Source organism: Bartonella vinsonii subsp. vinsonii, assembly GCF_902825235.1.
Taxonomy (GTDB): Bacteria; Pseudomonadota; Alphaproteobacteria; order Rhizobiales; family Rhizobiaceae; genus Bartonella; species Bartonella vinsonii.
In genome coordinates this window covers 180,438-238,108 of record NZ_CADEAJ010000001.1, presented here as the reverse complement: position 1 = coordinate 238,108, position 57,671 = coordinate 180,438, and the positions used below count along the sequence as shown (strand labels likewise).

Annotated in this window: 44 protein-coding genes, 1 tRNA gene and 3 pseudogenes (2 of these 48 cut by a window edge); 25 read left to right on the top strand and 23 right to left on the bottom strand. The window is 39.5% G+C overall.

All coding sequences use genetic code 11. The annotated features are described in order from the left end of the window. The 6 genes and pseudogenes from J7R12_RS00945 to J7R12_RS00920 all read left to right on the top strand — a co-directional run. Window positions 1-855, top strand: the 3' portion of a protein-coding gene (locus J7R12_RS00945) for a metal ABC transporter substrate-binding protein (RefSeq protein WP_126602275.1). 54 nt of this gene lie to the left of the window's left edge; 855 of the gene's 909 nt are visible here — the last part of the coding sequence; its start codon lies off the left edge, out of view; its stop codon occupies window positions 853-855. Further along, window positions 852-1,682, top strand: a complete 831-nt coding sequence (locus J7R12_RS00940) for a manganese/iron ABC transporter ATP-binding protein (RefSeq protein ID WP_126602277.1) — start codon at window positions 852-854, stop codon at window positions 1,680-1,682. Before J7R12_RS00945 ends, J7R12_RS00940 begins: the two co-directional genes overlap by 4 nt. Then, window positions 1,679-2,545: a metal ABC transporter permease gene (locus J7R12_RS00935; RefSeq protein WP_126602279.1), complete on the top strand. Its 867-nt coding sequence runs from the start codon at window positions 1,679-1,681 to the stop codon at window positions 2,543-2,545. Before J7R12_RS00940 ends, J7R12_RS00935 begins: the two co-directional genes overlap by 4 nt. Further along, on the top strand, window positions 2,542-3,447 hold the full coding sequence (locus J7R12_RS00930) for a metal ABC transporter permease (protein ID WP_126602280.1): 906 nt from the start codon (window positions 2,542-2,544) through the stop codon (window positions 3,445-3,447). Before J7R12_RS00935 ends, J7R12_RS00930 begins: the two co-directional genes overlap by 4 nt. Before the next feature lie 407 nt (window positions 3,448-3,854). After that, entirely contained in the window at window positions 3,855-4,241 is a 387-nt protein-coding gene (locus J7R12_RS00925) for a YbaN family protein (protein ID WP_126602282.1), read from the top strand. Between the two features lie 543 nt (window positions 4,242-4,784). Beyond that, a pseudogene (locus J7R12_RS00920) lies at window positions 4,785-5,818 on the top strand (tyrosine-type recombinase/integrase). A gap of 157 nt (window positions 5,819-5,975) precedes the next feature. Here the strand turns inward: J7R12_RS00920 and pncB are convergent. The 6 genes and pseudogenes from pncB to aroA all read right to left on the bottom strand — a co-directional run bounded on the left by pncB (window position 5,976) and on the right by aroA (window position 16,929). After that, window positions 5,976-7,280 carry a nicotinate phosphoribosyltransferase gene (pncB, locus tag J7R12_RS00915; RefSeq protein ID WP_126602284.1) on the bottom strand — a complete coding sequence of 435 codons (1,305 nt, stop codon included), beginning with the start codon at window positions 7,278-7,280 and terminating at the stop codon, window positions 5,976-5,978. A 127-nt stretch (window positions 7,281-7,407) separates the two neighbouring features. Beyond that, the gene (locus J7R12_RS00910) at window positions 7,408-7,740 is read right to left on the bottom strand and encodes a hypothetical protein (RefSeq protein ID WP_126602286.1); all 333 of its coding nucleotides are present in this window, start codon (window positions 7,738-7,740) and stop codon (window positions 7,408-7,410) included. Window positions 7,741-7,749: 9 nt separating this feature from the next. Beyond that, a pseudogene (locus J7R12_RS00905) lies at window positions 7,750-12,888 on the bottom strand (glucoamylase family protein); the annotation flags it as partial. A 237-nt stretch (window positions 12,889-13,125) separates the two neighbouring features. Then, window positions 13,126-14,826, bottom strand: coding sequence for a 30S ribosomal protein S1 (gene rpsA, locus J7R12_RS00900; protein ID WP_208439026.1), 1,701 nt, complete (start codon window positions 14,824-14,826; stop codon window positions 13,126-13,128). 130 nt (window positions 14,827-14,956) lie between these two features. Further along, window positions 14,957-15,604 carry a (d)CMP kinase gene (cmk, locus tag J7R12_RS00895; RefSeq protein ID WP_126602290.1) on the bottom strand — a complete coding sequence of 216 codons (648 nt, stop codon included), beginning with the start codon at window positions 15,602-15,604 and terminating at the stop codon, window positions 14,957-14,959. Next, entirely contained in the window at window positions 15,601-16,929 is a 1,329-nt protein-coding gene (aroA, locus tag J7R12_RS00890; protein ID WP_126602292.1) for a 3-phosphoshikimate 1-carboxyvinyltransferase, read from the bottom strand. Before aroA ends, cmk begins: the two co-directional genes overlap by 4 nt. Before the next feature lie 186 nt (window positions 16,930-17,115). On the opposite strand from aroA, the gene J7R12_RS00885 reads away from it, so the two are divergent. The 3 genes from J7R12_RS00885 to ilvD all read left to right on the top strand — a co-directional run bounded on the left by J7R12_RS00885 (window position 17,116) and on the right by ilvD (window position 19,989). After that, on the top strand, window positions 17,116-17,496 hold the full coding sequence (locus J7R12_RS00885) for a TIGR02300 family protein (protein WP_126602293.1): 381 nt from the start codon (window positions 17,116-17,118) through the stop codon (window positions 17,494-17,496). Window positions 17,497-17,616: 120 nt separating this feature from the next. Then, a tRNA-Ala gene (locus J7R12_RS00880) sits at window positions 17,617-17,692 on the top strand. 458 nt (window positions 17,693-18,150) lie between these two features. Beyond that, a complete protein-coding gene (gene ilvD / locus J7R12_RS00875) occupies window positions 18,151-19,989 on the top strand; it encodes a dihydroxy-acid dehydratase (protein WP_126602295.1) in 1,839 nt (612 codons plus the stop codon). 223 nt (window positions 19,990-20,212) lie between these two features. On the opposite strand, the gene mutS is transcribed toward ilvD, so the two are convergent. Further along, the gene (gene mutS / locus J7R12_RS00870; protein ID WP_126602297.1) at window positions 20,213-22,957 is read right to left on the bottom strand and encodes a DNA mismatch repair protein MutS; all 2,745 of its coding nucleotides are present in this window, start codon (window positions 22,955-22,957) and stop codon (window positions 20,213-20,215) included. A gap of 207 nt (window positions 22,958-23,164) precedes the next feature. On the opposite strand from mutS, the gene J7R12_RS00865 reads away from it, so the two are divergent. Continuing rightward, entirely contained in the window at window positions 23,165-25,462 is a 2,298-nt protein-coding gene (locus J7R12_RS00865; RefSeq protein WP_126602299.1) for an NADP-dependent malic enzyme, read from the top strand. 35 nt (window positions 25,463-25,497) lie between these two features. Here the strand turns inward: J7R12_RS00865 and secB are convergent, their stop codons facing one another. Together secB and J7R12_RS00855 are read right to left on the bottom strand one after the other, a co-directional pair. Then, window positions 25,498-25,980 (bottom strand): protein-export chaperone SecB, encoded by a 483-nt coding sequence (gene secB / locus J7R12_RS00860; protein WP_126602301.1) that lies wholly within the window; start codon window positions 25,978-25,980, stop codon window positions 25,498-25,500. A gap of 144 nt (window positions 25,981-26,124) precedes the next feature. Beyond that, a complete protein-coding gene (locus J7R12_RS00855; RefSeq protein WP_126602303.1) occupies window positions 26,125-26,631 on the bottom strand; it encodes an FxsA family protein in 507 nt (168 codons plus the stop codon). A gap of 182 nt (window positions 26,632-26,813) precedes the next feature. Here J7R12_RS00855 and J7R12_RS00850 point away from each other — a divergent pair, with 182 nt between their 5' ends. Next, window positions 26,814-27,506, top strand: a complete 693-nt coding sequence (locus J7R12_RS00850; protein ID WP_126602305.1) for a Tim44/TimA family putative adaptor protein — start codon at window positions 26,814-26,816, stop codon at window positions 27,504-27,506. 58 nt (window positions 27,507-27,564) lie between these two features. Beyond that, complete coding sequence (locus J7R12_RS00845) at window positions 27,565-28,158, top strand: Smr/MutS family protein (RefSeq protein ID WP_126602307.1); 594 nt, start codon at window positions 27,565-27,567, stop codon at window positions 28,156-28,158. A gap of 364 nt (window positions 28,159-28,522) precedes the next feature. Here J7R12_RS00845 and J7R12_RS00840 read toward each other — a convergent pair whose 3' ends face one another. The 4 genes and pseudogenes from J7R12_RS00840 to J7R12_RS00825 all read right to left on the bottom strand — a co-directional run bounded on the left by J7R12_RS00840 (window position 28,523) and on the right by J7R12_RS00825 (window position 32,655). Next, the gene (locus J7R12_RS00840; RefSeq protein ID WP_126602309.1) at window positions 28,523-29,698 is read right to left on the bottom strand and encodes an MBL fold metallo-hydrolase; all 1,176 of its coding nucleotides are present in this window, start codon (window positions 29,696-29,698) and stop codon (window positions 28,523-28,525) included. 199 nt (window positions 29,699-29,897) lie between these two features. Beyond that, window positions 29,898-30,875, bottom strand: a complete 978-nt coding sequence (locus J7R12_RS00835) for an Hsp33 family molecular chaperone (RefSeq protein WP_126602311.1) — start codon at window positions 30,873-30,875, stop codon at window positions 29,898-29,900. Between the two features lie 66 nt (window positions 30,876-30,941). Beyond that, window positions 30,942-31,109, bottom strand: a pseudogene (locus J7R12_RS00830) (ornithine carbamoyltransferase); the annotation flags it as partial. Between the two features lie 337 nt (window positions 31,110-31,446). Next, window positions 31,447-32,655, bottom strand: a complete 1,209-nt coding sequence (locus tag J7R12_RS00825; RefSeq protein ID WP_126602315.1) for an aspartate aminotransferase family protein — start codon at window positions 32,653-32,655, stop codon at window positions 31,447-31,449. A 437-nt stretch (window positions 32,656-33,092) separates the two neighbouring features. Here J7R12_RS00825 and J7R12_RS00820 point away from each other — a divergent pair, with 437 nt between their 5' ends. Next, window positions 33,093-33,620: a GcrA family cell cycle regulator gene (locus tag J7R12_RS00820; protein WP_126602317.1), complete on the top strand. Its 528-nt coding sequence runs from the start codon at window positions 33,093-33,095 to the stop codon at window positions 33,618-33,620. A 304-nt stretch (window positions 33,621-33,924) separates the two neighbouring features. Here the strand turns inward: J7R12_RS00820 and J7R12_RS00815 are convergent, their stop codons facing one another. Genes J7R12_RS00815 through ccmA form a run of 5 tightly spaced genes read right to left on the bottom strand, consistent with a single transcriptional unit; the run spans window position 33,925 to window position 36,899 of the window. Next, on the bottom strand, window positions 33,925-34,572 hold the full coding sequence (locus tag J7R12_RS00815) for a DsbE family thiol:disulfide interchange protein (protein WP_126602319.1): 648 nt from the start codon (window positions 34,570-34,572) through the stop codon (window positions 33,925-33,927). After that, on the bottom strand, window positions 34,547-34,798 hold the full coding sequence (locus J7R12_RS08885; RefSeq protein WP_126602321.1) for a heme exporter protein CcmD: 252 nt from the start codon (window positions 34,796-34,798) through the stop codon (window positions 34,547-34,549). The genes J7R12_RS00815 and J7R12_RS08885 overlap by 26 nt, the downstream gene beginning before the upstream one ends. Continuing rightward, window positions 34,786-35,565, bottom strand: coding sequence for a heme ABC transporter permease (locus J7R12_RS00810; RefSeq protein ID WP_126602323.1), 780 nt, complete (start codon window positions 35,563-35,565; stop codon window positions 34,786-34,788). Before J7R12_RS00810 ends, J7R12_RS08885 begins: the two co-directional genes overlap by 13 nt. 46 nt (window positions 35,566-35,611) lie before the next feature. Next, window positions 35,612-36,277 (bottom strand): heme exporter protein CcmB, encoded by a 666-nt coding sequence (gene ccmB, locus J7R12_RS00805; protein WP_126602325.1) that lies wholly within the window; start codon window positions 36,275-36,277, stop codon window positions 35,612-35,614. Further along, window positions 36,255-36,899, bottom strand: a complete 645-nt coding sequence (ccmA, locus tag J7R12_RS00800) for a heme ABC exporter ATP-binding protein CcmA (protein ID WP_126602327.1) — start codon at window positions 36,897-36,899, stop codon at window positions 36,255-36,257. The genes ccmB and ccmA overlap by 23 nt, the downstream gene beginning before the upstream one ends. A 302-nt stretch (window positions 36,900-37,201) precedes the next feature. On the opposite strand from ccmA, the gene acnA reads away from it, so the two are divergent. The 11 genes from acnA to gpsA all read left to right on the top strand — a co-directional run bounded on the left by acnA (window position 37,202) and on the right by gpsA (window position 51,829). Further along, window positions 37,202-39,889, top strand: coding sequence for an aconitate hydratase AcnA (gene acnA / locus J7R12_RS00795; RefSeq protein ID WP_126602329.1), 2,688 nt, complete (start codon window positions 37,202-37,204; stop codon window positions 39,887-39,889). Window positions 39,890-40,121: 232 nt separating this feature from the next. Beyond that, complete coding sequence (rpsT, locus tag J7R12_RS00790; RefSeq protein ID WP_126602331.1) at window positions 40,122-40,388, top strand: 30S ribosomal protein S20; 267 nt, start codon at window positions 40,122-40,124, stop codon at window positions 40,386-40,388. 714 nt (window positions 40,389-41,102) lie between these two features. Then, window positions 41,103-42,674: a chromosomal replication initiator protein DnaA gene (gene dnaA, locus J7R12_RS00785; RefSeq protein WP_126602332.1), complete on the top strand. Its 1,572-nt coding sequence runs from the start codon at window positions 41,103-41,105 to the stop codon at window positions 42,672-42,674. 184 nt (window positions 42,675-42,858) lie between these two features. Continuing rightward, window positions 42,859-43,980, top strand: coding sequence for a DNA polymerase III subunit beta (gene dnaN / locus J7R12_RS00780; protein ID WP_126602334.1), 1,122 nt, complete (start codon window positions 42,859-42,861; stop codon window positions 43,978-43,980). A 20-nt stretch (window positions 43,981-44,000) separates the two neighbouring features. Continuing rightward, the gene (gene recF, locus J7R12_RS00775; protein WP_126604001.1) at window positions 44,001-45,134 is read left to right on the top strand and encodes a DNA replication/repair protein RecF; all 1,134 of its coding nucleotides are present in this window, start codon (window positions 44,001-44,003) and stop codon (window positions 45,132-45,134) included. Window positions 45,135-45,185: 51 nt separating this feature from the next. Beyond that, the gene (gene aroQ / locus J7R12_RS00770) at window positions 45,186-45,650 is read left to right on the top strand and encodes a type II 3-dehydroquinate dehydratase (protein WP_126602336.1); all 465 of its coding nucleotides are present in this window, start codon (window positions 45,186-45,188) and stop codon (window positions 45,648-45,650) included. A gap of 124 nt (window positions 45,651-45,774) precedes the next feature. Continuing rightward, window positions 45,775-46,746, top strand: a complete 972-nt coding sequence (cyoA, locus tag J7R12_RS00765; protein ID WP_126604002.1) for a ubiquinol oxidase subunit II — start codon at window positions 45,775-45,777, stop codon at window positions 46,744-46,746. Between the two features lie 73 nt (window positions 46,747-46,819). Then, window positions 46,820-48,838, top strand: coding sequence for a cytochrome o ubiquinol oxidase subunit I (cyoB, locus tag J7R12_RS00760; RefSeq protein WP_126602338.1), 2,019 nt, complete (start codon window positions 46,820-46,822; stop codon window positions 48,836-48,838). Then, window positions 48,835-49,500: a cytochrome (ubi)quinol oxidase subunit III gene (locus tag J7R12_RS00755; protein WP_126602340.1), complete on the top strand. Its 666-nt coding sequence runs from the start codon at window positions 48,835-48,837 to the stop codon at window positions 49,498-49,500. Before cyoB ends, J7R12_RS00755 begins: the two co-directional genes overlap by 4 nt. Beyond that, window positions 49,500-50,378 carry a cytochrome o ubiquinol oxidase subunit IV gene (cyoD, locus tag J7R12_RS00750; RefSeq protein WP_126602342.1) on the top strand — a complete coding sequence of 293 codons (879 nt, stop codon included), beginning with the start codon at window positions 49,500-49,502 and terminating at the stop codon, window positions 50,376-50,378. Before J7R12_RS00755 ends, cyoD begins: the two co-directional genes overlap by 1 nt. 428 nt (window positions 50,379-50,806) lie before the next feature. Next, entirely contained in the window at window positions 50,807-51,829 is a 1,023-nt protein-coding gene (gene gpsA / locus J7R12_RS00745) for an NAD(P)H-dependent glycerol-3-phosphate dehydrogenase (RefSeq protein WP_126602343.1), read from the top strand. 277 nt (window positions 51,830-52,106) lie between these two features. Here the strand turns inward: gpsA and fabI are convergent, their stop codons facing one another. From fabI to fabA, 3 genes are read right to left on the bottom strand one after another with little or no spacing between them, the layout of a single operon-like run. Continuing rightward, window positions 52,107-52,925 carry an enoyl-ACP reductase FabI gene (fabI, locus tag J7R12_RS00740; RefSeq protein WP_126602345.1) on the bottom strand — a complete coding sequence of 273 codons (819 nt, stop codon included), beginning with the start codon at window positions 52,923-52,925 and terminating at the stop codon, window positions 52,107-52,109. A gap of 51 nt (window positions 52,926-52,976) precedes the next feature. Next, window positions 52,977-54,197 (bottom strand): beta-ketoacyl-ACP synthase I, encoded by a 1,221-nt coding sequence (gene fabB / locus J7R12_RS00735; RefSeq protein WP_126602347.1) that lies wholly within the window; start codon window positions 54,195-54,197, stop codon window positions 52,977-52,979. Between the two features lie 40 nt (window positions 54,198-54,237). Beyond that, entirely contained in the window at window positions 54,238-54,747 is a 510-nt protein-coding gene (fabA, locus tag J7R12_RS00730; protein WP_126602348.1) for a 3-hydroxyacyl-[acyl-carrier-protein] dehydratase FabA, read from the bottom strand. Window positions 54,748-54,966: 219 nt separating this feature from the next. On the opposite strand from fabA, the gene irrA reads away from it, so the two are divergent. Continuing rightward, window positions 54,967-55,461 (top strand): iron response transcriptional regulator IrrA, encoded by a 495-nt coding sequence (irrA, locus tag J7R12_RS00725; protein ID WP_126604003.1) that lies wholly within the window; start codon window positions 54,967-54,969, stop codon window positions 55,459-55,461. A 63-nt stretch (window positions 55,462-55,524) separates the two neighbouring features. Here the strand turns inward: irrA and J7R12_RS00720 are convergent, their stop codons facing one another. Next, window positions 55,525-56,097 (bottom strand): SH3 domain-containing protein, encoded by a 573-nt coding sequence (locus tag J7R12_RS00720; RefSeq protein ID WP_126602350.1) that lies wholly within the window; start codon window positions 56,095-56,097, stop codon window positions 55,525-55,527. Between the two features lie 1,461 nt (window positions 56,098-57,558). Beyond that, window positions 57,559-57,671 carry the 3' portion of a 30S ribosomal protein S21 gene (rpsU, locus tag J7R12_RS00715; RefSeq protein WP_126602352.1) on the bottom strand. Its footprint extends 121 nt past the window's final position, so 113 of the gene's 234 nt are visible here — the last part of the coding sequence; its start codon lies off the right edge, out of view; the stop codon is at window positions 57,559-57,561.

The window sequence follows — 57,671 nt, the reverse complement described above, 5'->3', positions numbered from 1 at the left end:
CCAAATTTAGCTTTGTGTGGTGGTAAATTTAAAGCTGTTACGACATTCACCATTATTGCTGATATGGCACGAAATGTGGCAGGGGATGCCGCTGATGTTGAATCAATCACGAAACCAGGTGCTGAAATTCATGAATATCAGCCCACACCTCGCGACCTTATGCGTGCGCAAGGAGCCAATCTGATATTGTGGAATGGCTTGGAGTTGGAGCTTTGGTTTGAAAAGTTTTTTCAAAATATTAAAGACGTTCCAAGTGTTGTTGTTTCAGAAGGTGTTGTGCCGATTAAAATTGGTGAGGGGCCTTTCAGTGGTAAACCCAATCCTCATGCATGGATGTCGCCAACCTCAGCTTTGATTTACGTTGATAATATTCGTGATGCTTTCGTGAAATACGATCCTGATCATGCTACTATTTATAAAGAAAATGCCGAAATTTATAAGCAGAAGATTCGCGCAACAATTGATCCAATTAGAGCTGAATTGGAAGCCGTCCCGCAAGATAAGCGTTGGCTTGTAACGAGTGAAGGCGCATTTAGCTATTTGGCGCGTGATTTTGATCTGAAAGAACTTTATTTGTGGCCAATTAATGCTGATCAGCAAGGAACACCGCAGCAGGTTAAGCATGTTATTGATATGGTTCGCAAATACAATATCCATGCAGTTTTTTCTGAAAGCACTATTTCCCCTGCTCCTGCTAAACAGGTTGCGAGAGAAACAGGGGCAAAATACGGAGGTGTCCTTTATGTGGATTCTTTGAGTGAGAAAAACGGTGAGGTACCAACCTATATTGATTTATTACGTGTCACAAGCGGGCGGATTAGCAATGCCTTATTAGATGGAGTAAAAGGCCAATGACAGGATCTGGAATATTTGCTCAAGGGGTAACAGTAACTTATCGTAATGGGCACACAGCATTGCGCGAAGTGAATTTTGAAAGCCCAACAGGTTCCATTACCGCATTGGTTGGCGTTAATGGATCAGGTAAGTCAACATTATTTAAAGCTATCATGGGTTTTGTGCGGCCATCAAAAGGAAAAATTCGCATGTTTGGTTTGCCTGTTGATATGGCTTTGAAAAAAAATCTTATTGCTTATGTTCCGCAGAGTGAGGATGTTGATTGGAATTTTCCTGTTCTCGTTGAAGATGTTGTTTTGATGGGACGATATGGTCACATGAATTTCTTTCGTTATGCACGGGCGCGAGATTATGAAGCTGTCCGTGTTGCATTAGAGCGCGTCGATATGTTGGCATTTGCTAAGCGTCAAATTGGCGAACTTTCTGGTGGTCAGAAAAAGCGTGTTTTTCTAGCACGTGCTCTTGCACAGCAGGCAAAAGCTATTTTATTAGATGAGCCATTTACAGGGGTTGATGTCACAACAGAAGATAAAATTATTGCTTTGTTACAAGATCTACGTAAAGAAGGGGCTGTGATATTAGTTTCTACCCACAATTTGGGCTCTGTTCGTGAATTTTGCGACCACACTATTTTAATAAAGGGAACGGTTTTGGCTTCTGGACTCACGGAAACCGTCTTTACAAAAGAAAATCTTGAGAAAACTTTTGGTGGTGCTTTACACCATCATATTTTTGATCTTCAAAGCACAAAAAAAAATGATGTCTTTGTAGGGAGCAAACAACCTCCCTTTCCTGAGAATACTAAAAATATGGGGCATGTTGCATGATTTCTTTATTGCTTGAACCACTGAGCTACCAATATATGGTTAATGCGATGTGGGTTTCGGGGTTAGTTGGGTGTGTTTGCGCCTTTCTTTCTGCTTTTTTGATGTTAAAAGGTTGGTCGTTGATTGGCGATGCACTTTCCCATTCCATTGTTCCTGGTGTAGCAGGAGCTTATCTTTTAGGGTTACCTTTTTCGCTTGGAGCTTTTTTTTCTGGGGGGCTTGCGGCTGCAGCGATGCTTTTTTTTAATCACCGGACAAAATTGAAAGAAGATACCATTATTGGTCTTATTTTTTCTTCCTTTTTTGCTTTTGGGTTATTTCTCAAATCATTAAAACCAATGGCGGTTAATATTGATACAATTGTTTTGGGAAATATTTTAGCAGTCAGTTCATCAGATATTGTACAATTGGCTTTTATTGGTTTTTTTTCTTTGTTTATATTACTTTTGAAATGGAAAGATCTCCTCGTTTCTTTATTCGATGAAACACATGCGCGTGCTATTGGATTAAACGTAAAGTTTTTAAAGATTCTTTTTTTCACACTCCTTGCCGCTTGTACCGTTGCTGCCATGCAAACAGTTGGTGCATTCTTGGTCATTTGTCTTGTTGTGACGCCTGGGGCAACAGCTTATCTTTTAAGTGATCGTTTTGTGAACGTTTTGATTATTGCAGTGCTGATTGGAACATTCACAAGTATATTAGGTGTTTATGTGAGTTATTTTTTGAATGCACAAACAGGTGGTGTTGTTGTTCTGTTCCAAGCATTTCTGTTTATGATGGCTTTTATTTTTGCTCCTAAACATGGGTATATTGCTGCGCGCTTACGTATAAAAGCGGCAAAAAAAGGTGTGATGTTATCATGATTGATCAATTACTACTTCCTTTTCAGTTTTCTTTTATGCTTAAGGGCATGATTATTGTTACGATCCTTTCTATTCCTATGGCGATGCTTTCGTGTTTTCTTATTTTAAAAGGGTGGGCCCTTTTGGGAGACGCAATTTCGCATGCCGTTTTTCCAGGTGTTGTGATTGGTTATATGACAACGCCGTGGGTGATAGCATTTTTGTCTTCTTTGCCGTTTGCTTGGTTTCAGCATGTACGTCCAGAGAATGTTACAATGACTTTAATTACGTGCGGTGCTTTTGTCGCGGGGATGGTTTGCTCTATTCTGACGGGTTTTTTAGGAAGCAATAGCCGTATCAAACAGGATACGGTGATGGGTGTTGTTTTTTCATCGATGTTTGGTTTGGGGCTTGTCTTAGCGACGGCTATTTATAGTAGCTTAGATTTGAATCATATTCTATTTGGTAATCTCTTGGGTGTTAACTGGCTTGATATTACACAGACAGCGATAATTTCTACTATTGTCACCTTTATTTTAGGAGCAAAATGGCGCGATTTTATGCTGTATATTTTTGATTCAGTTCAAGGTCGTGCAATGGGGTTACGGATATCAGTTCTCCATTATACTCTTTTAACGATGATTTCTCTCACTATTGTTGCGGCTTTGAAAGCTGTGGGTATTGTTCTCGTTATTTCTTTATTGATAGCACCAGGAGCAATTGCTTATCTTATCACGAAGCGATTTTCTTTTATGTTGGTAATTGCTATATTTGTCGCAGCCTTTTCTGGTTTTTTAGGAATTTATTTAAGCTTATTTATCGGTTCTGATTCTGCTTCCACAATTGTGTTGATTTTAACACTCATTTTTATTGCTATTTTTATGTCACTTTTCTTTCGTAGAAGTGCAGTTCAGGAAATTTAAGGGTGATAAAATGTGTGCATAGCAGTCATGCATTTTTGTATGTTGTTTCTCATGCTTGTTTTAACTAGAAACCTAGGTGCTAGGTCATTTTCCTCCTAATGTCTAGCAGATGAGTGCAGTATATATTCTCCCCCCCCAAGTGCTGCATTTGTAATTAAAAGGCTGCAGTGATTTATTCTGCAGCCTTTTTATTTTTAGCTTTTCTAAAAATTTCTTTTGATTTCTTGAAAAATTTGAAATGAACATCATATTGCGTAGGCTATTTTGTGTTTAAAAGAGGTTGTCACAGAAAATACGCTTACGAATAAAGGTGTATGACGAATAAAGGCTATAGTTGTTATGCACTAAAGCACGTGAAAAACAAGAAGAGATACAAGGGTCTTTCATAGAGGGAAATAGTGCAAAAGATGAAAAAAGATTTTAAGATATCGCACCCTTTGCGTATTTTCACTTCTATAGTGGGATGGGCTATGATTGTATTAGGTGTTATCGGTATAGTATTACCTATTATGCCAACCGTGCCTTTTTTATTAGTTGCTTCATGGTGTTTTGCTCGTTCATCTCCACGTTTTCATTGTTGGTTGCATAATCACCGTGTTTTCGGTCCACCTATTAAGCAATGGGAAGAAAAGGGAGCTATTTCCAAATTTGTTAAAATTATTGCAGTGGTAAGTATGGCGGGTGGTTTTTTATCTTTTTTAGTAATAGCACGCCCTGTTTTATGGCTTGCTTTGTTCGTTGCTGCTATATTACTGTTTATTGCTGTTTATATTGTGACACGTCCCTCTTCATAATGGGTAAAAAAGGCTTTAGGAGCCTATCGTTGACGAGTTCGTGAGAGCCCTTGATAGAGATTTTTCCTTAAAATTTATAGAGTAACCTCTCCATATCAAGAAGATATAAAATAATGAGCTCTTTCAGAGCAATTCATGAGAGAGAATAATATGTTCGTGAAGTCAATTTTAATGAGCAGAGAAATGGTGTACTGTCATCCCAATGTTCATAAAGCCACTTTAATGAGCTACAACATATTGATTTATAATGACAATTCATCGTTTTGCATGTTGAATTAGACCCCCGAATATTGTAAGATTTTCTCACCTCAAATCATCTTATGTTCAATCAAATAAAGTCACTTTCTTGCACATCACAAGCGGGGCTGATGTGTGGGTAAAAAACCGTTTAGGATGTGCAAGAAAGAAGTAAAAATGCCTCTTATGAATCGTCTTAATGCAAGGGCTGTCGCAATATTGGGGGCTGGCAAATATAATGATGGTGCTGGCTTGCACCTTCATAAGTGTAAAGATAAGGGTGCTCAATAGCTTTACCGATATGCCATTCACGGGCGGCGTCGTGAAACGGGCTTGGGGGCTTTGAGAGATGTTTCTTTAAAACAAGCTCGTGAATTAGCAACTGGGTGGCGTTCTGTTTTACGTGAAGGTCGTGACCCCATTAAAGAACGTGAGAAACAAAAACGTGAGGCAATGCGTAATCTGCATTACTTAAAAGACATTGCTTTGGAGACTTTTGAAAGTTGTAAAGCAGAATTAAAAGGAGATGGTAAAAATGGTGTGTGGTTTTTACATTTAAAACTTCATATTCTCCCCCAATTAGGCTGCCTCCCCGTTTCAGAGATTACACAAACCGATATACGCAAAGTTCTCGCTCCTATTTGGCATACAAAAGCTAAAACAGCTGAAAAAGCACTAATCCGCCTTAATCTTTGTCTCAAACATGCTGCTGCTTTGGGATTAGATGTTGATTTACAAGCAACAGTAAAAGCTCTCTTAGGAAAACAACGCCATAAAACGCAAAATAGACCAGCAATGGATTGGAGAAATGTTCCGGCTTTTTATCAAACACTTTGAAAACACCAACCATAACACAACTGGCTTTGCGTTTGCTTATTTTGACAGGGGTTCGTAGCAATCCCTTATGTCATATTCATAAAGATCAGATTGAAGGTGATATATGGACTATTCCTGCTGAGAATATGAAAGGAAGGCGTGATGCTACAACAGAGTTTCGTGTGCCCTTATCATCAGAAGCATTGGAAATTTTGAAACAAGCACGCCTGCTTTCTCGCAATGATTTCTTTTTCTCTGCAACCGGTCGAGGTTCCCTTGCTGATAGTTGCATGTCAAAATATATGAAAAAAATTGGACTTGATGCCTGCCCACATGGGTTTCTCTCTAGTTTACGCGATTAGCTAGCAGAAACAACCGATGCTCCTTTTGAGGTAGCAGAAACCATTCTAGGTCATGTGGTCGGGGGTAAAGTAGAGCGTGCCTACCGTCGTACAAACTATTTAGAACAGCGCCGTGTTTTTATGGATAATAAAATTCTTATACTATTGTTTCACACATTATAGCTAAAATTCGAAAAATATTGTTTTCATAAGCAAGGGTGGATGATCTTTCTAGAAAGATATACTTTTTTGTTAATTTGAGAGAAGCTGCATCCTTTTAATCCATCGGTAATTGATTTTTTAGTTGTTTATCTTTTATTTCATACAAATGGGTTTGTGATTAAATCTTTACGGGTCTAGCAACACGTTTTTCATTCCCAAAGAAATTGAGATAACGCTGTATTGCTTGCGGATCACCGATGGTTTTTTCAGGATTATCTGAAAGTTTTACGGCTGGCTGTCCATTTGCATGTGTAACTTTACAAACAAGGGAAAGAGCATCAAAATTGGCAATTTCTTGGGGTGCACAGCCTAAAAAATCATTCGTAAGGTCTGTTCCCCATCCGAAACTCATACGAACTTTCCCATGGAAATGATGGTAAGTTTTTTCGATTGTATTGACATCAAGTGCATCAGAAAAAATTAATAATTTTTCGTGTGGATCTTTTCCTTTTTCTTTCCACCATTGGATAATGCGTTCTCCGCCTTCAATGGGGGGGGCACTGTCAGGTCTGAAACCTGTCCAATCAGCTACCCAATCTGGTGCATTGCGTAAAAACGCTTCTGTACCAAAGGTATCAGGCAAAACAATGAGAAGATTTCCACCATAATAACGGTTCCAATCTTGCAAAACTTTATAAGGTGCTTGACGCAACTCGTTATCATTATTGGCAAGAGCAGCAATAACCATGGGCAATTCATGTGCATTGGTACCAAGAGCTTCTAAATCTGTATCCATGGCCAGAAGAACATTGGAAGTCCCTGTAAAAGAATTACCAATTCCTTCTTTTAGTGCTTCAACACACCAGCGTTGCCATAAAAAAGAATGGCGACGTCTTGTTCCAAAGTCAGATATTTTAATATCAGGCAATTTTTTAAGACGCTCAACTTTACTCCACATTTTTGCTTTAGCACGTGCATAAAGCACATCCAAAGCAAAACGATCCAAATTTTTCATAGCAGCGCGTGATCGTAATTCACTGATAATAGCAAGAGCAGGGATTTCCCACATGGAGCTATAAGACCACGGGCCATGAAAATGGAGGATATATTGACCATCTTTACGGGTTAACTCATATTCTGGGAGTTGAAAGTTCTCAAGCCAATGAAGAAAATCTGGTGTGAAAATTTGTTTACGTCCATAAAATGTATTACCAGCAAGCCAGATCATTTCTTTTTTCGTAAAGCGCAAACTAAGGGTATGATCAAGTTGGGCACGCAATTCGCCCTCATCAATATCATCGGCAAGACGAATTGTTTTGGTACGGTTTATGAGGGAGAACGTAACATTTACATTGGGATAAAGGCCCCAAATCATCTGTACCATAAGAAGTTTATAAAAATCCGTATCCAGAAGTGAACGAATAATGGGATCAAGTTTCCAAGTATGGTTATAAACACGTCTCGCAATATCTGGGTGATTCATAACCCTTTTTCTTTCAGTTTTGTGAATGCAAAATTACTGTGCACCAACGTAATCAATATAGGGACGGCAGAAACTATAACAACTCTAAGATTTTGGGCAAGAATAAAAAAACTTTTATTTTCTGTTATTAAGATTTAATGATACGTATAATTTCGTGTTTTCCCGTTTTTTGTAACTGTATTCCTGCATGAACTTTGGTATATTTTTTACCATCAACACTAAGTTTATTTTCAGATCCCCATTTCATTTTAATGTTATAAACAGCATCATAAAATTTCATTGTTACTTCATATTCAGGCCAAGAGGAGGGGAAATTTGGTTTTAAGAACAACAAATTGCCTTGATGATTAATGCCAAGAATGGCTTGTGTTGCGGTGTGATAAAACCAGCCTGCTGAGCCTGTATACCATGTCCAACCGCCTTGTCCTCGGCAGCGAAGTGAGATGATTGGATCAAGCACGCAGCCTTAGCTGTTGCTAAAACGAGCATTTTGATCAAATGCAGCAGGTCGATGAAGAGAACGTCCCCGACCAATAAAGAGAGAGCGATCCGTTTCAGCTTCTGTTTCTTGGATACTCTCTGTTATATCGGTAACAAAATGGGTAATATGAATCTCAGAGTCACTAGGCGAGCGTTTACGCCTTTTGGCAAATATTGTTCTTCCTTCTTCAGTAATCTCGGTTTCTATAAACATACTTAAAAAAACAGGATGAGAGCAATCTGTGTCCATTGTGGCAAGCGCCAATTCACCATAAGAAGTCACTTCAATGAAGCGATCCTTGTTTGTTGTATTCACAAGTTGGAGGCGTCGACCTTCGCCATCATTTTCGGATGTAACGAGACATTCAAGTGTTGATTTTATACCATCAACCATTTTCATGTAGTCAGCTTTTTCATCTGTAAAAATGCTAACAGCTTCCTCTTCAACAACACGTGTTGGCTCACTGGTAACAGACCACCAGCGTCCACTCTGTATGTTACGGAGAAAGAATAAAATACCCTGTTGATCTTCTGTCGCATCAGGAATAAAGCGCGTAATCGCATAATCATGCCAACGGCTGTAACCAGTACCATTAGCTGTTAACATGGTAGAATAAGAGTCATTGGATAAAAGCAAAGTTGCACGGGGTTTGAGAAGTGGATTCGTGATAATACGCTCAGATGCATGATCAAATCCTCGAGAATTATTGTGCATGGGGTTGGCAATTTTTGTATGAATGATGGGAATTTGATGTGGAGCTCTTTCCTGTAATAATAAGTGTGTTGCTTCAACAACTGGATCACGATGAAAACGATTACGCATACGCCCTTCAAAAATGACATTATTAACAGCAAGAATGGACATGCCATGATGGTGTATAATTACGTACGATAGCATATTTTTCTCCTGTCGGCACACGTGAAGGAGTAAAATCGATAGAGTCGTAATAACCGTATGGTCTTAAAGCTCCAAGATTACGGAGTCTTTTTAAATTTTTTACGGCATGAGAGGGCATATATTGTGCTGCTGAAAGGCTTGCGTAAGGAGCAATAACAGTGTTGCGTGAGAGACCACGTTTGAGTCCAAGGATTGGGTCACCAAAGCTGGTATATTGGTAATTCATTAAGTGATCGCGAGCATTAAATGCGGATTCTGAAATACCCCATGGTAATCTTTGTTCATGACCATATTGTATTTGCTGACGAATAATTAATCTATTCGTTTGATCCAGTATTAATCAATCCTAGAGGTTCGTGCATAATGAGCGATGGCATCAGATATTCGAACATGGATCCAGACCATGATAATAGGGCGCCTTTCCAACCAATTGAGATGAGTAATCGACCGAGATGAAATCAATGTTTGAATTTGATATCACCTTTTGCAATGGCAAAAAGGCTTGAGAGACGGGCTTCTGAAGCCAAAAGGTCATAACAGCCTTCATCAAGCTTTTTTTCTTGAACACGATAGCCAATGGACAAGGGGTGCCGTTCAGGCTGTTCTAAAAAGTCAAATTCCATATTAAAGGCTATTTGACGCGCATTTTCAGCTAAAGTATTTAATTTCTGGCGTATTTTTTTGATATCATGGTTACCGATAGCATCACAATGATGGGCTTTACAGGTTTCTATGAGGCATTGAGCCCAACAGTGCGCATGGGCAGATTCTACCGTTTGAATTTTTTAATCGATTTCACTTATTAAGCGTGCAATCTCACGGGCTTGAAGTAAAGGGTTGGTGATGTGGAAAGGGGGCGACTCTGATTTTTCTACGAAAGCACAAATAGAGCGGTGAAAGTGATCGATGTGTTCTTCGATTTGTTGACGTAAAGGACGTAAAATGGGATGATTACTTGGAATTTCTTTGACAGTTTCTTCAAGAATATCATTGACATCAAATAAGCCTGCTCGATCACTTTGCAAAAAAACAGGAGATGCTTTAGCCCATTCACTTAAGGCTGAAGAAGGTGTCACCAAATGGCCAGCAAGGTTTCCCGAATCAACGGTTGATATATAGGTTGGCAAAAGAGGAGTGAGTGTGTCAGTTGCATACCAATTGTAGAGGTGTCCACGGAATTTTTCCATTTTTGCAAGAGTGCTTAATGTACATTCAACGCGTGTAAGAGTTTCTTCAAAATTAATCCAACCAAAATCACGTGCAGCAATAGTGGAAAGAAGATAAATTCCAATATTGGTGGGGGAGGTGCGTTGGGCAATGAGAGGTTTTGGGTCTTCTTGGAAATTATCGGGCGGTAAATGGTTGTTTCTGCGTTAACAAAAGTTGCATAATAGAGCCATGTCCGTCGTGCGATATTTCAAAGTATTTTTTTATCTTCAGACGATATATCAAGGGTATCTTGAAATGTTGAGGGTTGACTGACAAACCATACAAACCCAAAGGGCAAAGCAATAAAATTGGCAAAATTATCGGAAAAGAGAGGCAGCGCTATTACAAGAATACCAATCAATGTTGCTGGCCACATTGTAAGAATATAGAAGCGCAAACTATTGGGAATCGATTTTGTTGCTTCGGAGATTCTCCATTCCAGAAGGTGCTGTTTTGAAATCGTCATGCGATAGAGTGAGCGGATAATCGCATCAGTCATAAAATAAGCTGAGTGAGCAAGAAATGTAATTTTAAGAAATATATTTGCACCCGTAAGGGTGGTTTTGTTCAAAATTAATTGAAGATACCCCTGTAGAGAGTGATCATGCAGAGAATGACCAATATTGAAGGGAATAAGAGTTTGTAATATGTCTAAAATAGGTGAGACGAAGAGACTAAGGAGCAAGAATGTTTGCCAGACGATTGCACTTTTTAACGGTAAAAGAGACCATCCTGTGATTGCTGCGATCAACTACATAAGTGGTGTGAGAGAACGACGCAAATTATCTTGCATTTTCCAACGCGTCGTGGAACTTATTTTATATGGTGGGAAGAGATAAGGCAAGAGTTGCCAGTCACTACGAACCCAACGGTGATGACGCATAACATCAATATTATAGGCTGTTGGATAATCTTCAATCACTTCTACGGTACTTACCAATGCAGTGCGTGCATATCCTCCTTCCAAAAGGTCGTGACTAAGAACGGTATTTTCCTTAATTTTATCATCAAGTGCTTGTTGAAATGCATCAATATTATAAAGACCTTTACCAACGAAAGTTTCTTCTCCCAAAAGATCTTGATAAGTGTCAGAAACAGCAAAGACATAAGGGTCAATTCCACGATTGGTAGAAAAAATACGTTGCAGAATTGATGTTGTTTTTCCTGTTGTAAGAGAAGGTGTAATACGAGGTTGTAAAATGCTATAGCCTTTTACAACTTTTTCATTATGTGGATCAAAAGTGGGAAGGTTGAGTGTATGGTTAAGTTTTCCAACGAGTTTTGTAACCCTTTCAGGGGTAAGACGTGTATCTGAATCCAGAGTCATCACGAAACGGCAATCCATGGGAAGATGTGGATTTGGGAGATAAAAGCTTGTGTTTTTATGGCCTCTTAATAACAGATTGAGTTCATGAAGTTTGCCACATTTTCTTTCCCAACCCATCCAGCATTTTTCGCTGCTATTATAAAGACGTCGACGGTGTAAAAGAAAAAAGAGGGGGGATGTCACGATGATAACGGCGATTAAGTTCATCAATATTTTTCTGCGCATAATGCAGCAGATCAAGATCAGCTTGTGTTTCTTCCAAGGGCGCATCCCCCCAATCCGTCACGAGGGCAAAATGAATGGCACCCTTGGGGTTGGAAAGATAATATCTTTCAAGATTGTGCACTTGTTCATCAATGAAAGCACGTGATGTGATGAGAGTCGGTACAACGACCATTGTGCGGGCATGTTGAGGAATACCCGCTTTATATTCATAACCAATAAGCTGTTTTAATGGGATAAACCATGAAACAATAGTGTTGAAGAAGGCAAAAGCCGCATCTATAGCAGGAAAAAGCGCTAATGTGGTAAAAAGAATCGACATCCATGGAGCTATGTGAGATGTCTGTGCCAACAGAGGAATGACTACGATAAGAAGATTCTTTAGAGGAAGCATGTGCCATTTCTACAGCTTTGTGTGCAACTTCCAGTTCACTAAGAGGTGAAAGACGTGCAATTTTTTCAATGAGCTGTCGATAAATATTACGGGAATGAGGATCAATTTCGGAAAAATCGCTCTTTTCACGCAAAATAGAATCGACTGAACTGACAGTTTCAAACCATACTGTAATCAACGTCATCAATGGTTTTAAGGGCACGAATAATATTGCCCATAGTTACACCATCTGATGCTTGGCGGGTATGTTCATCCGCTGTCACAATTTCTAAATTACTGCCTCAGCTTTGTAATTGCTTTTCAAGCCAAATTAATGCGGTTGTTGTATCGACAGATGCGCCATGTAAACGATAGAATAAATGCGTTGAAAAGGTTGGAGCAACAATGAACGGTTTATAGTGCGTAAAAAAGTGTGTAATTTTGTTTCATTGTCTGCAAGAGAAATTTTATCGGCTACTTTATGCGCAAGATGGCGCATAGACCGTGTTTGTTCAATACGCAGTGAAAAACGACAAACATTTTCAATTAAAAGCATTTGTATGACAGAAGGAAGCGCCCATAATTCACCAATTTTAAGGGCATGGATTTCTTGGAATCCATTGATCATAGCAGTGAGTGTTTTTTGTGAAAATCCGCTATCTGTATGAGCAATATAAAGCCAAGCTAAAGCAAAGATACGTGGGATGCTTTCCTTTTGTTTATAAACGGGAAGTTGCTTGATGAAAGACTTAGGTAAATTACGACGGAGTTGTTGTATAGTTTTGTCAATAGTATAATGATTATCAATGAGCCATTGAGCAGCTGGTGCAATGGTTTCATCATTCCAAGCAGAAACATCGCTGGTTTAAAAGGCACGGAGAATAAGTTTGGCATTTTTATTCAACCTTCTATGAAAATGATTTTCTCCTTTATATTCAGGAAGTAAGATTTCTTTTTGAGAGGCTATATCATAGCCTAATTTATAAAGTTCATCCTGTGATTTATAAGTTGAGCGAAGGGGAAGATTGGTTTGAGTAAGAGAATGGGTCTCAGTTTGTTGAGAATAAAACCACTTCATGAAAGATATTGTAAGTGCCATAATTTTCCTATTGCTATTCCATTACATGGTTTCTTTATATTTAAGAGGCTGTGAGCACTTTATCTTAATAATGAGCAGTTCATAGAAAAATAATGAAATTTCTATTTTTCTTGTAAGAGTCTTTGCAATTTTTGACGAGAGCATTGAAGAAATCAGCATACAACTTCTGTAAAAAATAAAAAGGTCGCTAGAAAGATAAGCGACCTTATTTTTAATCATTGCTTTAACAATTGAACATTAATCTTGTTCTTGTTTTTTCAAAGCTGCGCCGAGAATATCGCCAAGAGAAGCACCTGAGTCTGTAGAACCATACTGTGCAACAGCCTCTTTTTCTTCTGCAATTTCCAAAGCTTTGATAGATACTGAAAGTTTACGTGTTTTTTTATCAAATGCGGTGATGCGCGCATCAATTCTTTGACCAATTGCAAAACGTTCAGGGCGCTGTTCATCACGATCACGAGCCAAGTCAGCGCGCCGGATGGTTGTTTCAAGATTGTGGTCAATCAATTTCACACCAATGTCATTGTCATTAACCGCAGTCACTTCACATGTTACGACAGCACCTTTGCGAAGTTCACCAGCAGCGGCTGCTTCTCCAACTTTATCATTGGAAAGTTGCTTAATTCCAAGAGAGATACGTTCTTTTTCAACGTCAACATCAAGGACCACAGCTTTAACGATATCACCTTTATTGTAAGTATCAATGACTTGTTCACCAGGGCGATTCCAATCAAGATCAGAGAGATGAACCATGCCGTCGACATCACCTTCAAGCCCAATGAAGAGACCAAATTCTGTTTTGTTTTTGACCTCTCCTTCGATTTGTGAATTAACAGGAAATTTATTGGCAAAAGCAATCCATGGATTTTCGAATGTTTGTTTTAAGCCAAGAGAAATACGCCGTTTAGAAGGATCAATTTCAAGAACAACAACTTCCACTTCTTGTGATGTGGAAAGAAGTTTTCCTGGATGAACATTTTTCTTTGTCCAACTCATTTCGGAAACGTGGATCAATCCTTCGATTCTTGGTTCTATTTCAACGAAACCGCCGTAATCAGTGATATTGGTAACAGCACCAGTAATTTTTTTACCAACGGGATATCGAGCACTAATGCTTTCCCAAGGATCACTTTCAAGCTGTTTCATACCAAGAGAGATACGGTGTGTATCTTGATTGATACGAATGATTTGAACTTTAATAGTTTGTCCAATTGTGAGAACCTCGGATGGGTGGTTAACACGCCGCCAAGCCATATCTGTAACGTGTAAGAGTCCGTCAATTCCACCAAGATCAACAAAGGCACCATAATCAGTGATATTTTTAACAACACCTTCAACAATTTGGTTTTCTTCAAGATTTTGTACAATTTCTGAACGCTGTTCGGCACGGCTTTCCTCTAAGACAGTACGACGTGAAACAACAATATTACCACGACGACGATCCATTTTTAAAATCTCAAAGGACTGCGAATTGTGCATGAGAGGTGAAACATCACGAATGGGACGAATATCGACTTGGCTACGAGGCAAGAAAGCAACAGCACCATCGAGATCGACTGTAAATCCGCCTTTTACTTGGCTAAAGATAACGCCATCAACGCGTGCTCCGGCATTGAATTTTTCTTCTAAACGAATCCAGCTTTCTTCGCGCCGTGCTTTTTCACGCGATAGAACAGCTTCACCCATCGCATTTTCAATGCGCTCAATGTAAACTTCAACTTCATCGCCAACTTGCAAGGACCCATCTTTTCCTTTAGCTCCAAATTCTTTGAGTGGAATACGTCCTTCGACTTTTAGTCCAGCATCAATAATGGCCATATCTTTTTCGATTGCGATGACACGACCTTTAACAACGGATCCTTCATTAAGATCATTGGTTTGAAAAGATTCTGTTAAAAGGGCTTCAAAATCCGCTGTTGTGGGATTGTATTGTGACATAAGAACTCCTGATACATACCTTAATAAAAAGGTATAAGCGCTAGGTTAGTGTTAACACTGGGTAACTTCATGCCTTTTTTCTTAAATAGGAAGAAAAATTAGCGCTCGGCTGAAAATCACCTTAACGATTTCATTTAATTATATGCACTTTTATGATTGGATCAATAAAAGTGCATGCAACTGCAAATGTTGCTTCTATACTCAATTCTGATGTATCAAGCAAGTGGGCGTCTTTCGCTGGCTTAAGCGGGCTTTGTTCACGTGTTGTATCGCGGCTGTCACGTTGTTCAAGTTGAGCTAGGATTTCATGATAATCTGCTTGGGTTCCTTTTTTTAAAATCTCCTGATAGCGACGTTTTGCGCGTGTTTGAACATTGGCTAGAATGTAAAACTTAACATTGGCATCGGGGCAAACGACAGTACCAATATCACGTCCATCAAGCACACTACCGGGCAAAATTTTAGCAAAGTCACGTTGTTTAGCAACAAGAATCTCGCGTACAGCAGGGTTGAGTGCTATTTTTGAAGCGGCTTCACCAAGTTCATGAGAAGAAAGGAGAGCCGGATTTAAAGTGTGAACATCAAGCTCTATGGCACAAGCAAGAGCACTTTTTTCATCATTAAGAGCTAAGTTTTGTTGTAAAAGCGCGTGTGCAACACCGCGATAAGTAAGACCAGTGTCGAGATGTTGAAGATGATAATGAGCAGCAATTTTTCGTGCTAATGTCCCTTTCCCTGAGGCTGCTGGTCCATCAATTGCAATAATAAAAGGTTTCAAGAGATTTTTCCCCCTAGTTGTTGCATAAAAGGAATAAATTCTGGAAAGCTCGTAGCAATCATTCGTTTATCATCAATAGTAACAGGCTTTTCCGATGCAAGCCCGAAGACAAGAAAGCACATGGCAATTCGATGATCAAGATATGTGGTAACATTTCCTCCTCCCAATCCTTTTTTGGAACCTTTTCCATGAATGATAAGGAAATCTTGACCTTCATCACACTCTACATGATTCATTTTTAATCCTTGAGCAAGTGCAGAGAGTCGATCTGATTCTTTAACACGCAATTCTTCAATTCCGAGCATAACGGTTTTGCCTTCAGCAAAGGCTGCCGCTACGGCTAAAGCGGGATATTCATCAATCATTGATGGAGCACGTTCTTTGGGGACAATAACACCTTTTAGCGTTGAGGATTTAACCCGCAAATCGGCAACATCTTCTCCACCTGTTTGGCGTTGGTTTAAAAACTCAATTTGCGCACCCATTTCCCATAATATTTCGATAAGTCCCATTCGAGAAGGATTGATAAGAACATTCTCAATAGTGATATCAGAATCTTCTACAAGAAGGGCGGCGATAAGCGGAAAAGCTGCAGAAGAAGGGTCTCCTGGGATATTAATAGTTTGTCCGGTAAGGTGGGTTTGGCCATTGAGATGAATAAAACGCGTGCCTTGAGCATCCGTTTCTATCTCAAGCTCAGCACCAAATGCTTTTAACATTTTTTCGGTATGATCACGTGTGGGAATGGGTTCAATAACAGTCGTAGTGCCAGCGGTATTAAGTCCAGCAAGAAGGACTGCTGATTTCACTTGAGCAGAAGCCATTGGAATACGATAGCGAATCGGGTTAGCCGTTTTGGGTCCATAAAGCGTTAAAGGGAGGTGATCGCCATGGGGGGCATCAATTTCAACACCCATTAAACGGAGGGGATCGAGAATACGTCTCATTGGGCGTTTGGAGAGAGAGGCATCACCAATAAAAGTTGTTTTCATATGATAAGGACCAACCATTCCCATAACCAAGCGAACACCTGTTCCAGCATTACCAAAATCTAAAGGACTTTGTGCCGCTAAAAGGCAACCATTTCCAGTTCCCCGCATGATCCAGAGATCATTTTTCTTTTGTAGACAAGCGCCCATAGCTTGCATAGCAGCAGCTGTATTGAGAACGTCATCGCTTTCAAGCAGTCCGTGGATATGTGTTTCACCACTCGCTAACCCTCCCAATATAAGAGATCTATGGGAGATAGATTTATCTCCTGGTATTTTAATTCTTCCAGAAAGACTGGTAGATTTATAGGCGGTTATAGGGATTGCTTTTTGCATAGAAGTTCTATCTATTCTTACCTGAATTTTATTGAAGAAGCATCTTTTAGCACATGCTTTGAAAAGCGTCATGGGAAAATCCATTGTGGAATGATGTATTTTCTTTGACAAAGACATTGTTTTTTGATTAAGCACCATGAAATTTATCTTTTAATGGAATTTAAGTTAATCAAAGAGGGACGGTTCATGGCAAAACAAGAACTTGGAACGAAGCGTATCGATCCAGAAACGGGAAAGAAGTTTTATGATCTTAATCGCGACCCTATCGTATCACCTTATACAGGGATTTCTTATCCACGCTCTTATTTTGAGGTTGTGGCAGCAGAAGCGAGTAGTGAAGAAGAAGTTGATGCAGAAGAGCTTGATACAGCACTTGAAAAGTCTGCCTTTATGCTTCTTGAAGAAGATGGTGACGATTCTAAAGATGATGATCTTCCTGATTTGGAAGATAGTGATGTGGATCTTGGTGATGATGATGACACCTTTTTGTCTCACGATGAAGACGATGACGATGATGACGTTACTGGTATTATCGGAGGTGGTGTTTCTAACGATGACGATATTTAAGAGAAGGAATGAAGGTCTTCTTTTATTGAATGCAAATTCTTCTTGATCTTCGCTTTCTCTCGTTTTAGAAACTCTCTGAGATTGTTTGCCATCCTTTAGGAAAAGAATCCGCCTTTATTTGGGGCTATAGCTCAGCTGGGAGAGCGCTTGCATGGCATGCAAGAGGTCAGCGGTTCGATCCCGCTTAGCTCCACCAAAAAGGTACAGATTTTTGCTTATAAGGCATTGCCGTTTATAACGGGAATTTATGTATTTTAAGAAATGCTATTCTGTAGTTGTTTTCTTTCAGTATTTTTAAATGATTTTTAAATAATACTTTTTTGCAGCTGCTGACTGTACTCTTTTTGTTCTTCATAAAACTTTATTATAATAAAAGCGAAAAGCAAATGAAGTAATATTTACCGGATGTATATAAAAAAGCGAGTTATTTACCACTTGTGGCATCATGCGTAAAAGTAATATCGGTAAAAATATTAAAAAGCTTTCAGGGGTTATGAAAAATGGTAGCCGAATGGAGCTTATGTGTAGGCTTTGGATTTTGTGATTTAAATGTTTCAAGAGAGATATTTTTCTCTTTCTCATAAGCGCGCTCTTGTTTTTAAGGTTAACTTACAGCACAACAGAAAAAATGGAATTATTTGAGGGGAAAAAATAATGCCTTCTTACCGTTCAAGAATATCAACCCATGGGCGCAATATGGCAGGAGCCCGTGGTCTTTGGCGTGCAACAGGGATGAAAGATACTGATTTTGGTAAACCCATTATTGCTATTGCAAATTCTTTTACACAATTTGTACCGGGGCATGTCCATTTAAAAGATCTTGGGCAACTGGTGGCACACGAGATAGCTCTTACTGGTGGTGTAGCAAAAGAGTTTAATACAATCGCTGTAGATGATGGAATTGCTATGGGGCATGATGGAATGCTTTATTCTTTGCCTTCGCGCGAAATCATTGCTGATTCTGTTGAATACATGGTCAATGCGCATTGTGCTGATGCGCTTGTTTGTATTTCCAATTGTGACAAAATTACACCTGGTATGTTAATGGCTTCTTTGCGGTTGAATATTCCAACAATTTTTGTCTCAGGCGGTCCTATGGAAGCAGGTAAGATTAAATGGAAAGGTCAAGATCGCGCTGTGGACTTAGTGGATGCAATGATTGCTGCGGCTTCAGAATATAATTCAGAACAAGAAGTTGCGGAAATGGAACGTGCTGCTTGTCCTACATGTGGTTCTTGTTCAGGAATGTTTACAGCGAATTCTATGAATTGTTTGACCGAAGCATTAGGGCTTTCTCTTCCTGGAAATGGATCAGTGTTAGCAACGCATGCAGATCGGCGAATGCTTTTTGAAGAAGCTGGACGACAAATTGTTGCGTTGGTCAAGCGTTACTATGAAGAAGGTGATGAGACAGTTTTGCCGCGTTCTATTGCTTCACGCAGGGCTTTTGAAAATGCAATGACCGTAGATATTTCCATGGGAGGATCAACCAATACTGTTTTGCATCTTTTAGCTGCGGCGCAAGAAGGTGAGGTAGATTTTACCATGACGGATATTGATAATCTTTCGCGACGTGTTCCTGTTTTGTGCAAGGTTGCACCTGCTGTTGCCAATGTGCATATGGAGGATGTTCACCGTGCTGGCGGTATTATGGGGCTTTTAGGAGAACTGGATGCCGCTGGACTTATTGACACATCTGCTTATACGGTTCATGCGAAAACGATGAAGGAAGCTCTTTGTCATTGGGATGTAAAACAGACACGTGAGTCAACGGTTCATGAATTTTATCGTGCAGCTCCAGGTGGTGTTCAAACACAAACAGCTTTTAGTCAATTGTGTCGCTATGATACCCTTGATCTTGATCGTAAAAAGGGTGTGATTCGCGATAGAGAACATGCTTACTCGCAAGATGGGGGATTGGCAGTTCTTTATGGCAATCTTGCCAAAGATGGCTGTATTGTGAAAACAGCAGGTGTTGATCCGTCTATTTTAACTTTTAAAGGTCCAGCAAGAATTTTTGAAAGCCAAGATTCCGCTGTTGCAGCAATCTTGAACAACAAAATTGAATCAGGCGATATTGTTTTAATTCGTTATGAAGGTCCGCGTGGTGGACCTGGAATGCAAGAAATGCTCTATCCAACAAGCTATCTCAAATCCAAAGGATTAGGAAAAGTTTGTGCGCTTATAACGGATGGGCGTTTTTCAGGGGGATCTTCAGGGCTTTCTATCGGACATATTTCACCAGAGGCTGCTGAAGGAGGGGCAATTGCATTGGTAGAAGAGGGGGATATCATAGAAATCGATATTCCTAACCGTACTATTCATCTGGTGGTGGATGATGTTGAGATGAGGCATCGTCGTGCCAAAATGGAAGCAAAAGGAAAAACAGCTTGGCAACCAATTGAAGAGCGTGAACGCAAGGTTTCCAAGGCTCTCAAAGCATATGCAGCAATGACAACTTCTGCTGCTAGAGGAGCGGTTCGTCGCATTTGATTTGACGTTAAAAAATTCATCTTGCGACAGACAGGGATTTTAGAAGTTTTTGCGTCTCTTATGTGATATTGACTTAACAGAGTATTTCAAGTCATTGTGAATATGATTTTTGCATTGCCGCGAATTTCATTCTTTTCCGTATGAAGGTCCCCAAAATATGCTGTGCAAGCTTTTCCTCTCTATACGTTATGCTGATCATGAAAAAGCACTTTATTTAATTTTTCTATAGGGGATTATTTTTTTCAAGTTGTTTGAGGTGATAGAGTGCTTCTAAAGCTTGCTTAGGAGAGAGTTCGTCAGGATGGATATTTTCTAAAGCTTCATGGAGGACACAATGTTTATTTGTTTTTTCATTGATGAGAGAGGCCGTTTTAAGAGAAAAGAGCGGGAGATCATCAATTAATTTATGTCCTTTTCCTGCCATTTCTCCTTTTTCTAATTGGTGGAGAACATCTGTAGCACGTGTAATAACTGCTTCGGGGAGTCCCGCAAGTTTTGCAACTTGTACACCGTAGGATCGATCGGCAGCTCCTTTTGTAACTTCATGAAGAAACACAACGTCACCATCCCAATTTTTGACTTTCATTGTTACATTATGGAGGCGATCAAGCTTTTGCGTGAGTGCTGTCATTTCATGAAAATGCGTAGCGAGAATAGCACGACAATGATTAACTTCATGAAGATATTCAACAGCTGCCCAAGCAATAGAAAGTCCATCAAAAGTTGATGTGCCTCGTCCAATTTCGTCAAGAATAACAAGGGAATGGTGACTTGCATGATTAAGAATCGTTGCGGTTTCGACCATTTCCATCATAAAGGTTGAACGCCCCCGTGCCAGATCATCAGAAGCACCAACACGACTAAACAAACGATCAACAACACCAATATGCGCTGCAGTAGCTGGGACAAAGGAACCCATTTGTGCCATAATAGCAATGAGAGCGTTTTGCCGCAAAAAAGTTGATTTTCCTCCCATATTGGGACCTGTCAAAAGCCAAATTGCTGCATATTGATGATTTTCTTGTACAGAAAGATTACAATTATTGGCAACAAATGGTTCTGCTGCTTGCTTTCGGAGTGCTTGCTCTACGACAGGATGGCGTCCTGCAGTAATGTGAAAGGTAAGTGACTGGTCAATTTTAGGACGACAATATCCCTGTTCTTCAGCAAGATGTGCTAATGCAACGGTGACATCCAAAACGGCAAGTGCTTCAGCGGCTTTACGGATGAAATCAACTTGTCCGGTAATTTCATGGACAAGAGTATCAAAGATTTCCAATTCAAGTGTCAGTGCATGGTTGGCGGCATGAGCAATACGGCTTTCAAGATCGGCAAGCTCTGTTGTCGTAAAGCGCATAGCATTTGCCATTGTTTGCCTATGGATAAAACGGGCTTTAGCTTGTGGGCTGTTTGTGAGAGCAGACGCTTGTACATTAGTGACTTCAATGAAATAACCTAAAATATTGTTATGCTTTATTTTGAGAGTTTTAATATCTGTTTCTTGAGCATATTGTGCTTGTAGTTCAGCAATAACACGGCGGGATTCATCGCGCAGAGCGCGCATTTCATCGAGCTCTTTATGATATTGAGGGCGAATAAAACCACCATCACGTTTAAGGAGTGGAAGATCATCAGCTAATGCTTGTTCTAAATGAAAATGCAAAGCCGTAGGCAGGTATGAGAAAGTTTGTTGTACGTCACTTATTTCTTGAGGAAGCAATTTATTATTAAGGAGCTGATGAAGTTCACGAACGATTTCAAAACCGCGCTGGATTGTAGCCATATCACGAGGTCCTCCTCGTCCAAGGGCCAACCGTGAAACTGCGCGTGGCATATCTGGTCCCCCTTTTAAAATCAATTGTATGGCTTCTGAAAGGGATGGATTGTGTAGAAAAAAATCTATTGAATCCAGACGCTTATCAATAGCTGAAGGTGAGGTGAGAGGAGCAATGAGGCGATCAACGAGAAGGCGTGATCCTCCTCCTGTTACGGTACGATCAATCGCTTTGAGTAAGCTTCCATCCCGTTGACCTGATGTTGTGCGAATAAGCTCAAGACTCATTCTGGTAGCGGCATCAATGAAAAGAGTAGCGCTTTCATTTTGACGTTCAGGGCGCATGAGAGGAGGGCGATGCGTGATTTGCGTTTTTTCGATATAACGAATGGCAGCGGCGATTGCAGAAAGTTCGGGGCGTGAATAATCGGCAACACCTTCAAGGGTTGAGAGTTTGAAATAATTGCAAATATCGCGTTCAGCAGTGATTACATCAAAGAGATTTGCAGGTTGAGGCGAAATGATGCGACCCAGAACTTCAAAAAGTGATTTGTGCGATTTATCATGAAAAAAAGAGTCAGCGACAATGATTTCTTGTGGATCCACGCGCATAATATCTGCCAAAAGCTTTTCATTGCGGCTTTCTGCTACACGAAATATGCCTGTTGAGATATCAATCCAAGAAAGGGCAAATTCCTCTCCGTCGCTGGTTTTTATGCGGGCAAGTGTCATGAGATAATTTGCGCGGGCTGGATCAAGAAGCTTTTCTTCTGTTATGGTTCCAGGCGTGACAAGACGAACGACATCGCGCCGAACAACCGATTTTGATCCACGTTTTTTAGCTTCTGCAGGATCTTCTGTTTGCTCACAAACAGCAACGCGATAACCACAGGCAATAAGTTTTTGCAAATAATCATCCGCAGCATGCACGGGAACACCACACATAGGGATATCTTCACCCAAATGTTTTCCGCGTGTTGTGAGTGTGATTCCTAAAGCTTGAGCGGCTTCAACTGCATCATTAAAAAATAATTCATAAAAATCACCCATTCTATAAAAGAGAAGGGAGTCATTATTCACTGCTTTGATTTCTATATATTGCTCCATCATAGGTGTGAGGCGCTGTTGATGAGGAGCAGATGAGGAGGATGGCTGTGGGATTAAATTATTTTTATGGGGGGCTTTATTGTCCATTTTTACGCGCCTGTTTTCTTCATGTGAGGCTTTAGTACCCTTTTTTGTTTACTTCAATGTTTATCTTCATTATCTCTGAATTGAAATGTATGATCAGGTCCGTTAAAGCAAGCATAGCGATTTCTGACATATGAATCAAATTTTAAAATTGGATAATGACACGCGTTATCAAGCGGAATTTACACTGTTTTTGGAAAGCTAAGTGAGATGAAAAAAAGTGAGCAGGATCAGAAAACGCCTCAAACAATTTACAGTGCGAGTGAACGAGAAGCGCTTGATTTTCACAGTCGTGGACGGCCTGGAAAGCTTGAAATTGTTGCAACAAAATCTATGGCAACGCAGCATGATTTAGCACTTGCCTATTCACCAGGTGTTGCTGTTCCCGTTAAAGCGATTGCTCAAAATCCAGCATTGGCTTATGATTATACAGCAAAAGGCAATCTTGTTGCTGTTATATCAAATGGAACAGCTATTTTAGGTTTGGGTAATTTAGGTGCACTTGCATCTAAGCCAGTCATGGAAGGCAAAGCAGTACTTTTTAAGCGCTTTGCAGATATTGATTCAATCGATCTGGAAATTGATACGAATGACACGGAAAGTTTTATCAATCTGGTGCGTCATTTGGAACCTTCTTTTGGTGGCATTAATCTTGAAGACATTAAAGCACCGGAGTGTTTTATAATTGAAAGTCGCTTACGCGAGATCATGAATATTCCGGTTTTTCATGATGATCAACACGGTACAGCGATCATTGTGGCTGCTGGTGTTCTCAATGCTTTACATTTAACAGGGCGCGATATGCAAAATACGCGACTGGTCTGTAATGGCGCTGGTTCCGCAGGAATTGCTTGTATTGAATTAATCAAAGCGATGGGTTTTCGATCTGAGAATATCATATTATGTGATACGAAGGGTGTTGTCTATGAAGGTCGCGAGGAGGGGATGAATCAGTGGAAATCTGCGCATGCTGTGCGAACGGATAAACGCACTCTTGCTGAAGCAATGGAAGGCGCTGATGTGTTTTTTGGGGTTTCTGCTAAAGGTGCAATTACTCCTGAAATGGTAAAATCGATGGCGCCTCAACCAATCATTTTTGCTATGGCTAATCCCGATCCAGAAATTACACCGGAAGAGGTTATGCAAGTGCGTGATGATGCCATTGTAGCGACAGGCCGTTCAGATTATCCAAATCAGATTAATAATGTTCTTTGCTTTCCTTATATATTTCGTGGTGCACTTGATGTACGTGCGACGGTCATTAACGAAGATATGAAAATTGCTGCAGCGAGAGCTCTTGCAGATTTGGCTCATGAGGAAGTCCCCGACAGTGTTGCAGAAGCTTATCGTGGAAAGCGATTAAAATTTGGTCGAAATTATATCATTCCTGTTCCTTTTGATCCGCGTTTGCTTACTGTTGTATCTATGGCGGTGGCAAAAGCAGCAATGGAAAGCGGTGTAGCACAAAAACACATTGATGATTTAGAAGCTTATGAACGCGATTTGAATGCGAGACGTGATCCCATTTCCTCCATGATGCGCGGTGTTTATAATCATGTTCGTCAAGCACCGAAACAAATTGTCTTTGCAGAGGGTGAAGAAGAACAAGTCATGCGGGCTGCGGTTTCCTATGTTCATCAAAAACTAGGAAAAGCGATATTAATTGGTCGTGAAGAACAAGTGAAGGAAACAGCTTCTATTGCTGGTATTGATCTTGAACGTGAAGGTATTTCTGTTACCAATGCAAAGCTCTCCTGTCGCACAGATGCTTATGCAAATTATCTTTACCAAAAAATGCAACGCCAAGGCTGGTTGTTGCGTGATTGTCATCGTCGCATCAATAATGATCGCAATTATTTTGCTGCCTGTATGGTGGCATTGGGGGATGCTGATGCAATGGTTACAGGAGTAACACGCAATTATGAAACAGCGTTGATTGATATACGCCGCGTGATTGGTGAAAAACCAAAGGAGCGGTTGATTGGTATCTCCATGGCCATTTGTCGTGGGCGCACTGTGTTTATTGCAGATACAGCTATTTACGAGAATCCCAATGCTGAGGAACTTGCTGATATAGCAGAACAGACAGCTTCTTTTGTTTGTGGATTAGGATATCAACCGCGGGTAGCTTTTGTAGCATTTTCTACTTTTGGCTATATGAAAGGACAGGTTGCACAGCATATTCAAGATGCTGTTCATATTTTGCATGAACGTAAGGTTAGCTTTGAATTTGATGGAGAAATGAGTGCTGATGTGGCACTCAATTCGAAATTGATGCAGCAATATCCTTTTATGGGATTAAAGGAGCCTGCTAACATTTTAGTGATGCCTGGATATCATGCGTCTTCTATTGCAAGCAAAATGTTGCAAGAGCTTGGTGAAGCAACAATTATTGGCCCTATTTTGATTGGATTAGAAAAATCTGTCCAGATTGTACCGTTTAGTGGAAACGATACGGATGTTGTCAATATCGCAATGCTTGCTGCTTACCATGCGAGAAAACTGTAAAAAAACAAAGGCCCATGAAATAAAGAAACAATTTTTTAGGACGGTTTTATCTGATTCTGAGTGTCTTTTTGTTCTTCAGCAAGTCGCTTTTGAAACAGAGCTGCAAAATCAATTGGATCAATCCACAAAGGTGGAAAACCACCATTTTGGGTAGCATCAGAGATAATTTGCCGAGCAAATGGAAACAAAAGACGGGGACATTCGATAAAAACGAGAGGTATCACATGTTCTTGTGGAATATTTTTAATATGGAAAACCCCACCGTAAATAAGTTCTACATGAAACAATGTTTCAGTGTCATCATTCGCTTTGACTGAGAGCGACAGGACGACATCATAATTATCATCACCAATTGGGTTGGCGTTAACATTAATGTTAATATTGATTTGCGGTGCCTTTTCACGTGGACGCAGTGAGTGAGGAGCACTTGGATTTTCAAATGAAAAATCTTTTAAATATTGAGTTAATACAGCAAAAATTGGCTCTCCACCGTTGTTGTTCATTTCACCTTCGGCCATATTAGGAACCTCTCATCATCATTGTATGTATTTCTATTTTTGTTCTAAAGATCAAGCTGGTTATCACGCTTCGCAAAAGGTTGCAAGAAACCCCCTTCTTATCTTGGATTATTTTTTTAAGTCAGTTACAGATTTTTTTGCATTTCAATGATTATCATCATTTTTATGCCATGGAGATTCTGTGGTACTATGAATCTGATAGTCTTCTACTTTAAGATCAATTATTTTTTCAGATTTATTTTGAGGATTGGTCTTTTTCTTAGTATGGATATTCATTTTGTTACTCAAGAGTGAAAAGAAATACCAGATAGTGGAACGGACTGGTTTAATAAGGAGTAATATTCCTAAGACATCGCTTACAAAACCTGGAAGGATAAGCAAAATTGCACCAAGAGTGATGAAGGCATCATCCATTATATGATTTTTTAGTGTACGTCCTTGGATAAATTCACGTTGTATATTTTTAAAAAGGTTAAGCCCTTGAATTCGCAACAAAGTAATTCCCACTATTGTTGTGAGAATAACCAGACTCAAAGTTGCTAAAATTCCAATTTCTTTCCCAACAAAAATAAAACCGGCAATTTCGATCAAGCAGCCGCTGAGAAGGAGGAGGATAAAAAGGCGAGGATTGATAGAATAAAACTTTATCACATGAAAATTCCCTTCTCGGTGTTTGGGATAGAAAACTATAGAGCCATTTTTAAAAATATGAATGAATAAGGGGTACAAAAATATTTAAAGAGTAAATTCCCTATTTTACTTATTTATTTATAAATGATATTGACTGCAATGTTTATTACAGATCATCTTAGATTTGGAGATTAACCGCGCCCATGGAATTTGACATTATACTTGTCGTCGCTCTTGTTATTATGGTTGTCGTTTTTGTGCAACTCCGTAATGTATTAGGAAAACGGATTGGTTTTGAAAAGCCTCCCTTTGATCCTTATTCTCGACATTCTAAAAAACAGATTGAAAAAGAAACGGCTGATAATAGTGTTTCGTTCCCTCATCAGGGCAATTCACAAAAGAGCAATTTTGATGAAATTGATGCGATTTCACCAGAGGGCAGTGCACTGAATAAAGGTTTGCGGGCACTCTATCAGAGTGATCCTCATTTTTCTCCTCAATCTTTTATAAAGGGTGCTCAAGTTGCTTATGAGATGATTGTAACAGCCTTTGCCAAAGGTGATCGTGATCAACTTAAAAAGTTGCTTTCTCAGGATGTTTTTGAGGGGTTTTGTGCTGCGATTGAGCAACGCGAAAAAAATAATGAAAAAATCCAGTTTACTTTTGTTGGAATTAATAAGATTGAATTTGTCGCAGCAGAAATGCGAGAAAAGGAACAATTTTTGACTGTGCGGATTGTAAGTGAGATGATTTCTGTAACCTATAATGAGAAGGAAGAGCGTATAGACGGTGATCCTGATGCTATTGTAGAAATTAGGGATATTTGGACATTTGTTCGCAACAGCCTCTCATCTGATCCAAATTGGAAGCTCTTTGCAACAGAAGATGAAAATTAAGATCTCCTTTTTTGCATAAGATCATATAAATCAGATTTATAAGAGATTGAAGATTGAAATGTCCACGAATCAATGGAGACAAAAAAGGGATTTATTGGCTTCACAGGACCGTTTTTTATGGGAGATGGTGTGTCGTACCACAATACCACTGCATAATAATAAGCCTCATTCTTTTCTTACAAAAGATGCTGCCAATATCGATCATAAAAAACAGTGTGTAACACCACTCTTTTCATTTTCTCAAGGAAGTCAACAGAAACCAGCAGTGGTTAAAAGAGAAAAGGCGACAGTTACACAAGCACATAAAGTCCATTTCTTTGATCATGTTGTACATCGTAAAATTGCCAAAGGTCATTATCCACTTGAGGCTCGTCTTGATCTTCATGGTTGTATGCAGGAAGAAGCTTATTTTTTCTTAAAAAAATTTCTACAATCATCCCAACGGAACGGATTGCGTTATGTGCTTGTGATTACAGGAAAAGGCAGGTCACTTGGCAGTGATGGCGCTTTGTATAAGTTTGTCCCTCATTGGTTATCAACACCAGCTTTTCGATATTATGTTCATGCATTTGAGCACGCAGCCCGTCATCACGGTGGTGTGGGAGCACTTTATGTTTGGTTGCGCCGCTTTGTGATGGAGAAAGAGGGATGATATTATTTAATCTATTCTGGTTCAAGATTAGTTCATCAGGTGTGGTATTTGGCAGGTAAGGATATCCTCTTTACGATATAATATCCATATAGCCAATGAACCAAATATTACAGATGTTTCGGGTATTTATGTGCTTTATTATTTTTGGTATAATTGCAAGAGTGATAAAACTGGAAAGCATAAATAATTCAATTATGCGGATGAAAGAGCAGTATGGGAAGGCTGCATTAATTAATAAACGTTATACTCGGATATATGTGTTTTGTTCATTGTGGTGTAGATATCTTTAAGCGAGAGCATTGAACAAGTTGGATACAAAGAAAGAACACTATAAAGCAGATATCTGCTTTATAGTGGAGATGTGTTATTGGATTTTGATTGTCCCTTTCATATGGGCGAATGAGCCATCTTTTCCCGCAATATTAGTATAGACTGTTTCTGTATTCCAGTCTTCAATATGAACGACATTAGAACCCATTTTAGGTTCATGCCAGTAAACCATGAATATATTTTTGCTAACTTCAAGTGCGGTATATTCTACTGTATCTTCAACGCCTTTAAAAGCACCAGATGTTCCTTTAAATGACATGGTCCGGTTATCATGGAAGTTAAGTTCAAAAACAGCTCCCCCAAAGTCCACTTCTGCTACTTTACCAATAGGAGGATAAGGATTATTTACATGCCAAGGTGTTTCACCATTAAACACTTTTGTTCCAAAATCAAGAGTTTGTTGACTAGGAAGATCAGGATATTTTTTCTTCATATCATCACTAATACTGGTAGAGTCCTTATGTGAGATGGCAGCATTTTTGTAGTCAGTAAGATATTTTTTTATAAAATCCAGTGATATTGGAGACGTATCATTCTTAATATAGTGTCCGGGAATAACCCTTTTTGGTTTGAGAGATTGCATATCTTCAATGTTTTTTATCCACAAATCAATACCTTGAATATTTGATGTATCAGCCATCCAAAGATGTCCGCCGGTTGACACTGAAATACCACCAAGTACGGTTTTTAGGGAGGGAATCCATAGATAACTGTGTGCTGTATCATTTTCATTCTGTCGAATATCGATATCCTGACCATCAATAATTAATTTATTAGAGGTTACAGCATTAGGAACATATAATTCTTCTGGCGCATCAGTTCCCATTGTTTCTTTCCACACATTCCTCTTTGCATCTTTGCTGGCAGAGATCAGATACGCTGTTTGAGCAGTTGATATTATTTGTGCTTGAGGGAATGCCTTTCTGATTTCATCTAGCCCAAAATAATAATCAGGATCACTATGTGAGATAAAAATATATTTTAGATTTTTTTTCGATTCTTTAATCATATCAACAAGCTGTTGAGCATACTTTTTTTGAAATTGTGCATCGATAAGTATAGCATCATGGTCGCCATAAATTAATGTGGATGTAACAGGAAAAATGGCTTCAGCTCCAGGATTAAAAGTTTTTAGATTCAGTGTAGATGCTGAAGCCATTGTAGACACAGCTACTGAAGCAAGAAATAATGCATTGGCTAGTTTCTTCATTTGAAGTCCTCCTAAGGTTGCTTACTCTCAGCTGTAGAAGTTACAAATTAAGACCTCAAGTGAATTATTTGTAATTTTGGGATCGTTTGCGCGCTATAGGGGATAATGATTTCTATTAACTCTAGACTAAAGCCAGTTTTTTCTCTTAGGTAAGCTCTTATTTCTGATCATTCTTGTGATTTATCCTATAGGAGCGAATTTATGGTTTAAAACGATAAGTTGTTGAACAAAATTCACATGTAACTGAAATATATTTGTTTTTAATCATTTTGTTGCGTTCATCAGTAGGAAATCCATCTAGTATTCCTTTAATTTTTTCGCGCGAACAAGAACATTGGTCCACAAGAGAAAAGGGATGAAAAACTCTAATACCGTGTTCATGGAAAAGACGGAACAAGAGCTGCTTACTGCCGACTTGGGGATCTGTCAATTCTGTACTTTCAATGGTTGCCGTCAACGCCTTGGCTTCTTGCCATTGGTTTTCAGGTTGTGCATAGGTTTTTGTTTCCTCTGGTTTTTGATCGGGTTCATCTATTTGATGGTGAGATGTTGCCTTAGGCAAAAATTGAGTCAAAATACCTCCTGCTCGCCAGCTTTTTTGTGTTTTTCCTTGTTCGTTTCGGTTGATTAATATAGCAACAGCCAAACGGATATCAGTGGGAATTTGTTCTGATTGATCAAAATAGGTATGGGAAGCTTCTTGTAAATTTGATCCATCTAATGCAACTATTCCTTGATAGGGTTGCGTGTGGGAGCCTTGGTAGATAGTGAAGGCTAAAGTGCCTTTTCCAAGAAGAGCTTCTGAAGATATTTGATCATTGGCTATTGCTTGATTTAACTTTTCTTTATCAAAACGAGCGTAACCACGGAGGCTGGAAGGAGGAGAGAAGTCGCACACCAGCATATTAACTGGCCCATTAGAATGGATTTGTAAAATAAATTTGTCCTTAAGCTTCAGGGAAGTTCCAAGAAGAACGGTCAAAACTAATGCCTCTGCTAAAAGGTAAGAAACTGGTTCAGGATATTGATGCCTAGTGAGAATGGAATTTAAAGTTTCCCCAAGTTGTACAATACGTCCACGGATATCAAGTTCTTCGACTTGGAAGGGAATAACAGTATCATCTTCACTTAAATAAATGTTGGAGAGGGAGGTTTCATCTGAGGCTCGTTCGCTCATATTTTTGCCTTTTATATGATTTGCTTTTGCAGGTTATTGTGGAGATAAAAATGCATCTTGTAAATACTAGGCAAGAATTGCTTTTTGGATATAAAGACGGTTTTCAACTTCATCAAAAACAACGGAAAGTGATCCATTTATCACAGTATCAACAATTTCTTTACTACGATGAGCAGGAAAGCAATGCACGAAAAGAGCATTGAATTTGGCTCATTTTATTAAAGCTTCCTTAATTTTATAAGGCTGCAAAATAGATAGAATGACTGCGTGCACAAAATTTTGTCTTCTTGAAACCTATGTACTGAGTCAGCTATGGTTTTTTTATGACTAAGCTATATCTTTGCCCCTTTTAACATGATCGTGTATCCATCAAAGTTGGCGCATGCTGATATCAAATGAAATACGTGTTCATGGAGATATTTTTTCAAAAATCATTGCTGGTGTTTTACCAATAAAAGGTTTTGAACTTTATTTCTGCTTTGTAGGAGATGCTTTGAGGGTTTTTGTATAGTCAATGATAGCGTGGTTAAAACGGATAAATCGGTCAAATGGCGAAAAATATTTGTTATGTTTATGACCCTTGCCTTTTTTTATTTGTTCGTGAAAGAGACGCAATTGCTTTTTCAATACGATACAAGCTTTCCTCTACTTCTTCTTCTTTTATGATAAGGGGAGGCAATAAGCGCACTACATTGTTGTTGGCACTAACACTGAGAACATATTCTTTTTCCAAGGCATTGACGACAGCATTGGAGGGAACAACACACTGAATACCTATCATAAGGCCAACACTCTGAATCGCGCAGATGATATCAGGATAGAGAGTGAGAATGTCCGAAAGTCCACTTTTTAGCTTATCCCCCATCTGTTGGACATGGTGGAGAAAGCTTGGTTCTAATATAATATCAAGAACACAGTTGCTTACAGCCATCCCAAGAAGATTTCCTCCAAAGGTTGATCCATGAGTTCCTGGTGTCATGCTTTTTGCAGCTTCATTTGTTGCAAGACAAGCACCCAATGGAAATCCACCACCCAGCCCTTTTGCGAGTGTAAGAATATCAGGTTTGATATCACTCCACTCATAAGCAAAAAATTTTCCTGTTCGTCCAATACCTGTTTGGACTTCATCCAAAATTAAGAACAGATTATTCTCATCACATATTTTGCGCAAAATTTTTAAATATTCAGGAGAAACTATTCGGATTCCTCCTTCTCCTTGAATGGGTTCAATAAGAATGGCGGCGGTATTTTTATTGATAGCGTTACGCAAAGCGCTTTCATCACAAAAAGGAATTTGAATAAATCCACCAGCTTTAGGTCCAAAGCCTTCAAGATACTTTTCTTGTCCTGTAGCAGCAAGCGTTGCAAGTGTGCGTCCATGAAACGCACCTTCAAAAGTAATAATTTCAACGCGTGATGGATGACCAGATGCATAATGCGTGTGACGAGCAGTTTTAAATGCGCATTCAAGTGCTTCAGCGCCAGAATTGCAGAAAAAGACCTTATCAGCAAAACTGTTTGCACAAAGCCGTGCGGCAAGAGCTTCTTGTTCAGGTGATTGAAAAAGATTGGAAATATGCCAAAGTTTTTCAGCCTGTATTTTGAGGGTTTCGACCAACTTTGGATGTGCATACCCTAATGCATTGACACCAATACCAGATGTCATATCAAGATAAAGCTTTCCTTTATCGGAAGTCAGCCATACACCATTGCCTTTTTTGAAATGTAAATTACGTCGAGCAAAGCATTTGTAAAGTGGCTGGATAGTCGTAGCGCCCATCATTATTTCCTTTATCCTTTAAATTGTGCCATACAATAAACAAAACAAAGCAACAAATAAAGCAGTGTTGCAGTTTTGGATAGAGCGCAGTCAGCTTTTCATTTTGGCAAAAAAATAATAAAGATTTTGCAAAAAACATTTATAGAAAGAAGTTTTAAGCAAATACGAGAGTTTGGCCTATATTTGATTCGCAAGTTGGGGAAAACATTCAAAATAAACTCTTCAAGTGGGCAAAGGCTCTTGTCAGGGAGTCAGTGCATATTGTAATTTGAATCTGTAAATAAGCTGGTGTTTTAGTTTTAAGTTCCATAGGTTGAATGAGTTTTTTTGCTCAAGTGAGGTGTGATTTTTTTCATTCAGCCCATTGAACACATTATTCAAACATTTAAAGATGCAATGGGTGCATCTTAATGAGGTGATCAGAATGGAGTGCTGATATGGGTTGGACATATGAACGCGTTGAACTTCTTAAGAAGTTTTGGAGTGAGGGATTAAGTGCAAGTCAGATTGCAGCCCAATTGGGTGGAGTCAGCAGGAATGCCGTGATCGGTAAAGTGCACCGGTTAAAGTTACCAGGACGTGGTAAAACAGCACAAGGTCCAACGCGTGCACAAAAGACACCTGCTAGCTCATCGTCTCCGCGTATGCGTCGCACACCATCGACTGTATTACCAACGAATGCTGCGTCTTGTAGTATTGAAGAGACCACTTTAAAGGTGGAGTTTGTAGCAGAGGATGTGAGAGAAATTGATCTGTCTGCACAATCAAATGTAGTTGTGCCTATATCACGTCAACTTAATCTTTTACAATTGAGTGAAAATACATGTAGATGGCCAGTTGGAGATCCTTTGTCATCAGATTTTCATTTTTGTGGAGCCGATTCTGGTGAAAATGGTCCTTATTGTGCTTTTCATGCAAAGATAGCCTTTCAGCCAGTTTCTGAAAGACGACGGATAAGAGTGTAGTATTTGCACTATTAAGTTTCATCTTTAAGAGATAATCTACTGAGAGAGATATTTTAGAAGATGAGACTTTTAATGAATGAATTTTTTCGTCAAAAAATATTCGCGTTTTGTTTTGTGCGTTCTTAAATGAAATTCTGCCTCTATAAACAACAGTATCATTTGTTTATTTACGCGCTTGTTTTAAAGAGATGTCTTGCTTTTCTCAGACCGTTTATCACACATTGCTTCTTTTCATGACATGTACATAAACCTTTTTAAGGATTTCTCATAGGGGGAGTTGAAATAAGAAAATCTAATTGTGTTGTCATTCAATATGGGAAAAAGACAGATTATCTTTGTGAATCAACACATTGCTGTCTGATAGCTTTTCTGTCATTATAGCCTTTTCGATTTTTGGCAAGATTTTTTTCTGATAAATTTGCCATGTTAAAGGGCCAATATATTTAGCAATAATCATGCTCTCTTTATTCAAAAGAAAGGTCTCTGGTGGTCCAGAAACTCCCCAATTAATAGCTGTATATCCTGAGGCATCAAAGCCAATAACTTTAAAAGGATTGCCAAAATTTCTCAAAAAACGTTGGGCGTTCTCTTTATTATCCTTATAATTAATGCCAATAAGATCAAAACGTTGATCTTGTGCAATTTTCATAAGAAGCGAATGCTCCTCGCGGCAGGATGAACACCATGATCCCCAAAAATTAACCAATGTTACGCGGCCTTTAAATTGTTCTGAATTGAGAAAATATTTTTCGTCTCCAAGGAGTGGAAGACTGGTTTGGGGTGCAGGTTTTTCAGCCAATGTGTTTGAGAAAAGAAAAACACCATTGGGGCGGTTGCTACTCATAAAGTAGAAGAAAAGCATAAGAAGAAGAAAAAGCACGAATGGTCCAAAAAGACCAAATAAAATGGATGATGATATGCTTTTTCTAGGTTTTTGAGGAATGGTTTTCATGATATTGTTTCTTCTCAAAGAGCTCTTTTTTATTCAGCTGCTGTAGGATTTTTTTTTGATTTATAGCTTTGTAAAGAATGTGCACAATAAGACATAGAAGAGAGATTGCAGAGAGCATATAGCTTAGAACAACAATTTGCTCGTGGTGAAGGGTACCAAGGAAAAAATCAATTTTCTGAGAAAGATTTCCTAAAAGTCCATTGTGCGTGTTATTTAGGGCGAGCATGATGAAGAATCCTGATATTGTGCGCGACGGGCTTTTTTGATCTGAAATATTTGAATATGACGGCGATTGATTTCGTTGCGCATAGCCATCAAATAGAGCAGAATAAACATAAAGCCGAAACAAAATATCATTGTTATCAGGGGCCATAACATAGCACGCTCGATTGTTGGTCCTCCTGAACGCAAAAGCGATGCTGATTGATGGAGTGTATTCCACCAATTAACGGAAAATTTGATAATGGGGATATTCACAAGTCCAACGAGTGTGAGAATTGCTGTAGCACGTGTAGCTTTTGCTTGGTTATCAAAAGCGCGAGCAAGCATAACAATGGCAAGGTAGATAAAAAGCAGGATTAAAACCGATGTGAGCCGTGCATCCCATACCCACCACGTTCCCCATGTGGGGCGCCCCCAAAGCGCACCTGTCATGAGGGATAGGGCTGTAAAAATTGCTCCAATGGGTGCACCACATTTGAGTGCCACATCAGCAAGATGAAGCTTCCAAATCAAACTTCCCAAAGCAGCAGCACTTATTATGAGATAACAAAATGTAGAGAGCCACGCGAACGGGACATGAATATACATAATTTTGACTGTAATCCCCTGCTGATAATCATCAGGTGAATACATAATCAGAATAAGTCCTAAGATAAGAAGACATAATGTCATACCTGTTAACCAAGGTAAGACGGCACTGCTTATTTTCATAAAACGGACTAAACTTGTAGGCAGTCCTCTTATTTTATGTGTGTGAGCTGTTTCATTCATGAGTTTTATAATAGGCAAAGTTTTGCTATGCGGCAATCACCTTTTACTATTCTGATAAAAGCTTGAGTGTTATCGCTGCAACAAAAGAGCTAAAAAGACTCAGCAGAAGTGAAAAAGCGATAAGAAGAGTCAAGGCAGTGAGAAAAGAGACATTTTGGTTTGTTGGAGCTGTAGCAGCAGAAACACCAAAGATCATGATTGGAATGATCCACGGTAAGATGATAATAAAAATAAGAAGAGTGCTGTGTAACAATGACGTTGCGAGGGCAGCTCCTATAGCACCAATAAAGATAATGGCAGGTGTTCCGCATAAGAGGGTGAGTATTGTTGTAAAAGTTATCGTAGCATCTAAATGGAGCATAAATGCTAAAACAGGAGTCGCAAAAATAAGGGGGAGCATTGTTCCTATCCAATGGGCAACGCATTTGGTAAATACAATCAGTGTGAAGCTTTGTCTTTGTCCAGCAAGGATGAATTGGTCAAGATTTCCATCATCGTGATCGGTTTGAAAAAGTTTGTTCAGATTGAGAAGTCCTGCGAAAAGGGCTCCAAACCATAATAGGCCTGGGCCTATCTGTGTGAGAACTTGAGGATCTGGTCCAATGGCGAAGGGGGTGACCATAATAATAGCGATGAAAAACAAAAGTCCTGTTAACGAAGAAGCTTGTGGTGTTAAAGCTAATTTAAGATCACGCCAGAACAGTGCTTTCATGTTTTTTTTCCTGTTGGGGTGAGAATTTTTCCAAAGAGATTTTATAGTTTTCTGAAATGCCGAGGGGATTATGGGTTGCAGCGATGATCATACCGCCTTGATTGAGATGGCGTTGAAAAATATTGGCAAGCAGAGTTTGGGAATGGTGATCAACTCCCGATATTGGTTCATCTAAAATCCAAATAGGACGATAAGAAAGCAAAAGGCGGGCAATAGCTACACGCCTTTTTTGCCCCGTTGACAGAACATTGAAGGGTAAGTGTTCAAGATCAGAAAGATGAATGTCAGCAAGGGCTTCATGTGGATAGCGTAAATGTTGCCCATAAAATGTTGCCCAAAATTGTAAATTATCGATAACAGATAAGGAAGGTTTCATGGCATTTTGAGGACCAAGATAATGACACGCAGTTGCTACCGGATATGTTTGTTCGTGGTCTTTAAGTATTACCTGGCCTTTAGCAGCTTCAAGAAGACCAGCGATGATTCGTAGTAATGTGGATTTTCCAATTCCGTTTGGACCTGTGATTGTCATAAGTTGGTGTGGGAGTAAACAAAAAGAAAGTTCTTGGAACAGAACTTCTTCATTTCTGTGAGCTGCTAAGTTTTCACCCGATAACACCATGTAACTGCCTGCTTTTATTTTGTTTCTATACTCTTTATTGCATTATAGGATAAAAAACATGTTTTTTATGCAATTGTATCTAGAATAGTTCTAGAAATAATTCTATAAGCTATATGTTACATCAATATCTGGTGTAGAATGTTCTTTAGCGCTGATTTTCGAATTTACCGAGAGAATAAAAAGGTGAAGGGGGAAATGGATGGCGGAGGTGGTTGTGTCTGCGCTCAAGCTGCGGTTTTGATTCGTAGTTTGGTTGTTCATTCCAGGAAATTGGGTGGTTTGTAGTATGAGGGTAGGCAGTCATGTCTCAAATTGATAGTTTTAATTGTCGCAGAATTTTAGATGTTTGTGGTCAGAAATATACTTATTATAGTTTGATCGAAGCGGAAAAGAATGGGCTCGAGGGAGTTTCTCATTTGCCGTTTTCAATGAAGGTTATTCTCGAAAATTTATTACGATTTGAAGACGGACGCACGGTTAAGAAAGAAGATATCTTAAACGTTGCTAAATGGTTAAATGACAAAGGCAGTGCTGGTGCAGAAATTGCTTACCGTCCCGCGCGCGTTCTCATGCAAGATTTCACAGGTGTTCCTGCAGTTGTTGACCTTTCTGCAATGCGTGATGCTATGGTTAAACTTGGAGGGAATGCCGAAAAAATCAATCCCCTTATCCCCGTTGATCTCATTATTGACCACTCAATTATCGTTGATGATTTTGGCAATCCTATGGCTTTTAAGGAAAATGTTGATCATGAATATGAACGCAATGGTGAACGTTATCGTTTTCTGAAATGGGGGCAGCAAGCTTTTCAGAATTTTCGTGTTGTTCCTCCTGGAACAGGGATTTGTCACCAAGTTAACCTAGAATATTTAGCACAATGTGTGTGGATGAAGAATGAGGGAAGAGAGCAGACGGTTTATCCCGATACTTGTGTGGGAACTGATTCGCATACGACTATGGTGAATGGTTTGGGGGTATTGGGCTGGGGTGTTGGTGGTATTGAAGCAGAAGCGGCAATGCTAGGTCAGCCTGTTTCTATGTTGTTACCTGAAGTGATTGGTTTCCGTTTAACAGGGCGACTTAAAGAAGGTGTGACAGCTACCGATTTAGTATTGATGGTGACACAAATTCTACGCAAAAAAGGCGTTGTTGGTAAATTTGTTGAGTTTTTTGGACCTGGTCTGGAACACATGACACTCGCTGATCGGGCAACAATTGCGAATATGGCTCCTGAATATGGAGCGACCTGTGGTTTTTTTCCCATTGATAAGGAAACAGTACGTTATCTCAATATGACAGGGCGTGATGAGAATCGGATCGCTTTAGTGGAAGCTTATTCCAAAGCACAAGGGATGTGGCATGATGAAGCCATCGCCAATCCCGTTTTTACGGATACAATTGAATTAGATATGGAAAATGTTGTACCTTCTATGGCTGGTCCTAAGCGTCCTGAGGGGCGTATTGCATTGGAAAGTGTGGGACAGGGTTTTGAGGGAGCATTATCCAGCGATTATAAGAAGGTTGTTGGACAAAATGATCGATATCAAGTTGAGGGTGAGGAGTATGATCTTGGCCACGGAGATGTGGTGATTGCCGCAATTACCTCTTGCACGAATACATCCAATCCAAGTGTTCTTATTGCTGCCGGTCTTTTAGCACGGAATGCTGTGGCGAAAGGCCTCAAGAGCAAACCATGGGTTAAGACTTCTCTTGCCCCCGGTTCACAAGTTGTTGAAGCTTATCTTCTCAATTCAGGTCTCCAAAAAGATTTGGATGCGTTGGGGTTTAACTTAGTGGGATTTGGATGCACAACATGTATTGGGAATTCTGGTCCTTTGTATCCAGCTATTTCTAAAACAATTAATAAGAATGGTTTAATTGCAGCTGCTGTCCTTTCAGGAAATCGTAATTTTGAAGGACGTGTATCACCTGATGTGCAAGCCAATTATTTAGCTTCACCGCCGTTAGTTGTTGCGCACGCTTTGGTAGGGACGGTGCGTAAAGATTTAACGAAGGAGCCTCTTGGAGAAGGTTCAGATGGTCAACCGGTTTATTTGAAAGATATTTGGCCCACTTCTCAAGAAATACAAGAATTTATAGAAAAGAATGTCACGCGTAAAATTTTTGCCGAAAAATATGCCGATGTGTTTAAGGGCGATGAAAATTGGCGAAAAGTTCAGGTTCCAACGGGAGCTACTTATGCTTGGGATGAACAATCGACATATGTGCGTAATCCACCATATTTTTATGAGATGCGGAAGACTCCTGATATTTTACCAGACATTAAAGATGCACGGATTTTAGGTTTGTTTGGTGACAAAATTACGACGGATCATATTTCTCCTGCTGGTTCCATTAAGATTGATTCTCCTGCAGGAAAATATTTGACAGATCACGGAGTAAAAGTGGCTGATTTTAATCAGTATGGAACACGTCGTGGGAATCATGAAGTCATGATGCGTGGAACCTTTGCCAATATTCGCATTCGTAACTTCATGCTAGGAGAAAATGGTCGTGAAGGGGGCTATACAATTCATTACCCTTCAAGAGAAGAACAGGCAATTTATGATGCAGCAATGGCATATAAACGGGAAGGGGTTCCGCTTGTTGTTTTTGCTGGTATTGAATATGGTAATGGGTCATCTCGTGATTGGGCAGCGAAGGGCACCAATCTTCTTGGTGTAAAAGCAGTGATTGCTCAATCTTTTGAGCGGATTCATCGTTCTAATCTTGTTGGGATGGGAATTGTTCCCTTTGTGTTTGAAGCAGGTACAAGTTGGCAATCTTTGGGTTTAAAGGGAGATGAAAAGGTAACGATTGAAGGGGTTCATAATTTGAAACCTCGGCAAAAGACTGTAGTTACAATCACTTTTTCTGATGGAACGGTAAAAACTGTGCCATTATTATGCCGTGTTGATACTGAAGATGAGCTAGATTATTTGCATCATGGCGGAATTTTGCAATATGTTTTGCGTAATCTAGCAGTTTGAACCGTATTTGTTCATTGAGAAGTGTCCTTAACATGAAGATGGATGTCGGAGAGTTTGGCTTTGTTTTTTTATGCCACTCTTTGAAAATTTGATTGACGTTTGTTTGAGGATTGCGTTATAAGCCGTGCAGTTATCAGCAACTTTATGATGTTGCTGAGGTAAGATTTGTTTTGATTGGTAGAGATGTCATTGAGACTGTTTCTATCTGATGCGTTGAAAGAGAGAGATATTTATGGCGAATACACCTTCCGCTCGAAAAGCAGTGCGCAAAGTTGCAGCACGCACACAGGTTAATAAGGCCCGCCGTTCACGCGTTCGTACTTTTATGCGTAAGTTTGATGATGCTTTAGCTGGGGGCGATAAGGCTTCTGCAGAAAGAGCATTTAAGAATTTTGAACCTGAAATTATGCGTGCGGTTTCCAAAGGGGTTTTTCATAAAAATACTGCCGCGCGAAAAGTGTCGCGTTTAGCAAAACGTTTGAAGGCTCTTAGCGTTTAAGCTTTTTCCATTTTATTAGAAATGAAACCAGCATTTTTGGGGATGCTGGTTTTTATTTGTTTTCTGTAAATACCCTCTTTTAAGGAAAGGAATCACAAGCGATTCTTCTCCTAAAAAGAAGAGAAGATTTGTAGACTTTATATGGTTATCCACAAGCTTTATGGATTTTTGCAGAGTCTTTTTTGTCAAGCATTTTTATTTTTTTTTTTTAATCTGAAAAGATTCTTTAATGATTGGTAAATTAAAAGAAAAAAAATGAATTGAATCAATTATTTTCCCCATCTCTCATTTATAGAAGCAGGTTTATGACGGCTTTTTAGGAGCTTTTGATTTCATTTTGACCTCTTGCATTTTACCTCTGCTGTTTTGTATGGTTCTTATGGAGACTAAAAACATATAGGGGTTACATCAGCTTATTATCCTATGTTGCGTTGAGTGTAAGATGCTTTGTTTTAGGCTATTGTGAGCCCTCATGTTGGAGAGGTTTTCTGACGTGTTTGTTAGTTCTCTTGATTGGTATGTTTGCTATTTAAGAAGAGTGGGTCATATCGTGAATACAAGTAAATCTTAATTGGTCATCTTTTGGGGTGAAATTGTAATAAAGCTGTCCTAGGGGAGGATGAGTGGTCTTATTTGGGGTCGGGCGTTTTGCTTTCGCTAAGTTAATTTTTAGCTGTTTGGTAGGACAAATTTTTATTTTTATCAGGATGAAAGATGGTGGATAAATTGAACTCTAAAGCTAGTTCCTTTAAAAGGGTTTCGGTGAATATCCTGTCGGCAGAAAAAATAATAAAGAGTAAGATAACGGATAGTGATGGGGAAGTTGGTAGAGGTGTTTTTGTAGAGCATTCTATTATTTCAGAGGAGGAAGGGGCGGCAGCTTTTGCGCGTGTTATGGCGCAATTAAAGGCACAGGTTGGTATGGAAGCTTATACGAGCTGGTTTGGACGTGTGAAGCTTGCTGAATATAGCCGTAATCTTGTAAAACTTTCTGTTCCTACAGCATTTTTGCGTTCATGGATTAACAATCATTATGGTTCTCTTTTGACCAATTTATGGAAACAAGAGAATTCTGCGATTCTTCGCGTCGAAATTATCGTTCGGGGTATGAAACGTGTTTCAGCAGGTGTAGTCTGTAGAACAAGTGCAGCTCCTGTTGTTCTGGAAGAGCAGGCAACGGCGTCTTTCGTTGAGGGGTATACAGAGCATTCAGTAAAGAATGCTCAAGGAGGTGTTTTAGGTTCACCGCTTGATTCTCGCTATACTTTTGAGAGTTTTGTAGAGGGTTCTTCTAATCGTGTTGCTTTAGCAGCAGCGCGTTCGATTGCAGAAGGTCATAAAAGTGCCTTAAGATTTAATCCTCTTTTTATTCACGCATCGGTTGGTTTAGGGAAAACGCATTTGCTTCAAGCTATTGCATCTGCAGCGTTGAAGCGTTTAACGTCTGCGCGGGTTATTTATTTGACCGCTGAATATTTTATGTGGCGTTTTGCGACGGCTATTCGTGATAATGATGCTCTTTCATTTAAAGAGCAGCTTCGTGATATCGATCTTCTCATTATTGATGATATGCAATTTTTACAGGGAAAGTCGATTCAACATGAATTTTGTCATTTACTGAATATGTTGCTTGACAGTGCAAAACAAGTTGTTGTGGCCGCAGATCGTCCACCGGCAGAATTAGAATCACTTGATCTTCGGGTTCGCTCTCGTCTTCAGGGAGGGGTTGCTCTTGAAATTGAAGCCCCCGATTATGAAATGCGTTTGAAAATGTTGCATCAGCGGTTACAATTGGCGCAACAAGATGATAACATGATCTCAATTTCTGATGATATTCTAGAGTATATAGCGAAAACAGTTTCAGGGTCGGGACGTGATATTGAAGGAGCATTTAATCAGTTATTGTTCCGTCAGTCTTTCGAGTCTGATTTATCTTTAGAACGGATTGATGAATTATTAGGCCACTTGACACGTTCTGGTGAACCTAAGCGTATCCGGATCGAAGAAATTCAACGTACAGTTGCGCGGCATTATAATGTTTCTAAACAGGATTTGTTATCTAATCGTCGGACACGTACAGTCGTGAAGCCGCGACAAGTTGCGATGTATTTGGCAAAAATGTTGACGCCTCGCTCCTTACCAGAAATTGGGCGTCGTTTTGGTGGGCGTGATCACACAACGGTTTTACATGCTGTACGTAAAATTGAAGATTTGGTTTGTGGAGATCAAACATTGGCCAAAGAGCTTGAATTACTTAAGCGGTTGATTGGAGAGCAAGCTGCATAACAGTCTTTCCTCTTTTTAGAGTGAGCGTAGAGGACTTATAAGGAGTGCTATTTTTGCTTATACAGTCGTTACTTGCTATTTAAAGAGAGGTTGAATAGAATTAGGTAGATGATTCTTTAAGGGGATAGGTTATTTCTAATCTAGAGAATTTCTGTAGTTTTTTGTAAATTGTAACGGGGATTTTATGCGTATTACAGTGGATCGCAGTCAATTTCTCAAATCTCTAGGTCGTATTCACCGTGTGGTGGAGCGTCGTAATACTGTTCCTATTCTATCGAATGTATTAATTGATGTAGACAATGGTACTGTGCAATTAAAAGCAACAGATCTTGATTTAGAGATTACAGAGTCTTTTGTAGTCAATGTTGAAGAGGCTGGGGCAATAACTGTTCCAGCACATTTGCTATATGATATCGTTCGCAAATTTTCTGACAGTAGTGAAATTGTTTTATCCGTTGATGAAAATCAAACAAGTACGATGTCCGTTGTTTCGGGTCTTGCACATTTTCAACTTCAGTGCCTTCCAAAGATAGATTTTCCAGAGTCACTTCCGGGTCAGTTTGGTTATCGTTTTTCTCTATCAGCATCAGGCTTAAAACATTTACTGGATTGTACGCAATTTGCTATTTCTACTGAGGAAACCCGTTATTATCTTAATGGCATTTATTTCCATATTGTTAATGATGGTGTTTTGAAGCTACGTTTAGTTGCGACCGATGGACATCGTTTGGCACAAGTTGATATGGAGGCACCTTCGAGTATTGATGGTATGCCGGGTGTCATTATTCCTCGTAAAACTGTGGGAGAGTTGCAAAAGCTGCTTTCGGAGGAAATTGATGGTGAGGTGTGTGTAGAGCTCTCAGAGACAAAGATTCGTTTTTCTGTAGGTTCTGTAGTTTTGACATCAAAGTTAATTGATGGAACATTTCCGGATTATCAACGTGTTATCCCTCTTGGGAATGATAAGGAATTGATTGTTAACAGGCAGGACTTTTCTTCTGCGGTTGATCGTGTTTCAACAATTTCAAGTGATCGTGGGCGTGCAGTAAAGTTAACGATTGAGCATGGGCAATTGAGGCTTGTTGTTAATAATCCTGATTCAGGAAGTGCGGAAGATCAGTTAGCAGCAACTTATACATCTGATCCGCTTGAGATAGGATTTAATTCACGTTACCTCTTGGATATTGCTGGACAACTTTCGAATGATGAGATGGTTTTTATGTTGGCCGATGCTGTAGCTCCTGCTCTGATACGCGATAAGAATGATGAAGCTGCGCTTTATGTGCTGATGCCCATTCGCGTTTAGGGACGATTGTTTTGCAATGCATAGCTGGTCATGTGCACAAAGTGGCAGTAAGACAGCTAAAGCTTGTGCGTTATCGCAATTATCCTTCTTTTAATATTCATTTTTCAGGTCAACATGTGGTTTTTACCGGCCATAATGGTGCTGGTAAGACGAATCTTTTAGAAGCGTTATCTTTTCTCTCTCCTGGTCGTGGTTTACGGCGTGCGGTTTATTCTGATGTGAGCTTTGCAGACGGTGGGGGTGAAGGGTTTGTTGTGTTTGCGTGTCTTGAGTGTGCTCTTTATGGCGAAGTGAATATTGGTACAGCTTTGGAAGTTGATGGCAACGGTCGAAAAGTTCATATTAATGGTGTGAATGAGACAAGTGATTGCCTAACAGATTATTGTCATATTAGCATTTTGACTCCTTCTATGGATGGGCTTTTTAGCGGTCCTTCGCTTGAGCGCCGTCGTTTTTTGGATCGTATGGTTTTGGCGATTGATCCTTTGCATAGTCGCCGCATAACAGATTATGATAAGGCTATGCGCGCACGTAATCGTTTGTTTTTGGATGGAAATGAAGATTTTTCTTGGTTTGATGCTTTAGAAAAGCAAATGGCAGAGCTGGCAACGGCTATTGCTGCGGCGCGTATCGATGTTATTCGCCTTTTAAATGATATGTTTGCACAAACGCCTTCTCAAATACCTTTTCCACGGGCTTTTTTGCAAATTGATGGTTTTTTAGAAATGGCTCTTGATAAGATATCAGCAGTTGAGGTTGAAGAACAATTTTATGAGCGACTGCGGCATCATCGTGCAAGAGATCGTGCTGCTGGGCGGACATTGGAAGGACCGCATCGTACAGATTTGCAGGTTTTTTATGCTGATAAAAATATGGCTGCGACATCTTGTTCAACAGGTGAACAAAAAGCTCTTTTGACGGGCTTGGTTTTGTGTCATGCGCGTTTAACAGGCATGATGTCAGATAAGGCTCCTATTCTTCTACTTGATGAAATGGCGGCACATCTTGATCCTCATCGGCGTGCTGCTTTATTTGATATTCTTGATGACTTAGGGGGACAAACATTTATGACAGGAACGGACCGCATTTTATTTGATGCCCTAAAAGGACGAGCAGAATTTTTTGAGATTAAGGATGGAGCTTTATTGCAGTAGAAAATATGTTCATTTTTTTATGAGGTTATGGTCGAGAAGAAGAGGCTTACTATGTCTACAATTATAACAGTTTTAAATGGTCCTAATTTAAATTTTCTGGGTCAACGAGAGCCAGAAATTTACGGAACTGAGACTCTAGAAGATATTGAAAAATTTTGCAGCGAATGGGCAACAAATGCTGGTGTAATAGTGCATTTTCATCAAAGTAACTGTGAAGGTCAATTGGTAGAATGGATACAGGCAGCCATTGGAGTGAGTGCTGGATTGATCATCAATCCAGCAGCTTACAGTCATACATCTGTTGCACTTCTTGACGCATTAAAAATATTTTCGGGGCCAAAAGTGGAAGTTCATTTGTCTAATATTTATCAGCGTGAAGCTTTTCGCCACCATTCTTATAGCGCTACAGGTGTGGATGCGGTTATTGCTGGTTGTGGGAGTGATGGATATTGGTTTGCGCTTGAATATCTTTCTAAGAGGCTTAAATTTGGTATAAGAAGATCAAAAGTTGTATAATCTGTATAATATTGCTGAGAGCATTTGAATTTACTTGATAATTCTTTTTAAATAGGTAAGCAATGTTATTGAGGTTTCATCGTTTTTGATGACAACTTCTGATATGTATGATGGGGCAGGTGAGATGAGAAACTTTGTTAAACAAATAAAGATGCTCGTGATTTTAGGGATGGCGTTTCTTTTATCTAGTTGTAAATTTGACGTTATTCACCCAGCAGGGTATGTTGCGCGCCAACAGCTTATTTTGATCGTTATTTGTGTTGCTGTTATGCTTTGTGTCGTAATACCAGTGATGGTGAGTGTAGTATTTTTGGCCATTAAATATCGGGCGTCGAATACTGCAGAAGAATATTTACCTGATTGGGGGCATTCAAATAAAATTGAAGCATTTATGTGGGGTGTTCCAATTATTATTGTAACGGTTTTAGGTGCGTTGACAGCCTATTACACCTATAAGCTTGAGCCAGAAAATCCCCTTCCAGTGGAAGTTGTTGGCGAAGGGAAGCCGTTGCAAGTAGACGTTGTTGCTCTTGATTGGAAATGGCTTTTTATTTACCCTGAATATAATATTGCATCGATCAATGAGATTTATGCACCTAAAGGGCGTCAAGTTTTGTTGCAATTGACGTCAGAAAGTTCTGTAAATGCTTTTTGGGTACCCAAATTGGGCACAGTTCTTTACGCTATGCCGCAGATGAATTCCAAATTGCATTTGATAGCGGATGAGCAAGGGGTGTTTAAAGGAACCTCAGCAAATTACAGTGGTGATGGTTTTGCAAAGATGCGCTTTAAATGGCATTCTGTATCTCCGCAAGATTTTGAGAATTGGGTTGCTAAAGCTCGGTCTGGTGGCCAAATTCTTGATCGTGCATCTTATCGTCAGCTTTCTATTGCGCCGCGTATGGGTGATGTTGCTGCTAAGGAAAAGGATGCTGAAGTACGTTATTTTTCTCCTGTTGAAAGTCGGCTTTATTACCGGATTGTCAATCGATGTGTTGATGAAAATACCGTATGTAATGAAGACTTAATGAAGCGTGCTGCGGCTCAGTCGCTTTGGGGTGCCCTTTGTTCTGTTTTTGATCCTGATGTTATTTAGGGCATCAATCGAGAAAGGACCTTTTTAAAAGAAGGTTTCTTGTAACTGAAATTCATTTGATATGGGTTGAGAAATGTTTGGAAGACTTACAGATCCTACGGCTGGTGCTTTTCACGCACTTGCACATGAGCCAATCGTTTTATACACATGTATTGCGATTGTTTTGGGAGGTTTAATTGCTGTTATTGCTTTAACAGTACTTGGATGGTGGGGAGTTTTATGGCGAAATTGGATTACAACGGTTGATCATAAACGCATCGGTATTATGTACATTGTTCTCGGTATTATCATGCTTGTTCGTGGTTTTGCTGATGCAATTATGATGCGAACACATCAGGCTATGGCGCTTGGCAGTGAAACGGCAGGGTATTTGCCGCCTGAGCATTTTGATCAGATTTTTTCGGCGCATGGCACCATTATGATTTTCTTCATGGCTACACCGATTTTATTTGGTCTTTTTAATTATCTCATACCGCTACAAATTGGTGCGCGTGATGTTGCCTTTCCCTTTGCAAATAATTTAGGGTTTTGGATTACAGCGGCAGGGGCAATACTGATTAACATATCGCTAGGTGTTGGTAATTTTGGTCGTGGTGGTTGGTTGATGTATCCTCCTTTTTCTGAGTTGCAAGGGAGTCCAGATACAGGGGTAGATTATTATTTATGGTCGCTTCAGCTTTCTGGTATCGCGACGACAATGGGGGCAATCAATTTTGTTGCGACCATTATTAAAATGCGTGCTCCTGGGATGACAATGATGAAAATGCCAGTGTTTTGTTGGAGCGCTTTCGTTAGCAATGTCCTTATTTTGGTGATTTATCCTGTTTTAACAGTAGCATTCGCACTCTTGGCATGTGATCGTTATTTGGGCATGAATTTCTTTACCAATGTTGGGGGTGGAAATCCGATGGTATGGATTAACTATGTCTGGATTTTTGGTCATCCTGAAGTTTATGTTTTGGTTGTTCCTGCTTTTGGGATTGTTTCTGAGGTTGTGTCGACTTTTTCTTCAAAACGCCTTTTTGGTTATACTTCAATGGTATGGGCAATGTTGGTTATTTTAATTCTTTCGCTTGTTGTTTGGGGACACCATTTCTTTACAATGGGTGGAGGTGAAGCTGTAAATACTTTCTTTGGTATTGCAACGATGATCATTGCGGTTCCCACAGGTGTGAAAGTCTTTAATTGGTTACTGACTATGTATAAGGGTCGCATTCGTTTCGAGCCTCCAATGCTTTGGTGTATGGGAATGATCTTTACATTCGTTGGTGGTGGATTAACAGGCGTTTTGATGTCTATCGTGCCTGCAGATTGGCAGTTTCATAATTCGCTCTTTTTGGTAGCACATTTCCATCATACAATTATTGGTGGCGTTGTTTTTGCTTATCTAGCTGGGCTTGCTTTTTGGTTTCCAAAAGTCTTTGGTTATAAACCCAATCGGTTTCTAGGTATTGCATCTTTCTGGTGCTGGTTCGTAGGTTTTTATCTCGCTTTTTTCCCAGTTTATGCACTTGGCTTGATGGGTGCGACGCGTCGTCTTCAACATTATATGGAACCTAGTTGGCAACCAATGTTTATCATTGCCGCACTGGGAGCTTTTATTATTTTGCTTGGTATCCTTTGTTTTGTGCTGCAAGTTGTTTTAGCAATTTGGTACGGTATCAAACATAAAGGGCGCTTGCCAGTAACATTAAATGATTCTTGGGGTGATGGACGGACACTTGAATGGTCTGTTTCTTCTCCTCCCCCTGCTTATAATTTTGCAATCATTCCAGAAGTGCAGAATGATGATGCTTATTGGCATATGAAGAAGGATGGTTATCAGCGTCCAACAAGTGGATTTTCAAAAATTCATATGCCTTCAAATACATCGGCAGGGATTATTGCAGGATTCTTCTCGTTAGTTGTTGGTTTTGCGCTTGTTTGGCATATTTGGTGGCTTGTTGCGATTGGATTGATTGGTTTTATTGCAACGATTGTGCGTCATTCATTAACAGGTGACCACCATGGTTACTATATTCCAGCTGAAGAAGTGCAAAAAACTGAGGATGTTTTTACAGCTGTTCTTAAAAAACAAGGAGCAACAGTATGAATGCGATGACAATGAATAATGCTCACGGCGATGAACATCATCACGATAGTAGCTCGATAATGACATTTGGTTTTTGGGTCTACATTCTTTCGGATTTGATTCTGTTCTCGACACTTTTTTCAAGTTTTGCTGTTTTTTCTGCTTCTTATGGGGGGGGGAAAGCAAGCAATGAATTCATTGATTTAAAATTTGTTTTAGTTGAAACTGCTATCTTATTACTGTCATCCATTACTTATGGGTTTGCAATGGTACAAGCGCATAAAAGTAATCTTAGTGGTGTGCGGTTATGGATGGCAGTTACCTTTGTCCTTGGATGTTGCTTTATCGGAATGGAAGTTTATGAATTTCATGAGCTTCTGGGCGAGGTGTTTTATTACGATCCTAATGCTTATGCTGGTATTGATCCTGCAACAGGTTTACAGCTTTTTGGACGAGAGGTTCTATCCGCTTATTGGTCAGCATTTTTTGCTTTGGTGGGCACCCATGGTCTTCATGTAAGTGTTGGTCTTCTTTGGATGGTAGTAATGTTTTTTCATCTTCGTCGTAATGGTTTGGATCAGGATAATAAAACACGTTTGACATGTCTTTCAATTTTCTGGCATTTGCTTGATATCGTATGGGTTGGTGTTTTCACGATGGTTTATCTATTAGGAGCATTATAATGAGCAGGCATAACGAAGCACATGGTCCCAGTACGGGTTCCTATTTAATTGGTTTTATTTTGGCCGTATTTTTCACGATGGGGTCTTTTATTCCTGTGATGTATGGAATGATGGACAGCTGGGCAATTAGCACAAAGGTTGCATATCTTATTGGAATGGCGATTATTCAGATTATAGTGCAAATTGTTTTCTTCTTGCACTTGAATTCTGGTCCAGATGCCAAGTGGAATTTAAGCGCATTATGGTTTGCAGCTATCTGCGTTTTTATTATTATTGGGGGTACGTGGTGGGCTATTTCTCATTTGAATTACAATATGATGGGTGGTTCAGGACGTATTGTTGAGCCAGAGGTGTTAGGGAGTTCTGTGACGACTCCTGAGCAATTCTCGGAGACACAAAAACCAGTAGAACAGTTACCAGCACAGGCTCCTGTAGAGCAAGCACCAAGTGTGGAAATACCCGTGGGGCAGTCAACGCAAGCTCCTGTAGAGCAAGCATCGGGTGTGGAAATGCCCGTGGGGCAGTCAACGCAAGCTCCTGTAGAGCAAGCACCAGGTGTGGAAATGCCCGTGGGGCAATCAACGCAAGCTCCCGTAGAACAAGCACCGGGTGTGGAAATGCCCGTGGGGCAGTCAACGCAGGCTCCCGTAGAGCAAGCACCAGGTGTGGAAATGCCCGTGGGGCAGTCAACACAAGCTCCCGTAGAGCAAGCACCGAGTGTGGAAATGCCTGTGGGGCAATCAACGCAGGCTCCTGTAGAGCAAGCACCAGGTGTGGAAATGCCCGTGGGGCAATCAACGCAGGCTCCTGTAGAGAAAGTGCCGGATGCAAAAATGCCCGTGGAGCAAGCGCCAGATACACAAAATTCCGTAAAGTAGTTACCGAGAATCAAAATATCAAATATCCATGAAGCCAATGCCAAGTGCATTGGCTTTTTTTGTAGGCACTAGTCGCGAAAATATTGTGGGACATAGGGTAGGATATTAAGTATAGGATATCAATCGAGTAATTGTTTAAGGGATTATTACAATTTGGACTATACTTTTCTAAAACAGAAAATATGGCTAATTTAGCGTAACCTTAATTTTATTTGAGATAAAATGCTCTTTATAGAATGTACAAGAAGTTGTGTTTATATAATTCAGTATAGAAAATGAGAAATTTTAAAAGATTTCATGTTGTATAAGGTAAAGCTAAGAGGAAAGAGTATTTTCAAATTCAATGAATTTATATTAAAGTACTCTTTAATAAATATATTATAGTGTATCATGCAAACTGGAAATTTGGAAAATAATCAGAAAGCTTAATGAAAGCCATTTCGATAACAGTTATTGGTGCCGGTTCTTTTGGCACTGCATTAGCCATTACTCTGGCCCGTAACGGCCATCGTGTTTTACTTTGGGGATATAATCCTCAACATATCAGAAAATTACAAGAACATCGCTGTAATCAGGCATTTTTACCCGATATTCAATTTCCTAAAAATCTATTGCTTGAAACTTCTCTTAAAACGGCAATAATGACAAGCTCTAATATATTGATTGTTGTTCCAAGTCATGTATTTCGTCAGGTATTGTGCAATATTCAGCCTTATTTGCATCAAAATTCACGTGTTATTTGGGCAACGAAGGGCTTAGAACACGGTACGGGACGCCTCTTACAAGAAGTTGCTCGTGAGGTTTTAGGTGATAAAATCCCTTTAGCTGTCTTGTCTGGACCAACTTTTGCTAAAGAACTTGCTATCGGCTTGCCCACAGCAATTACGCTAGCAGCTTCTGATGCTGAATTTGGTGAGGAGCTACAGCAACTTTTCCATTATAGCAAAAATTTTAGAGTGTATAAAAATCCAGATATGATTGGTGTTCAATTGGGTGGTGCAACCAAAAATGTCATTGCTATTGGTGCAGGAATATCAGATGGTATGGGATTTGGAGCAAACGCCCGAATAGCTCTTATCACACGAGGGATAGCTGAAATTAGTCGTTTAGGCGTTGCAATGGGTGCTGAGCTTTCTACATTCATGGGTATGACAGGCTTAGGTGATCTCGTTTTGACATGTACCGACAACCAATCGCGCAATCGCCGTTTTGGAATGCTGCTTGGCCAAGGAATGGAGAGAGAAAAAGCGGAAAAACAGATTGGTCAAGTTGTTGAAGGTTACTTAAATACAAAAGAAGTGCGTACATTAGCACAACGCGTCGGGGTAGAAATGCCAATTACAGAGCAAATTTATCAGGTGCTCTTTTGTGGTAAAAGTGTAGTCGAAGCAGCTAATACATTATTAAGCCGGTCATTCAAAAATGAGGTGGACGACATAGTAGGCTTTTGAATGATTCAATAAGAGATAGTGTAGTTGCGACAGAAACCTGACAACGGATTGTGCTGATTATGAACAAAACAGCAATTCTTTAATTTAATGGATTGCAGATTTCTATGCGTTAGATTTTTGCACAATGTCACTGGAGCTGTTGTTGAAGTCATATCTTCTAAAAATAAGAAGTCTCTTCTCATGATCCATAGCATTTACGTTAGAAAAAGCAGGCGATATGTTTTTAAAATACGACATATATGCTTACTTTTTCTACTTTTAAAAGTTTTATGAAAAATCATTCTCCTTGAGTTTCTTCACTCTGTTTTAGCTCTTCGAGTGTTGGCATAGACATAATGTTATAGCCTGAATCAACATAATGAATTTCACCGGTAACGCCTGATGATAAGTCAGAAAGTAGGTAAAGAGCAGCTTTTCCGATTTCATGAATGTTGACAGTGCGACGTAGTGGAGCATTACGGCGTTGATATGAGAAGATTGCACGCGCAGATGCAATACCATTCCCTGCTAATGTCCTAACAGGTCCCGCCGAAATTGCATTGACACGAATATTTTGCGGGCCAAAATCTGCTGCTAAATAGCGTACCATAGCTTCTAAAGCGGCTTTAGCAACACCCATGATGTTATAATTAGGGACAACTTGCTGTGAAGCTCCATAAGTGAGCGTTAAGAGAGCTCCTCCATTAGGCATAAGCTTACCGGCACGCTGGGCAATTTCAGTAAAGGAATAAGCTGAAATAACCATCGTACGCTTAAAATTTTCGCGTGTTGTAACATCAACGTAACGTCCTTTGAGCTGATTTTTATCTGAAAAGCCAATGGCATGAACAATAAAATCAATTGTTTTCCATTCTTTTTCAAGATGTTCAAAGACATGATCAAGATTTTCAATTTTTTCAACATCGCATTCAAGCAACAATTTGCAACCAAGTTTTTCCGCAAGTGGTTGCACCCGTTTTCCAAAGGCATCTCCTTGATAGGTAAATGCTAATTCAGCTCCTGCTTTTGCGAGTTGACAGGCAATACCCCAAGCAATTGAGTGATCATTTGCAACCCCCATAATAAGGCCACGTTTGCCCTCCATCAAACCTTTCATACAATTCTCCATAAAACTATGCTTTTTTTCAATCCGCTAAGAACTCTTAATTTACACATAGCGTTGGAAAACGAGCGTTGCATTGGTACCACCAAAGCCAAATGTATTTGATAATACAGTATTCAGTTGTTGATGATCACGACGTTCACGAACAATTGGCATATTGATAAAAGCTGGATCAAGCTCTTCAATATGGGCGCTCTCGCAAATAAAATTGTGATTCATCATTAACAGTGTATAGATCGCTTCTTGAACACCTGCGGCTCCTAAGGAATGACCAGTCAGAGATTTTGTGGCGGAAATTGGTGGACATTGATCACCTTCTCCAAAGACACGGCGGATTGCTTCTATTTCGGGGGGGTCACCAACAGGTGTTGCTGTTGCATGGGGGTTGATATAATCAATTTTATTATTGACCGTTGCAAGTGCCATGCGCATGCATCGTTCTGCCCCTTCACCAGATGGAGCAACCATGTCATGTCCATCGGATGTGGCGCCATATCCGACAATTTCTCCGTAGATTTTTGCACCACGTGCCTTGGCAAGCTCCAGCTCTTCAAGAACTAGAACACCTGCTCCACCAGCAATAACAAATCCATCACGATTGATATCATAAGCACGTGAAGCTTTTTCTGGTACGTCATTATATTTGCTAGACATAGCGCCCATAGCGTCGAATAAAACAGATAATGTCCAGTCCAAATCTTCGCAACCACCAGCAAAGACACGATCTTGTCTGCCGTACTGTATCAATTCATAAGCATTGCCAATACAATGATTAGAAGTAGCACAAGCCGAAGAGATCGAATAGTTCACACCTTTAATTTTAAAAAAAGTCGCAAGCGTTGCGGATGCTGTAGAACTCATTGCTTTAGGTACAACAAAAGGACCAACACGCTTTGGACCTTTTTGGCGTGTAATGTCAGCAGCTTCAACGATTGATTGCGTTGAAGGGCCTCCCGAGCCCATAATGATACCTGTGCGTTCATTTGATACTTCATGCAGCTCTAAACCCGCATCAACAATTGCTTGATCCATGGCGATATGATTCCAAGCAGTTCCGCGTCCATGAAAACGTAAAGCGCGTCGGTCAACCAATTCTTCTATATCAATATCAGGTTTTCCATAAACTCTGCTACGAAAACCTAATTCGGCATATTGGGGGGCATAGGAAATCCCAGATTTTGCTTCATACAAACTGGTTAAAACATCTCTAGGGTTATTTCCAATCGCGGAGACAATTCCCATTCCGGTTACAACAACTCGACGCATTCATACCTCCTTGTTTATGCCCCTTTTAATGCAAATAATTTCAGTCTTCTTTAAATAAAGCAACACGTAAATCACTAGCTTTATAGATGGCTTCGCCATCTGCTTTTACCCATCCATCTGCTATTCCTAAGACCAAATTTCCACGCCGGATACGTTTAAAATCTATTCCATATTCAAGCAGTTTGGTTTGCGGAGTGACCATACCTGATAATTTTACTTCACCGGTTGAAATAGCCCTTCCTTTTCCTGGTTCACCTAACCAACCGAGAAAAAAACCTGTTAATTGCCACATACCATCTAAACCGAGACATCCTGGCATAACCGGATCACCCATAAAGTGACAGTCAAAGAACCATAGGTCTGAAGTAATGTCAAATTCAGCACGGACCATTCCTTTATTATATTCACCGCCAGTTTCACTAATTTGAGTGATTCGATGAATCATTAACATAGGAGGGGCAGGTAATTGCGCGTTACCCTTACCAAACATTTCGCCGCGAGCGCAGCTTAGAAGCTCTTCATAAGTGTAGCGAGACTTTTGTTCAGCCATTGTTACTCCATTTATTTGCATATATTTTACTTCTGCGCTTTTCCCAAACCTACTTTTAGAGCAAATTTTAAGGAGAGGGAAATGATTTTATATCATTTTTAATGACAAAGGCCCTTTTTTATGTATCCTGCATGGTGGGTTATTTAAAAATAGAATATACATTATACATATTGTTTCTATTTTAATCTTCTTTGAGCAAAAATGCATTGTGGTTTTGATATGTCAATGAGCGCAGACAATTTAGAGTTAAATGAAGAGCAACAGTCCACGAAAGACTGTGGGAAGGTTTTGCATTATTATTCCGTCCCTATGTTAGAAAAACGTTTGCGTCAAAATGGTTTACGGCCAACACGCCAAAGATTAGAACTTGCTCATATGATTTTTTCTCAAGGGAATCGTCATATTGCTGCTGAAGAACTCTATGAAGAGGCAATTGCATTGGGTGTGCCTGTGTCTTTAGCAACGGTTTATAATACGCTTCATCAATTTACAGAAGCGGGATTATTACGGATTATTGCTGTGGAAGGTTCGAAAACTTGGTTTGATACCAATACATCTGACCACTATCATTTTTATATAGAAGGTGAAAATCGTATTCTTGATATTCCTTATGACTTGAAAGAAACTCCCATCATTGGAAATTTACCTCAACCGCCAGAAGGTATGGAAATTTCGCATGTTGATTTAATAATTCGGTTAAAGCCAAAAAGCTAATCTGATTATAGAGCAGAGAAAGTTCAACAAGCGGTAAAATTTGAACGTGTTTCGATTTAAAAGTCACCAACTTTTAATTTTTTCATCAGGATAGATTCCCCATAACTGGGATTGCTGGAGCCATCCTCGGGTATTATTAATACTTAATTCGCACCAGTGTCCATCGCATTGGCGAATATTACCAATAACATTAGGCTCTACTTCTGCAACGAGTTCTGCGTTGTCGGCGGGGGTTTTGCGCAGCATGAGTCTTTTTGTTTTATCTTTTTGCCATGGGATAGCTATAGCAGTTCGTTTTCCTGATAAAAGAGATTGATAGACCCATCCCTCATCACCTTCGGCATCACGGATTTTGCGCCATTGATCATATTCTTGAATGATTTCAATAGGCAATCCCTGTTTTTTGTAGATAAAAAGAATAGAATAATTGCTTCCTGGTCCGATACGCACATTTACACGGGTGGGTTTAATCGAAGCAAAGCGTGGAAGTGGTAAACCACTTGGTCCTAAATTTTGCCCTAGATTTTGATTGGGTGTTTGTGCTTGCAAAAAACGAGGGAAACTAAATACAAAAACTCCTGCTATGAGGATACATGATACACGTACTGAGAACTGAAACCAACTAGAATTTTGCACACTTAAACCTTTTATTTCTTCGTTTTTATATATTGGCAATCTGAGATCTGGAAGATAGAATTGGGGGTTGGATCAAAACTATGGCATACTGCTAGTTAAAGAGATCTAAACAATGAGGAAATTGTTTATAAGAATAGTGAAATAAGCAGAACAAAGGTTTGAATTTCTAATGTTTATTTTGCTCATTAAAGCGTGCTTGTAAATTAATGTTCGATTCTCATACAGTTTATAGGTTTAAGATAAATTGAGTGTTGAGATGATTGAATATCTTAAAATCTGTGTCAGTTTTCTATAACAGGTAGGATTATAAAAATGTACATTTATCTGTGTGGTTTATTTCTCAAAAGGGATACCACTCTATGCGAATTATGATCAAAAAAACCTTCAATAACAGGATAATAAAAGGATAAGTGTGTGATTTGAAAAGCGATTCTAGCATAAAATGAAATGTACCGTGCATGAATTTTTATAATGCCAGACAAGCACTATTGAGGAGAGGACAAGCTATGATAAGTTGGCTTGTGATTTTGTAGATCATAAAGATAGCGTTTGTCAGTGTTAACAAATCTTACAAATTTTGCGGCTTGGTTATAGGATATTAAATTACAATCTACTTAATTGGTCATGCTGTAGTATGCTAGACAAATAGAGAGAGCAAGGTGAGAATATATCAATTTCAGGTTTTATAGGAGTGCTGGAAAATACTGTTTTGCAGGACATAGAGGATATATTCATGTATTAAAATACAAGAGTTGTTTATGCTTGATTTCAGTTTTTTTACCAACCAAGAAGAGCAGTATAAAATTGAACAGGAGATTGAGAGTAGAGCTTGCCCGCAGAATCTATAAAGTGAATCATATAAGCCGTGAGAAAGTAGAATGTATCTCTTGAGAGACACCAATCTGATTCAGATTGAGAGTGGCTCAGAATATGTGTCCTTGAGGATAAAAAGGAAATAAAAAGCTCAAAAGTTACAGTGTTTTACCGCTTCATTGAATTAAGTGAGGGGGAGAAGATTACTTGTTTTTATTCTTTATGCACGCAATGATGTATTGTGATAGTAATTTGTATTTTGCCGTTTAACTTGATTTAAAGTATGTGCAAGATTCTCAATATACATTCCAGATGAGAAGATCATCATGAGATTTGTATGCAAATAAGGATTACATTAGGACACCCCCCTTATGCACATCTCGTGTAACAACCGATACCTTTAATAATCCAAGTGATAGTTTGTTATTTCATTATCTCGAATAAGTAAGTGCTACGTAAAGTCCACAAAAAGACTACAAGAAAACACTTATTTAGAGCCTCTTAGAGCTAACCATCACATTTGAAGAACGGATACAGCAGACAGAGAGACATAATAAATCATAAGTGAAAAAAACACTCACACGATACACTAAATATTCTCGGATATCATTGTCACTGCGATTTCAAGACCACATCAACAAAAGCGCACTATCTTACTGTAGCAGTTCGGCCGTTCGTAACAAGACCTTCTCTTTGCGCACGTTTACGGGCAAGCTTACGTGTACGACGAACAGCTTCAGCCTTCTCACGGGCACGCTTTT

Excerpts from the sequence above, each read along its gene's own strand:
- J7R12_RS00940 (WP_126602277.1), top strand. The coding sequence starts at position 852 with ATGACAGGATCTGGAATATTTGCTCAAGGGGTAACAGTAACTTATCGT.
- J7R12_RS00935 (WP_126602279.1), top strand. The coding sequence starts at position 1,679 with ATGATTTCTTTATTGCTTGAACCACTGAGCTACCAATATATGGTTAAT.
- J7R12_RS00930 (WP_126602280.1), top strand. The coding sequence starts at position 2,542 with ATGATTGATCAATTACTACTTCCTTTTCAGTTTTCTTTTATGCTTAAG.
- J7R12_RS00925 (WP_126602282.1), top strand. The coding sequence starts at position 3,855 with ATGAAAAAAGATTTTAAGATATCGCACCCTTTGCGTATTTTCACTTCT.
- pncB (WP_126602284.1), bottom strand. The coding sequence starts at position 7,280 with ATGAATCACCCAGATATTGCGAGACGTGTTTATAACCATACTTGGAAA.
- rpsA (WP_208439026.1), bottom strand. The coding sequence starts at position 14,826 with ATGTCACAATACAATCCCACAACAGCGGATTTTGAAGCCCTTTTAACA.
- aroA (WP_126602292.1), bottom strand. The coding sequence starts at position 16,929 with ATGCAAAAAGCAATCCCTATAACCGCCTATAAATCTACCAGTCTTTCT.
- J7R12_RS00885 (WP_126602293.1), top strand. The coding sequence starts at position 17,116 with ATGGCAAAACAAGAACTTGGAACGAAGCGTATCGATCCAGAAACGGGA.
- ilvD (WP_126602295.1), top strand. The coding sequence starts at position 18,151 with ATGCCTTCTTACCGTTCAAGAATATCAACCCATGGGCGCAATATGGCA.
- mutS (WP_126602297.1), bottom strand. The coding sequence starts at position 22,957 with ATGGACAATAAAGCCCCCCATAAAAATAATTTAATCCCACAGCCATCC.
- J7R12_RS00865 (WP_126602299.1), top strand. The coding sequence starts at position 23,165 with ATGAAAAAAAGTGAGCAGGATCAGAAAACGCCTCAAACAATTTACAGT.
- secB (WP_126602301.1), bottom strand. The coding sequence starts at position 25,980 with ATGGCCGAAGGTGAAATGAACAACAACGGTGGAGAGCCAATTTTTGCT.
- J7R12_RS00850 (WP_126602305.1), top strand. The coding sequence starts at position 26,814 with ATGGAATTTGACATTATACTTGTCGTCGCTCTTGTTATTATGGTTGTC.
- J7R12_RS00845 (WP_126602307.1), top strand. The coding sequence starts at position 27,565 with ATGTCCACGAATCAATGGAGACAAAAAAGGGATTTATTGGCTTCACAG.
- J7R12_RS00840 (WP_126602309.1), bottom strand. The coding sequence starts at position 29,698 with ATGAAGAAACTAGCCAATGCATTATTTCTTGCTTCAGTAGCTGTGTCT.
- J7R12_RS00835 (WP_126602311.1), bottom strand. The coding sequence starts at position 30,875 with ATGAGCGAACGAGCCTCAGATGAAACCTCCCTCTCCAACATTTATTTA.
- J7R12_RS00825 (WP_126602315.1), bottom strand. The coding sequence starts at position 32,655 with ATGGGCGCTACGACTATCCAGCCACTTTACAAATGCTTTGCTCGACGT.
- J7R12_RS00820 (WP_126602317.1), top strand. The coding sequence starts at position 33,093 with ATGGGTTGGACATATGAACGCGTTGAACTTCTTAAGAAGTTTTGGAGT.
- J7R12_RS00815 (WP_126602319.1), bottom strand. The coding sequence starts at position 34,572 with ATGAAAACCATTCCTCAAAAACCTAGAAAAAGCATATCATCATCCATT.
- J7R12_RS08885 (WP_126602321.1), bottom strand. The coding sequence starts at position 34,798 with ATGCTCGCCCTAAATAACACGCACAATGGACTTTTAGGAAATCTTTCT.
- J7R12_RS00810 (WP_126602323.1), bottom strand. The coding sequence starts at position 35,565 with ATGAATGAAACAGCTCACACACATAAAATAAGAGGACTGCCTACAAGT.
- ccmB (WP_126602325.1), bottom strand. The coding sequence starts at position 36,277 with ATGAAAGCACTGTTCTGGCGTGATCTTAAATTAGCTTTAACACCACAA.
- ccmA (WP_126602327.1), bottom strand. The coding sequence starts at position 36,899 with ATGGTGTTATCGGGTGAAAACTTAGCAGCTCACAGAAATGAAGAAGTT.
- acnA (WP_126602329.1), top strand. The coding sequence starts at position 37,202 with ATGTCTCAAATTGATAGTTTTAATTGTCGCAGAATTTTAGATGTTTGT.
- rpsT (WP_126602331.1), top strand. The coding sequence starts at position 40,122 with ATGGCGAATACACCTTCCGCTCGAAAAGCAGTGCGCAAAGTTGCAGCA.
- dnaA (WP_126602332.1), top strand. The coding sequence starts at position 41,103 with ATGGTGGATAAATTGAACTCTAAAGCTAGTTCCTTTAAAAGGGTTTCG.
- dnaN (WP_126602334.1), top strand. The coding sequence starts at position 42,859 with ATGCGTATTACAGTGGATCGCAGTCAATTTCTCAAATCTCTAGGTCGT.
- aroQ (WP_126602336.1), top strand. The coding sequence starts at position 45,186 with ATGTCTACAATTATAACAGTTTTAAATGGTCCTAATTTAAATTTTCTG.
- cyoA (WP_126604002.1), top strand. The coding sequence starts at position 45,775 with ATGAGAAACTTTGTTAAACAAATAAAGATGCTCGTGATTTTAGGGATG.
- cyoB (WP_126602338.1), top strand. The coding sequence starts at position 46,820 with ATGTTTGGAAGACTTACAGATCCTACGGCTGGTGCTTTTCACGCACTT.
- J7R12_RS00755 (WP_126602340.1), top strand. The coding sequence starts at position 48,835 with ATGAATGCGATGACAATGAATAATGCTCACGGCGATGAACATCATCAC.
- cyoD (WP_126602342.1), top strand. The coding sequence starts at position 49,500 with ATGAGCAGGCATAACGAAGCACATGGTCCCAGTACGGGTTCCTATTTA.
- gpsA (WP_126602343.1), top strand. The coding sequence starts at position 50,807 with ATGAAAGCCATTTCGATAACAGTTATTGGTGCCGGTTCTTTTGGCACT.
- fabI (WP_126602345.1), bottom strand. The coding sequence starts at position 52,925 with ATGAAAGGTTTGATGGAGGGCAAACGTGGCCTTATTATGGGGGTTGCA.
- fabB (WP_126602347.1), bottom strand. The coding sequence starts at position 54,197 with ATGCGTCGAGTTGTTGTAACCGGAATGGGAATTGTCTCCGCGATTGGA.
- fabA (WP_126602348.1), bottom strand. The coding sequence starts at position 54,747 with ATGGCTGAACAAAAGTCTCGCTACACTTATGAAGAGCTTCTAAGCTGC.
- irrA (WP_126604003.1), top strand. The coding sequence starts at position 54,967 with ATGTCAATGAGCGCAGACAATTTAGAGTTAAATGAAGAGCAACAGTCC.